Here is a 57671-nt window from a genome sequence, read left to right on the forward strand (position 1 = left end):
GGGTATCGCTCCTACGGAGCTGTGTGGGATTGCAATGATTTTTCTATTAACATGTCGCTCCTACGGAGCTAATTTTTTAACCTATTGATCTGATAGAAGCAAGTTAAACGGCTGCATCGCAGCCAAAGGTCAATAGCCTGAAACGTGAAAACAATCGCAATAGCTCCGTCAGGAGCGAAACATTGAAACACATGGGTATCGCTCCTACGGAGCTGTGTGGGATTGCAATGATTTTTCTATTAACATGTCGCTCCTACGGAGCTAATTTTTTGACCTATTGATCTGATAGAAGCAAGTTAAACGGCTGCAGCGCAGCCCAAGGTTAATAGCATAAACATCAATACAAACCGCAATAGCTCCGTTAGGAGCGAAACATTGAAACACAAGGGGTATCGCTCCTATGGAGCTGCGTGGGATTGCGATGAATTTTCTATTAACCTTTTGCTCCTACGTAGCAAATTGAAAAGGCTGCATCGCAGCCAAAGGTTAATAGCATAAACATCAATACAAACCGCAATAGCTCCGTCAGGAGCGAAACATTGAAACACATGGGTATCGCTCCTATGGAGCTGCGTGGGATTGCGATGAATTTTCTATTAACCTTTTGCTCCTACGGAGCTGATTTATTGACCTATTGTATCTACAGGGCAAATGAATAAGGCTGCATCGCAGCTGAATATTTATTATATAAAAAAAGCTTAAATTGGCAAGCCAACACTATTAAGAAAGATATACGATTCAATTTATGGCCAATACATACACGCAGCTATATGTTCATGTGGTTTTTGCCGTTAAAGGCAGAGCTAATCTTATTTCCGAAAAATGGAAAGAAAGGCTCTATCAGTACATCACCGGCATAATTACCAATAAAAATCAAAAACTAATGATTATTAATGGCATGCCCGATCATGTGCATCTTTTAATTGGAATAATGCCTGATTGTAAACTGTCAGATTTAGTACGAGATATCAAATCAAACTCTTCCAAATGGATAAATGAAAATAAATTAGTTAGAGGGAAATTTGAATGGCAGAACGGTTTTGGAGCTTTCACAATCGGACAATCACAAGTTCAAAGAGTTGTCACATACATACTTAATCAAGAGGAACATCACAAGAAGAAAACGTTTAAGGAAGAATACATTGCTTTTTTAAATGCTTACAAAATTGATTTTGATCCTAATTATATTTTTGATGACGTGGGTGTCGCTCCTACGGAGCTGGAGAATAATAATGATATTGCGTAGGTCTATTAACCTATTGCTCCTACGGAGCAAATTGACAAGGCTGCAGCGCAGCCGAAGGTTAATAGCCTGAAACGATAAAATTAATGGGTGACGCTCCTACGGAGCTGTGTGGCATTGCGATGATTTTTCTATTAACCTTTTGCTCCTACGGAGCTGGAATTATAAACCTATTGTATTTACGGGGCAAATGAATAAGGCTGCATTGCAGCCTAAGGTTAATAGCAAATAACGTTAAATCAAAAGCACAATAGCTCCTTCAGGAGCGAAACATTGAAACACGAGGGGTATCGCTCCTACGGAGCTGATTTATTTTCCTATTGCTCTAATAGAAGCAATTCAAAAGGCTGCAGCGCAGCCCAAGGTTAATAGCATAAACATCAATACAAACCGCAATAGCTCCGTTAGGAGCGAAACATTGAAACACAAGGGGTATCGCTCCTACGGAGCTGTGTGGGATTGCAATGATTTTTCTATTAACATGTCGCTCCTACGGAGCTAATTTTTTGACCTATTGATCTGATAGAAGCAAGTTAAACGGCTGCATCGCAGCCAAAGGTCAATAGCCTGAAACGTGAAAACAATCGCAATAGCTCCGTTAGGAGCGAAACATTGAAACACAAGGGGTATCGCTCCTACGGAGCTGTGTGGGATTGCAATGATTTTTCTATTAACCTATTGCTCCTACGGAGCAAATTTTTTAACCTATTGATCTGATAGAAGCAATTTAAACGGCTGCAGAGCAGCCGAAGGTTAATAGCCGAAAATCGTCAAAAACAATAGCAATAGCTCTGTTAGGAGCGAAACTTGCCAACATTTCAGGTGACAAAATTGTGGCATACCTACGGATGGGGCCTCAATTAGCGTACAATGTTAATTGACCCATATTCCTGCTTCCGGTAGCGATTACCGCCAATTTCGTATTCATAAATAATACGGTAAGGATAGTTTCCCTGAGGTAATTTCTGTCCCTGATATGTTCCATCCCATTCAAAGTCGGCTGTGAAGGTCTGAAATACCAGTTCACCCCAGCGGTTAAAGATCATCAATTCGAAGTAGGTGATAAACTGACTAACAGCCACCTTGAATCGATCGTTTCGGCGGTCATCGTTGGGCGAGAAAGCATTGGGAACAAAGACTACCGGTGAGCAATTGTTTGTCACCAATATACTATCTGTGTAAATACAACCAAGTGCATCACGAACCGTCACTTTATACAGCCCTCTCTCTGACACAGTGATAGTGGGTGTGGTATCTCCTGTATTCCATTGATAGGACTGAAAAAATCCCGGATTAAGCGTAATGGTCTGTCCTTCACACAGATTGGTATCTGGAGGCAGTAGATCGCCTGTTGGTGGTAGAGCAGAAATGATGTAAATCAGTGTACTGTCGCAATTGTTAATCGTTTTCAAATTGACCGTATATGTACCAGCCTGACTCACTACCTGTCCATCAGGCAAGGTGATGGTCTCTCCCTGACAAATAGATCCTGTAAGAGTCTGGCTATAAGTTGGGAAAACCTCTAATGTGTCATAAGATACTGTAGGACAGTTTCCAAGTGTAGAATTGATGGTATATTTAATCGGGTGTTTTCCGACACCAGCAACAGCCGGATTAAACTCGTTATTCGATACTCCAGGACCACTGTATGTGCCACCTGAAGGGCTTGCCTGCGTCAGGGCAAAAGGCGGTGAATTCACACAAACTACAGGAAACGATGTCCAGGTAATGTTCACATTACCACCTTGATATAAAGTTACGGTATCCGTGTTAATAATACAGCCATTGACATTTACTGTGGCACGATAAACTCCGGGTTGTGAAACAAATAATTTTGGTTGGTTAGCACCCGAGATCTGTGCACCATTTTGGAACCAAGTGATGGCACCGGAAGTATAATTTGATATGCGCAGGGTGTCGCTATCTCCATCACAAAGGGTGTCTTTTGTTTTTTGAAGCTGCATGATTCCATTTGCTAGAAGTGTAAGGGTATCGCAAAAATGAACTGAATTAAAAGCCGGCGATTGAGAACGTATCCGAACTAAATATTTTCCTGCATTTAGTGTTTTTGGCAGAGAACAAGTAATGGTACTTGCACCAGTACTATAGCTTCCGATCTGACCCACTGTGATGGGCGATATAAAAGAGTAATTTGTATCCGAAATTTCTGCAAAAACAGTCGTCGGAGTTCCAAAACCACCCCCAATGAATGCCACTGTAAAACTTTCTTCCGGACAAAGGTTAATCTTGCTCACTGCTCGTACTTCGAGATGCAGTGGAGTAGCAAAAAATCTCGCTATCACACCACTCTGTGAGCCTTGAGAGTTATTGTAAAAGCCAAAAATTCCAAGAACATTATGGATTCCGTTTGTAGTGCCGGCGATTAAAATGGTGTTATTAAAACCAAAAACTATGGATGATATTGAACCTTCCTGTTGAGGGCCGCCATAATAACTTGCCCAGGTGCGGGTACCATTGGTGGCAAACCTTCCTACAATCAAATCGCTTATTCCGCTGAGCGTGGTTGAAAAAGCACCTGGCGTGGCAAGGTTGGTACCTGAGGTAGTACCCACGAAAAACACATTACCCGATAAATCAGTGGTAACGCCATTTAAAATTGTTTGAGCTCCATAATACGTTCCCCAATTGCGGGTAGTACCATTTGTATCAAATTGTACTAGAAAACCGTTTTGAACTCCTGCGGCACTAATGTTTGGTTGAAAACTTCCTGGAGTAGATATGCTTGTAGGGCTTTCAGTCACCCCACAGAAATACATTAAATTATTTCTTACCGCTACATCCTGAATTCTGTCAAGCAAGTTACCCCCATAGTAAGAAGAGTAAATTCGAGCGCCGGTAGATGTAAATTTTGCAAAGAATCCATCGGGCTGCATCCCTGCATATGAACCATCGTATGCGTTAGGTGAAGCTATCTCTGAAGCTGAACTGGTAAAACCTACAATGTAAAAATTACCCAAAGCGTCAAAAGAAGCAGAGGTGATCTCATCAGCAGCCGTGCCACCGAAGTATGAACCGAACAATCGTGTTCCACTGCTATCAAACATAACAAAGTATCCGTCATCTGAGCCTGTGCCCGAATAAACTGGTTTAAAGCTGCCTGGAGTCGAAATATTTGTTGCAGACTGAGTAGCTCCTACAAGCAACACCCGTGTACCAGTGTGATTCACCGCTATCACAGCACTGCCTTCGATGTTTGTTCCGCCATAATAGGTCCCCCAGAGACGAACGCCGTTTTTATTGAATTTAACCAAAAAACCATCTCTCATACCTCCAAAATTCTGCTGGTGAGACCCAGGAGTGGAGATGTTTGAAGTAGAATTGGTAGTTCCACTGATGTATATATTGTCGAGAAGATCGGAGGAGACTTTTCCGGCATTTTCTCCGCCATTGCCTCCGTAATACGTGGCCCAAAGCCTTCTGCCACATCGATCAAATTTTACCAGAAATGCATCGGAGATACCACCTCCAAAGGTTGACTGATGTGAACCAGGTGATGCTATATCTGAGGTAGAAAAAGTCTGACCTAATGCTAATACATTTCGAGATGAATCGATGCTTACTGACATAATTTGATCAGCTGCAATCCCTCTGTAATACGTACTCCAAACAATCTGTGGATCAATACGAAGAGGTTGGTTAGCCTGAGCAAGTAATTTTTCTGTTCTCCTATCAAAAGATAAACCAATGAAGCTACCCCTTTTTTCAAATCTGCAGGCCAACTTGCTGCCGTCAGGCATTACGATATAAGGAGTTTCATCAGTAATGGAAATCAAAGTCGATTTTGCTAGGTAAATTCCGTCACTGTTAATACTTAGGCTGAGATCGCTGCTGAATTCCATTTGAATCTTAGAAACATCGGCTCCCGGCTGTACCAAAAATTCGTAACGCAAGCCAGCCTCACCGGCAAACATTTCGAGATCAATACCCGGATACAGACCACATACCCGCAGTTTTCTCACACTGTATATAGGTCTTCCGTCATCATGCACAGTATAGTGGCGCTCGAAGTATTCACCAATGCCCTCATCTTCGATTTTGGCATTAGGATTGGCACCTAGAAAGGTCATTGAAGAAGTAAAACGCCTGTTTTCAAGAGAATCGCCAGTATAATACCAGATCCATCGCCGAGCCGTTAGTGCCATTATGGCTCCATTTCCCTTGATAAAAAAAGTCGGTTCGGTTTGTTTTATGCCTTTAGCATATTGCCCTTCATCTTTCAAAATAAAAAATTCGTGTTGAAAAAGATTTTCTTGCCCAACCGAATACAAAGAGCTAATAAGAAAAAAGAAAAAAGGGAGGATCAGAAATCGAATTGAATTCGAAAACGATCTGATATTCATGCTAATAGCTTATAGAATTATATTACACAAAGGTATTGCAATTAAGTTTTGATACTTATTTTTAAGAAAGCTAAACAATTAAAAAATAAAAAAATCAAACTTAATCCATCTAACGCAATTTTTGTGTATATACATTTAATCAAAATTCATTTTCGACGGCTGAGAGCACCTGAATCCATTCTGTGTCGTGAGCAAGGGCTATTGCGTTTTGTTCTCCGGTCTTAAGGTTTTTAAGTGTAAAAGATCGCTGGTTTCGTTCGTCTTCACCAACTATGGCAACAAAGGGAATAGCGGTCTTATTTGCATATTCAAGCGATTTTTTAAGCTTTGTGGCTACCGGATAGAGTTCTGTTGCAATTTCAGCCTTTCGAAAAGCATAAGCAACTTCGGCTGCAAAAGGCATGTCGTCGTCCGACAGTCCGGTGACCATCACACGAGCTTTGGAAACCTGAGCAAATGCTGACATTCCTCTTTCCTCCAATGCCAGAAGAATGCGATCCAATCCAAAAGAGATTCCCACTCCAGGAATACCCTCAACGCCAAAGATGCCCGTCAGATTGTCGTACCGGCCTCCTCCACCAATGGAGCCAACGGCTACCCCTTCGGCTACTACTTCGAAAATGCAGCCGGTGTAGTAATCAAGTCCTCTCGCCAACGTAGGGTCAAATTGTATAGGAGCATCCGGATTAAGACTTTTAACTTTCTCAAAAACAAATTGCACTTCCTTAAGCCCCTCATTACTAGTGCCTAATTGATTTTCAACCTTATATAAATTTATATTTTCATCAAAAATCCAGCTACTTAGGTTACTAACACCGTTATGGTCGAATCCAGCATTAAGCCATTCATTCACAACAGCCTGACAGCCAATTTTATCTAATTTGTCAAGTATTGTAATGAAAATTCCAAACCTCTCCCCTGCTCCGGCATTATGCGCTACGGAGTTCAGCAATTTTCGGCTATTAAGCCGAATGCGCACAGGTAACTTCAATTTTTCGAAGACTTCGGCATAAATAAGTGCCAATTCCACTTCCTGCCACAGGCTTGTACTACCTACTACATCAGCATCGCACTGATAAAATTCGCGAAATCTTCCCTTCTGTGGGCGATCGGCCCTCCACACCGGTTGTATCTGATAGCGCTTAAATGGCAATGCAATCGCATGCCTGTTCATAGCAACAAATCGGGCAAAAGGTACCGTAAGATCATAGCGCAAAGCCTTTTCGCAAATCAAACCAGCCAAAGTGTTGCTTTCAGCCATTTGCCAGACGTCGGGAGAAACTTCTTTTTTAAAATCTCCAGAATTTAAGATTCTGAAAATCAATCGATCTCCTTCTTCACCATATTTTCCGGTCAAAGTATCCAGACGCTCCATAGCCGGAGTTTCCAATGGCTGGAAGGCATATTTCTCAAAAACTTCTTTAATAATGGAAACTACATAATTTCGTTTATACATCAATTCAGGGCCCAGATCTCTGGTACCCTGAACCAACGCTGGCTTTATTTTACTCATTCAGCTACTTTTTCTGCTTTATATCCTCTGTTTTCAAGTATTTCGATCGCTTTATCTGCACTATCGGAATTAACAACCAATATTTTTGGATTAGTTGTCAGATCAACGCTCCAATTCTCTGAACCAAATTCCCTGGTCAAATCGTCGGCTACCTTGTCGACACATCCCTGGCATTTCAAAGTTGTTTTAAATTTTACTTCCATAGTTGCAAAAATCAGACATGCGAAAGTATGAATCACATAATCTCTTTTGCTCAAAATGCTTTTAAAATCGTTTTACAATGTTATTAATATAATCAATATCAAACGTTTAAAATATAATTGATCAAGTGCTCATGGCATAAAAGGAAAAAAATGACTGTGTATTCCTAAGTTTGCAGAAAAAACTTCATGCCCCTGGTTGCCCCTTCACTTTTGTCAGCAGATTTTACCAGACTGGCAGATGCAGCCGATATGCTTAACAGGTCTGAAGCCGATTGGTTTCATCTAGATGTAATGGACGGAGTATTTGTACCGAATCTTACGTTTGGAATGCCTGTCATTGAGCAACTTAAAAAGTTATCTAATAAACCCTTCGACGTGCATCTTATGATAGTGCAACCGGAGCGTTATATCGAAGCATTTAAACAAGCAGGTGCAGATATCCTTACGGTTCATTACGAAGCCTCTACACACCTGCACCGTACGCTACATGCAATAAAACAGTCTGGTATGAAAGCAGGCGTTGCTTTAAACCCGCACACACCGGTACACCATCTTGAGGAAGTATTAGCCGATATTGACCTAGTTTGCCTAATGAGCGTTAACCCCGGCTTTGGCGGACAAAAATTTATAGAAAACACCTATAAAAAAATTGAAAAATTAGCAGAATTAAGGCAATCATCTCAAACGAATTTTCTGATCGAAATAGATGGTGGAGTGAATCTCACAAATGCATCTAAACTTATCGATACAGGTGCAGATGTGTTGGTGGCTGGTAATTTCGTATTTTCATCAAGCAATCCGATAGAAACAATAAAAAGTCTGAAATATTGCAAATGAGTTTTGAAAAGCCCTATTTTTTATGGACTTTTTTACTTCTTCTGATACCCATAATTATTCATTTTTTTCGCTTCAGAAAATATAAGAAAATTGTTTTTACTCAAACGTTTTTTCTAGAGCAAACGCAAGTTGAACAAAAAAAGATTAAAAATTTAAAACACCTATTTATACTCATTTCGAGAATTTTGGGTATTTCAGCACTGGTGTTAGGTTTTTCGCTTCCTTATTTCAGTGAAAATTCACTTAACGGTTCTTCATATAAAAACGCTGAAAATATATTGATTTATGTAGATAATCATCCAGGATTTTATTTGAAGAATGATGATAAAAGTCGTTTGCTTTATTTGCGTAATTCTTTGAAAAGTGCAATCAACAATTTAGGATCTTTTAAAAAGTTGACAATCCAAACGAATAACAATGCAACCGAAACTTTTTATCGAAAAGACGATGCATTGAAGTATGTTGATCAAATAGAACCTTTTCCTCACATACCTACATGGAAAGAAATAGCCAATAGCATAGAAAAAACGATAAAGAATGAACAAATACCACCTGCAATTTTTCTACTGAGCGATTATTTGAAAAGAGCTGATAATCTAAATGAATTGTCTGGCCTATGTATTCCGATTAAACTAGAAGCTCTCAACACTGGAAATTTAGAAATCATCGATTCCATTTGGTCAATTCCTGGTACAGATATGATCGAAGCTTCGATCTACCAACAATCTTCGTACGTATTAGGAAACAGCAAGAAAGTATTATTTAACCTCATACCAGAGAAAGAGAACTCAAAAAAGTTATCGTTTTCCTTTCCAAAATCAATAGAAAATACTTTCGGATTCATAGAACCTGAAAGTCATCAGAATTCCATCTTTAGATTCTACTTCACACATCCTCTTCACAAGCCGAAAAAAGTACTTGTAATTGCAGAAAATCAAGGTTTGTCAGAAGCCTTAAAAACAAAATTTACTACGGCATATACTGCAGAGATTACTTACAAAACTGTTAGAGAAATAAGACCAGAAATTCTCAAGGATTTTAAATTAGTTATTTTATTAAATATTAAAGAAATTCCAGAACAGTTAGCCACTGCCTTACAAACATTTTTGAGAGAAAACGGACGATTGCTTCTATGTCCAAATGAAGAAGTTGATATGCCTTCATACAATAGATTTTTACAGCGATTTGATGTTTTAATACATCCATCTGAAAAGAAATTTGTACAAACTGATAAGTTAAATTACAACGATTTACTTTTCTTTAATGTTTTTGTACAAGAAATTGACTTACCTGACCTACCCTATTTTAATAAATATTTTTTACTGAAAAGCACAGGAATTACCCCTATTCTCTACACACTTGATGGCACTACACTTTTTGGAAAAATCACTTACAATGGCGATTTATACATCTTTGCAGGTTCCATCGCTCCAGAAAATTCAAATTTGATCTATCACACAATTTTTAATCCAATGATGTACAACTTCATCCATCGAAATACACAACGATATTCAATGTATTATTATGCAGGTACTGATTATATTTTTCAATACTCAGTACCTGAGTCCAACAAGGATGAGCCGATAAAAATTTTCTCTCCTTCAGGCAAAGAAATTATACCTTTCCAAAGACGTAAAGGCAACGAAATTCAACTGTTTTTTGGAAGAGATGTAATTGAAAATGGCATATACAGCATACAATTTTTTAATCAGGAATTAGATAAGTTAGCCTTTAATTTCGATCTCAGAAACTTAAGGAGCGATTGTTACATCGATACAGAAATAGACAGTTTATTCTTAAAAAAATCATGGATAAAAATACCGTTATCAGAGGATTTAACATCTTTATCAAAAATAAGCTTCTTTCGTTCTGATCTTTGGTATCTCTTCACTCTGGCAGCATTACTGTTTTTTATTACGGAGTTATTATTAATTAGATTTTTAAAATGAAAAAAGTTTTTGAAAAAGTTATTACTTCGGTATTTAACCGTGTACCTGATCATTCTCTCTATAAAAAGCAATGTGATATCTTAATTAGGATAAATGAAATAAAAATATTGCCTTCAGGAAGTGAAATTGACGAAAATATTCAGAGAATTGAAGGAAATCATCTATCCTTATTACCGGGTTTAATAGATCTTCATTCAGAAATTAATCAACCTGGACGGGAAGATCGAGAAAACATCCTTCAAACGCTTCATTTAGCTGCGCTCGGAGGATTTACACACCTGGCAGGGATGCCCTCATCTCAACCTGTAGCTGACAGCCGACAGCTCATCGAATTTCAGCAAAAATTAGCTTCAAATGCTGTAAACAATCTACTCTCAATAGGAGCCATATCTAAAAATTTAGAAGGCAAGGAACTGGCTGAAATGTATGATATGAAGTCAGCAGGTTCAGTAGCATTCACTGACTACAAAAATCGCATTAGAAACTCAAAACTTTTGCTCCTGTCCATGCAATATGCCCAACAATTGAATGTGACACTTTTATTAACACCCGGTGATAGCGATTTGCTACGATATGGCATGGTACACGAAGGCGTAGTTTCTACAAGACTAGGATTAAAAGGATTGCCCACCATCGCCGAATCGATCGGACTCAAAAGAGACATCGACTTGGTTCGATACACCGGTTGCCGTGTACACTTTCAATCTATTTCTACCATAGAAAGTATTAACCTCATTCGAATGGCTAAATCTGAAGGATTACCCATTACTGCAGATGTCAATTTTTATCATTTGCTATTGACAGATGAAATGCTCGAAAATTTTGATTCCAATTATAAAACCGATCCGCCACTGAGAGACGAAAAAATCAGACAAGCGCTCATTGAAGCAGTAAAAGATGGAACCATTGATGCAATAGCTGCCGACCATCAACCCCGAACATACGAAGAAAAAGTATGTGAATTTGACAAGGCTTCTTATGGCATGTTTACATTGCCTTTTGTATTTCCAACTTTGATTGAATCGAACATTTTTTCCGTAGATATATTAATCGATAAACTTCATAAAAATCCAGCAAAAATTTTAGGTTTAAATTCTGATATAAAAGAAAATTTTATTTTAGTTAATCTAGAAGAAGATTTTGTATGGAATAAAGAAGATTTTAAAGAGTTTTGTAGTGTAAATTCACCGTTTTTCAATAAAAAACTCAAAGGAAAAATCGAATATCTAATTACAAAAAATCAATGCATAGAAGTCTTTTAAACTGCCTTTGCATTTTTTTGACTAGCAGTATATTATATGCACAAAACAGCACTCTATGTGTGCCAATCGATCCACGCTGGGCACCAAGGGAGCGCACCATCGACATGCATCATTTGCAACTCGAGGTCGAATTTGAACCAGCAATAGGTCGAGTAATCGGAAAATCAACTATTACCTTTTCTCCACTTTACAGATCAAATGACAGCATTTGGATAGATGCTATTCGCTTCTCTATTAATTCGTTGACTTTAAATGGACAAAAGGTTCGTTACACGTCAAGCGATTCTGGAATAGCCATTATGCCTCAAAAGCTCTACAGGGATAAAGCGAATATTTTAGAAATCAACTATTCAGCCTTCCCTGAAAAAGGAATTTATTTTACCGGCTGGGACGACCCGACCGGTAAAGGCAGAAAGCAAATCTGGACGCAAGGCCAGGGAATCGACCACAGGCACTGGATACCCTACTATGACGAACAACATGACAAACTCACCACTGAAGTAATCGTTCTCTTTGAAAAGCAGTTTCGAGTAATCTCTAACGGAAAACTTATTCGCGTTGACACCCTCGGAGCCAAAATACGTTGGCACTACCTGCAAGATAGGCCACATTCTGGCTATCTGGTAATGCTCGCCATAGGTGATTACCTGCCATATAAAACTATGCTGAAACAAGAAAATGGCGAAATCGAGTTTGAAGAGTTCACCTATCCAGATGTTCCAAACTCAGCTGCATCTACCTTCCGGTACAGCCATTTATTTATGAACAACTTTCAAAAGTTGCTCAAAGTTCACTATCCATGGCCTGGACCATACCGCCAGGTTCCAGTAGTGGACTTCATCTACGGGGCAATGGAAAATACCGGAGCCGTAATTTTTGGTGAAAATCTGATTAGTGAACCCGCTACCGAGGATTATCGAAATTACCATTTTGTGAATGCTCACGAAATGGCCCATCAATGGTTTGGTAATCTTATAACTGCCTGGAGCGCACGTCATCATTGGCTTCATGAAAGCTTTGCGACGTATTTTGACTTACTTTCTACCCAATGGACAGAGGGCGATTTTGCGTTTTCGTCAAAAGTGCGACAAGCTATAATGCGTGTAAAGTTTCAAGAAGAGCAAAACAACTTGCCATTGGCTCATTCTGAAGCAGGTACAGCCCGCCACTATCAGAAAGGGGGAGTAGTGCTGCACATGTTGCGTCAACTGGTAGGCGATGAAGCTTTTTATGAATCACTGCGCGTGTTTTTGGAAAGACATCGCTTTCGGAATGTACACTCCGAAGATCTTCTGTATGCCTTTCACGAGGTTACCGGACGCGACTTACAATGGTTTTGGAATCAATGGATTTATGGATCAGGAATGCCTAAAATTTCGCTTAATTGGAAAGAAGAAAGCGATAAAAAATCAAAAAGACTTGTACTTCATTTTTCTCAGGAAAATATATATAAACCCGATAGTGCTAAAACATTTCGATTGTTTTTTGATATCGAAATTAAAACAACCAAAAGACAGTATAAAATTCCGGTTGAAATTCGGTCAAAAAGAGATACTTTATTTATTCCATTGAAGGTCGATGAAAGTGTCTTAATGGTTAATCCAGACCCTGGAAAAATTCAATTAATTGAATGGACTGAAATTTTTGATCCTAATCAAAACATTGTAAGACATGCTGAGCAACCTTACGATCGATTTTTTACATATACGTTGAATGTCAAAAATTTTTCAAATTCGGATCTCGATTATATAAAAAACGAAGAAAATCCGATTGTTTTAGAACACTGGATTAACGCATTTAGCAGGAATGTAATGCGACCTGAGGTGTGGAACTTCTTCCGAAAATTTCAAAACGATCGAGTAAAAGTGGCAGCATTGCGATACACAGATGTAGCATTCTGGAAGGGTAGAACGGAAGATGAATTGCTCGATTTTGCCAAAACTGAAAATCAACTTTTAAAGGTTTTGGTCTATGCACGACTAATAAATATTAAACCCGAAAAGATAAATATTTATAAAGAGACAATAGATGTTCCAAAAACATTTACCACACAAAACGAACGGCTGCAAATAGCCATTGCAGAAGCAAATATGCTCAAAAATCAAACGTCGTATGAAGCGGTAGCTGAATTTGCTGAAACTACTTATATGGGCTTTGTTCGCGCACAAGCCATCAACTATTTAGGCAGAGTAAATTACAGAAGCGAAAAATTGGTAAAGCTATGTGTACATGCTTTAGGACACTACGATAGAAATTTAGCACAGTCAGCGTCGCAATATTTGAAGAACATAACTGAAAAAAGCGAAAGAAAGTGGATAGAAGAAGAATTGAAAAACTTTAAAAAATTTTGGCCAGAATGGAAAGTAAAAAAAGCAGAAAAGCTATTGGAATAAAATAAAAATGATTTTGTTTTTCGGGTCAAAATAGAATTATAATTGTATCATGTTCCATATTCATTTTAAAATACATTTGTAAAAAAACATAGCATTGAAAAAAAATTACGCTTTTGCAATATATATACTGTTGGTACTGCACGTACGCATTTCAGCTCAAAGCAAGCAAGAATCGCAGAAAGGAGAATTGCACGGCAATTTTCAAACAGATGTTCAGTACTACTTTAGAGATAAGGCAATCGACCCAACCGGTGAATTTTTTCCAAGAGAACGACTGTTAGCCGCCGGTTTTGCAAACTTCATCTTTACACAAGGCAGCTTTTCCGCTGGATTGAGATATGAAAATTATCAAAACAATCTGCTGGGTCTTCCCGAGGGTTATAGAGGTGAAGGTATTCCATTTCGATTTATCCGATTTGAGAAAGATGGATTGGATATCACTGTTGGAAATTACTATGAGCAGTTTGGCAGCGGAATGATTTTCAGGTCATTTGAGGAGCGTGGCTTAGGGCTCGACAATGCCATTGACGGTTTGCGCTTGCGCTATAAACCCGCAAAAGGCTTTCACTTAAAAGGCGTAATAGGCCGCCAAAGGCTATATTTCACCAAAGCTGAAGGAATTGTAAGGGGCGTAGATGCCGAAATTAATTTGAACGAAGCTCTGCCCGGTATGGAAAACTCCGCGTGGCTGCTATCTGTCGGAGCTTCTTTTGTAAGCAAATTTCAAAGAGCCGCTGATCCTGTGCTCAACCTGCCAGAAAATGTTGGAGCTTCTGGCGGTAGATTTACGTTGCAGCGCGGTGAATTTGGATGGAATACCGAATTTGTTTGGAAAATCAACGATCCTTCGTTTGACAATGGATTTATTTACCGCCAAGGAAATGGCTTTTTGTCAACTCTTACGTACGCAAAAAAAGGTCTTAGCCTCATGGTTACTGCTAAACGCATTGAAAACATGAGCTTTCGATCAGACCGAAACGCTTCGCTCATCGATGCTCAAATCAACTTTTTACCACCTACTACCAAACTTCACACTTATACCCTCCCGGCCTTATATCCTAACGCCGTTCAGCCTAATGGTGAAATGGGCTTCCAAATCGACCTTTCCTATAATTTCAAGAAAGGCACTACTCTTGGCGGTAAGTATGGAACCACGATAGCCATCAATTATTCCGACATTTCTTCTATTGACCGCCAGTTTGTGGCTAAACGACCCATCTTCAGCACAGTAAATCCGGGAGAGGTAATCGACTGCACTTGGGCAGGCACTAAAGGTTTTGTTTCAAATCCCTTTCAGAGAGGTCCAATTACTTATTTTAAAGACTTAAACATTGAAATACGAAAGACAATAAGCCGCAGCCTTAAGACTACATTTACTTACTACAACTTTGTATACAACCAAGAGGTCTTAGAAAAAGGTGTAACAGACGCCGAAATCATCCAGCGCGGTTATCAAAAGTTGGTATATATCAATGCTTTCGTGCTTGAAACACTTTACAAAATTCGGCCAGGACACAGCTTACGTACTGAACTGCAAGGAATGTTTACCCGCCAGGATAGAGGTGACTGGTTGATGGCACTGGCCGAATATAGCGTGTCGCCCCATTGGTTTGTAGCCATACAGAATTCCTGGAACTACGGAAATCCCAATCCGGCTGATCGCCTGCATTATACCCTCGGTTCTGTTGGATACACACTTAATACAACCCGCTTTCAACTCAACTACGGTAGGCAGATGCGAGGTATTTTCTGCGTAGGAGGTATCTGTCGGGTAGTTCCACCAAGCAATGGAGTCACCCTTACCGTAACTTCCAATTTTTAAAGGATTTGTGTTCGATAACTAACCTTGACTTTTCAGTTTCGATAAATTAGCAAGTTTTTAGGATTGAAAGCATTTAAATTCACAAACATTCACTGTTTATAAGCCGTCATATTGAGGACAATTAATTTGATGTTTAGTTTTTAAAATGAATTCAACGAGCAGAAAAATTACAGCACTTCAACTGGCTATCGAACCACTTCGCAATGAGATTATTCATCACCCTGCATATTCGTCCATTCATTCTTTAGATGATTTGCGCACTTTTATGGAGTACCATGTGTATGCCGTCTGGGACTTTATGTCGCTGCTCAAAGCGCTCCAAAACCAGTTGACCTGTACCTCTGTACCCTGGCTGCCCGTGGGTGATGCCAACACGCGCTACCTAATCAATGAGATTGTAGTGGGCGAAGAGAGCGATATTGACCTTGAAGGTGTGCGAAAAAGCCACTTCGAAATGTATTTGGATGCCATGAAGCAAGCAGGCGCCGATATGACCACCGTTAATCGATTTATCGATTTTTTGAAAAAAGGCAAAAAAGTAGAAGAAGCGCTTGCATCTGCCGATGCACCTTCAGAGGCAGCAGATTTTGTGCGCTATACATTTGAAATTATTCGAAGTGGTAAGATTCATGTGCTATCAGCAGTGTTCACTTTTGGCAGAGAAGATTTGATACCTGACATGTTCTTGTCAATTATTCAAGAATTGCAAAATAAATTCCCTCAGGAAGTTTCTCGCTTTAAGTACTATATCGATCGGCATATCGAAGTAGACGGTGGTCATCACAGCCATTTGGCTCTAGAAATGACTTCTCAGTTGTGTGAAGATGATCAGTTAAAATGGACTGAGGCACAAGAGGCTGTAGTGAAAGCGCTGAAAATGCGAAAAAAGCTCTGGGATGGAGTTTATCAATGTATAGGTTCCGAAAGTGTAAAATTTGAATGAATTACTGCAACATCAAATAATTATTCAAGCACTTCTTAATAGTATTTTTCAAGGAGTTTTGAACGAATCAAATTCAAAAAACCTATCACTGATTCATTTTTCTTAAAAATTAAATCGAAAATAAGTTCAGGTGGATAATGGGCTTATCAGGCAATTTTGTCCATCACTTGTGAAGTTGTGATAAAACTTGTAAGCTGGTGATGGAATTGTAAAAAAGAAAAATTTGGAACAAGCAATAGCGGGTAGGTCATGAGCTTAGGCCTATAATGATAGCAGAAATATTTTAAAATCTTTAAGAATCAAATTTTTAGTTTTGCAATCCTTTTTTCGAAAACCGTTTAAAATTCAACTAATCATTGTTTAACGCAGAAAAATTCGATTATCTTTACAGATACATACGCTGAGGAAAATGAGTAACACATCGTTAGTAGAGAACCTGAAGAAGTTCTTTGGATTCAATACCTTTAAGGGAAATCAGGAGGCAGTAATCAAAAGTTTGTTAGAGGGCAACGACACCTTTGTTATCATGCCTACTGGCGGAGGAAAGTCGCTGTGCTATCAATTACCTGCTTTAATGAGCGAAGGTACAGCCATCATCGTATCGCCACTGATCGCCCTGATGAAGAACCAAGTGGACTCAATGCGGGGATTTTCTACCGAAAATGGGGTAGCACATGTGCTCAACTCATCGCTCACAAAAAAAGAGATTCAGCAAGTAAAAGACGACATTACGGCGGGTATCACCAAGATGCTTTATGTAGCACCCGAAAGTCTTACTAAAGATGAGAATATTGAATTCTTAAAAACAGTAAAAATCAGCTTCTATGCCATTGATGAAGCGCACTGTATTTCGGAATGGGGACACGACTTCAGACCCGAGTACCGCAATCTGCGCTCGATCATGAACAAAATCGGAAAGCGCCCCATCATCGCCCTTACCGCTACTGCTACTCCTAAAGTACAAAGCGATATTCAAAAAAACCTTGGGATGGAAAATGCGGCAGTGTTTAAATCATCTTTTAACCGCGAAAACCTTTACTACGAGATTCGTCCCAAGGTAAATACAGAAAAAGAGATCATAAAATATATAAAAAACAATCCGGGCAAAAGCGGCATCATATATTGTATGAGCCGTAAAAAAGTAGAAGAACTCGCCCAAACCTTGCAAGTAAATGGCATTAAAGCACTGCCCTACCATGCCGGCCTCGACAGCAATACACGTGCTAAGCACCAAGATGCCTTCCTGATGGAAGAAGTAGATGTGATCGTGGCCACCATTGCTTTTGGTATGGGAATCGACAAGCCGGATGTGCGCTTTGTGATCCATTACGATATGCCAAAGTCATTGGAAAGCTACTACCAGGAGACAGGGCGTGCAGGTCGCGATGGTGGCGAAGGAAACTGTATAGCTTTCTACGCTTACCAGGACCTCGAAAAGATGGAAAAGCTGATGGCCGGAAAACCCGTTGCCGAATTGGAAATCGGTAAACAACTCATAGCAGAGACCATCGCTTATGCTGAAACCTCAGGCTGCCGTCGCAGGTACCTACTCAAATACTTTGGCGAAGAATTTCCTGAGGATAAGTGCAACAATATGTGCGACAACTGCCGTAATCCGAAGGAAAAATTCGACGCTCAGGAAGATGTAAAACTCGTGCTCGAGACAGTTGTATCTGGTCAAAATCGCTTTAAAGCACCCCAGATCGTTGCCATTCTCAAAGGTCAGCTCAATCAACAGTTGCGTTCGTATAAAGTAGAAGAATACGAACAATTTAACGAAGGTGCTGACAAGAGCGAACACTATTGGAACAGCGTGATTCGCCAATGCATTGTCAACGGACTGCTTGAAAAAGAAATTGAAACTTACGGTATCTTAAAAATTACGCCCGAAGGCAGAAAATTCATTGAATATCCGCAGCCATTCTTAATGGCGGAAGACACCAACTTCGAAGGCATCACTGATGACGACGACGATGTAATTCTCGCTGGAAAAAGTGCCACAGCCTTTGACGAAGTACTTTTTAAAATGCTGAAAGACCTCACCAAAAGTGAGGCAAAAAAGAAAGGCGTACCACCATACGCGGTCTTTCAGGAAAGTACACTGAATGAAATGGCACTCCACTACCCCACTACCCTCGAAGAACTTAAGAACATACCTGGCGTAGGCGAAGGAAAAGCAAAGAAATTTGGACAACCCTTTGTTGACCTGATCGCCAAGTATGTAAAAGAAAATGATATCGAAAAACCCGACGATTTCGTTGTAAAGTCAGTGGTCAATAAGTCGAGCCTGAAAGTGTTCATTATTCAATCGACTGACCGTAAAGTGGCACTTGACGATATCGCCAAAGCAAAAGGGCTAACTATGGAAGAGTTGCTTGATGAAATTGAAGGCATCGTCAACTCTGGAACCCGAATTAATATTAATTATTATCTCGACCAAAAGCTCGACGAAGACCAGATCGAAGAAATTTTTGACTACTTTATGGAAGCTGAATCCGATTCCATTGAAGAAGCTTACAAAGAATTCGATGGAGAATACTCAGAAGAGGAGCTTCGCATGGTACGCATCAAGTTTATGAGCGAGGTTGCAAATTAAAAACCTGGCTTTAGACAATTTAAAGCCCTTAGACTTTTAAGCAGTAATATGTTAGGCACATGTGTTGGGGCTATTTTCTATTTACATTTACCCGTGAATGTAAAAGTTTTAATGTGGTGTGAAAAAATACAGTTCAAGTATTAACCAACACAGAAAGCTTTTACCACAAAAGATGGCACAACTCTTTAATATTTCAAACAAAAAACCCGACTCTCGTGAGCCGGGTTTTGTTTTTTAGATACAGTTATAATTTATAGAATCATCTTCATCGGGTCTTCGATCAGAGACTTAAATGTCTGCAAAAACGCAGCACCTGTAGCTCCATCCACTACGCGATGATCGCAGCTCAAGGTTACTTTCATTACGTGACCAACTTTGATTTCACCATTTTTCACTACAGGAACTTGTTTAATGCCACCCACGGCCATGATACAGGCGTCTGGTGGATTGATGATGGCTGTGAATTCATCTATGCCAAACATGCCCAGATTTGAGATGGTGAATGTATTGCCCTCCCAATCAGCGGGTTGTAGTTTTTTATCTTTAGCTTTTTGAGCAAATTCTCTTACCTGAGCAGCTATAGTGCTGAGTCCTTTTTGGTCGGCATGGCGAATTACGGGTACAAGCAAACCTTCTTCTACGGCAACGGCAACACCAATGTTAATGTCGTGATTATAACGAATGCGATCACCGAGCCAGGAGGAGTTGATTTTTGGATGCTTCTTGAGTGCAAGAGCTGCCGCCTTAATCACAAGGTCGTTAAAGGATATCTTGACGTCCGAGATCTCGTTGAGCATCTTGCGCACTTCTACTGCTTTGTCCATATCGATCTCAACAGTTAAGTAGAAATGCGGAGCGCTGAACTTGCTCTCGGCCAGTCGACGAGCAATGGTTTTTCGCATTTGTGAAACTGGCTCTTCGGTATATGTAACACTTGCCGCAGCTGGTACTGATGGAGCTTCCTGCACGGCAGGCCGCACTACTTCTTCTTTCGCAGGTTTTTCGATCACTACACTGGGCTTGAAGTTTTCGATGTCTCTTTTTACGATGCGACCACCCTCTCCTGTGCCTTTTACTTGTGTGATATCAATACCTTTTTCTTTTGCCAATCGGCGTGCAAGGGGCGATATTTTTATTCTTCGGCCATTTGTTTCTACTTCTTCAGTGATATCGTCGGTATCTAACTTTTGCGGATCGGGTTTTTCTTCTTTTGGCATTTCGGCTTTAGCTACTGTTTCTTTTGAAGCCCCTCCGCTGATGAGTGAAGAAATATCTTCTCCTTCGTGGCCGAGAATGGCCAAGATACTATCGACTGGTGCAGATCCGCCTTCCTCTACGCCGATATAGAGGAGTACGCCCTCTTGAAAGGATTCAAATTCCATGGTGGCCTTATCTGTTTCGATTTCGGCCAGTATATCACCTTCTTTTACTTTATCTCCTACTTTTTTATGCCATTTGGCTACTGTACCCTCTGTCATGGTATCGCTTAGCCTTGGCATGGTTACTATTTCAGCCATCAGTAGTTTTTATTGAATGTTTATGAATGGATAGTCTTTTTGAACATACACATCTTCATAAAGTTGTTCGGGCTCCGGATAAGGGCTTTTCTCAGCAAATTCCACACACTCGTTTACGAGGTCCTTTACCCGCTCATCTATGGCATGTATTTCTGAATCAGTTGCCCAGTTATTTTCTTTTATAACGTTAAGAACTTGCGTAATTGGGTCTATTTTCATGTACTCAGCAACTTCTTCTTTAGTGCGATAGTGCTGGGCGTCGCTCATTGAGTGACCCTTGTAGCGATAGGTTTTTATTTCGATAAACGATGGTCCTTTGCCGGCGCGTGCATTGTCCACAGCCTCCCATACGCCTTCATACACATCTACGGGGTTCATGCCATTTACCTGCCAGCAGGGCATTTCATAGCCGAGACCGAGTTTCCAAATTTCGGTGTGATTAGCTGAGCGCTCTACTGAGGTACCCATTGCATAGCCATTGTTTTCGACTATGAAAACAACCGGCAAGCTCCACATCATGGCCATGTTTAGCGTTTCGTGCAAAGAACCCTGACGCACAGCTCCATCGCCCATAAAGGTGAGTGTCACATGTGGACGTCCTAAATATTTATCGGCAAAGGCTATTCCGGCACCCAGAGGAATCTGTCCACCAACAATACCGTGGCCGCCAAAAAAGTTGTGCTCTTTAGAAAACATGTGCATCGAACCGCCGTTTCCCTTGCTGCAGCCTGTCTTTTTGCCAAGCAATTCAGCCATTACGGTGCGGGGGTCGACCCCCATACCTATAGGCTGCACGTGATTTCGGTAGCCCGTAATCATGCGATCGCCGGGCTCCATGGCATAGAGACAGCCTGCCAACACAGCTTCTTGGCCGTTATATAAATGTAAAAATCCTCTGATTTTCTGCTGAATGTAGAGTGCCGCTGCCTTGTCTTCAAATTTTCTCCAAAACAGCATGTCTTCGTACCACTTAAGGTAGGTTTCCTTAGTTATGGGCTTTTTGGGCATATCTGATACTTTAACCGGGCAAAAATATGCAGCTAAGGTATAAATCTATGTCAAATTTTAAAGGAAAAGACTTTTAAAAGTGTACTTTTTACACTTTTAATGTACTTTGTTACTCTTTGATATTTTGAGCAATGTGGTTCAGGATTTTTTCAGCGAGAGCCACATTTTCAAATGTATGGGAACTAAACTCTTCAGGCCATATTATTGATTGGAAGGCTGGCTGAAGATCGCAATTGAGATTAATTGTAGCTTTTTCGTTATTTACACGCACTTCAAAAGGCCCAATCCACCTCGCCAAACCGGTCTTACCAAGATGATAGTCCACAAATCCATTGAGCTGGCCCGATGGAACTCGTGAAGTATCGGCAAGAGCCTCGATTCGGGTGAAAAGATAACCGCTTTCCCAAGTCCAGTACATTGATGGAAACTGTGGTGCCAATGGGTCACCTGCATTTTCCACCATTGACGGTTGGATGGTCTTGTTGGTCAAAGAATCAACACCGTAGAGCAAGTACATCTTCCACTGGCCAGTTGGCAAGAGCACTTTTCCCAGAGCATATTCTGTCTCATTTTCTCGAATCAAGACTCGACGAAGTGAAGGATAAACAGTGTCGCCTTGTTCGTTTATTAAGTAAATATTCGTAAAAATGTGGCGGATGTATTGAAACCTTAACCTTCGTCCATCTGAGAGTTGAACGTCTTGATTTTTGCGAATAGAAAATTGATCGATTTTGTGTTGAAATTGAATGAACAGATTTTTTTCTGCAGGGTTGGTCAATGGTTGTGAATCATTTAATTTTTGACAAGCAAAAGCCTGTAAAATGACCAGCAAAATCGGAAGTGTTGACTTGCAAGAGATAATTCTTTTTTTTAAAGGCTTCACTGTTGCAGTATTTAGTTCACATTTTCTTGAAATTAATCAAAAAAATTATGTTTTTGCTTGCATTCAAGATTTTTAAACATCAGCTAAAATACAAATTCTGTCTGAGATAGTCTTTAGAAACCAACTATTTGATAAAAGTAAAATATATAATCAAAGATTTTTTACATCTTTGTTAACCATTTTATAACAAACATGCGGATTGCAATCTATTTGATCGCGAGTTTCTTCTTCTTCGCTTTTCAAGTTCACTCCCAATCGCTCGATATCATTTTTAATATAAAAGATCGACAGGGACCTTTGCCAGGAGCTACCGTCAGAATTTTTGATGTGTCAAAAACACAAGTCCTCAACGGAGCACAAACAGATGATTTGGGTATTTTAAAAATACGCGTAGATGTGTCAAAGGCTCGATATGCAGAAATACGTATGTTGGGCTACCGCACAGAGTGGATTACACTCAATAAATCAACCTCCTACACAATAGAATTGCGGGAAGAGAGCTATTCTTTGCCCAACGTGGTCGTAACCGCCTCTAAAACTGAACAACGCATCGAAGAGACCACTGTTTCGCTTACGGTAATTCGCCCAAATCTGGTCGAAAACAAAAACCCCACCGATGTACAGCAAACGATGAATCAGGTGCCAGGTGTAAATGTAAACGATGGACAGGCAAACATCCGCTCAGGTAGTGGCTGGAGCTATGGAGCAGGTACGCGCGTGCTGCTCCTGCTCGACAATCTGCCTCTCATTTCGCCCGATGCCAATCAAGTACAGTGGACCATTGTACCCTTCGAATCGCTCGAACAACTGGAAGTAATCAAAGGTGCCTCCTCAGCATTGTATGGGTCAAGTGCCTTAAATGGCGTAATCAATGTACGCACTCGCAGCGACTATCGCAAGCGCAGCTGGCTAAACGTGTTTACCGGAGGCTATCCCTTGGCACATCGTTCAGAGCTCAAATGGTGGAATGGTGCTCAAACCCTCGGCGGTGTACAGATGAGTCTACAAAATCGCAGAGAAAATCCGAATGACGAAAACCGCTGGTTTGGCTACTTAGTCAGCGGATTAGGCCAGTGGGACGAAGGCTACCAATGGCGTTCGCCTGACAATCGAAGCAGGCTTTTTTTTAAAACCCACTGGAACAGAAGTAAGAACTTGCAATATGGTGTAAACGGCAACATTTCCTATCGAAAAAGTGCTTCACCCCTCATCTGGAATGGTGAGAATCAGGCACTCATCGCGCAAGACAGCAGTATTACTACCGCCCAGGGCTTTACGTATCACATAGATCCTTGGCTTACCATTAATAATTTCCGAAAAACTGGTGTATTTCGCCATGAAATTAACGGGCGCTTTTTGGCAATCGACAACAATTCGCGAGACGATTCAACCGTATATGACAACGCAAGTAAATCGTATCTCGCTCAGTATCAATTGCAATGGCTTTCTTACACAGGTTTGAAAATTACCGGAGGCTTCTTTGGTCTATGGTCCGAAAGCAACAGCGAACTTTTTGTTGGGCGCCATACAAGCCGAAATCTTGCCACCTATCTGCAAACAGATTACAAATGGAACAGACTAAGCCTTAGTGCTGGGGCACGTTTTGAATCTTTTATGCTTGATGACAGGCAACAGAGTAAACCGGTGTTGCGCTTCGGAGCCAACTATAAAGTAGCGCCATATACCAATCTATACGCTTCGTGGGGACAAGGTTTCAGATTTCCTTCAATGGCAGAAGCTTTTACACAAACCAACGTGGGAGCAGTTAACATTTTTCCGAATCCTAAGCTCAATCCGGAATTTGGCAATACCTATGAAATCGGAGCGAAACAGCTGCTTGCTGTGGGTCAGAAGCTTAAAATGCAGGCTGAACTAGCCTTGTTCAGAATGGATTTCGACGACATGATTGAATTTACCTTCAGCCGTTGGGATACAGTCGGAGGGCTTGCCGAGCTGCAAAGGCAGTTGGGATTTAAGTCAGTAAACGTAGGTGCCGTGCGCATTCAGGGGGTTGAATTAACCTTTACCGGGCTTTACGAATCTAACAATCACAAGTTTGAATTTCTTGCCGGATATGCCTTCAGCGATCCGCGCGTGCGCTATCCTGATAGGCCCTTTATCTTTAACGAAGTAACCAGCCAATACCTTACTTATCAAAGTTTGAGTACTGACGACAGCACAGGCACACTTAAGTACAGATACAGGCATTTGCTTAAAACCGACGTGCAGTGGACACACATCAGAGGCTATCGAGCTGGAATTTCATTGCGTTACAACGATTACATGCGAAATCTGGACCGCGTATTTTACCAAGTTATTCCGGGTGTGCAATCTGTTCATCAACGACTAAACAGAGGAGATTTGGTGATCGACCTTCGCATTGGATACAAATGGCCATCGGGAGCAATGGTAAACCTGATTATAGATAATGCACTTAATCGGGAAATCATGATTAGACCTGCCTTCCTGGCACCGCCCATGAGAGTAATGTTGCAATATCAGGTGATGATAGATCGATGAAAAAACCGGGATATAAAGTATCCTTTGACGGTTAGCAATTAAAAAATCTAAAAACCAACCTATAGTTTAATCCGGAAATTTTTCGTGTTCCGAGCGATCTCAGGTATTAATTCGATATAAATGTGGGTTTATGCTGTTAATTTCTAGCTATTTTATCCGGCAATGGAGGTTGAAACAATAGGCTAAAAATATCCCTCTCGCTTGCGCACTTCCATGCTGTAGGCAGTCTGGCGATCGTCGTGTCGATGTCCACGTTCGCTGGTTTGGGTAGATTCCAGTTCGCGGATGATGTCTTCCAAGGTTGATGCATTCGATTCGATGCCGCCAGTGATCGTAATATCGCCTAAAGTGCGAAAGCGGATAGTTCGAGTAGTTGGTATTTCATCGGGTCGGATGGTGATGTAGGGAGATATTTGCAACCAGGCTCCATTGCGATAAACGACTTCGCGGGGCCTGGCAAAATAGAGCGAAGGCACTGGCAGGTTGTGCTCGCGAATGTAGTACCAGATGTCAAGTTCCGTCCAATTACTAAGTGGGAAGATGCGAAAATGTTCTCCCTTAACGATTGAAAGATGTGCCAAAGTGCCGAGCTCAGTGCGTTGATGCTCTGGATGCCATGCCCCGGAAACATCGCGGTGTGAAAAAATGCGTTCCTTCGCCCGAGCACGGTCTTCATCGCGTCGACCTCCGCCCAGTAGAGCATCGACCTGATGTGTGCGGATGTAATCTAAAAGCACGACCGATTGAATTCGGTTTCTGTTTTTGTCTGGTCCTTCAGGCTCGGTTACAAGACCTTGATCAATAGCTTTTTGAACATCAGCTACTTCAAGAGTATATCCAAAATGCTGTACAAACCAGTCGCGGTATTCAAGTGCTTCAGGGAAATTGTGGCCTGTATCTACTTGTAGGAGTTTAAAAGGAGGTGGTGCAGGATAGAAAGCTTTGTGCGCAATGTGGCTTAGAGTAATTGAATCTTTACCCCCCGAAAAAAGAATCATGGCATTTTTAAAATGCCTTGCGGAAATGTAAAGAATCTCAACGGATTCTTCGACGAGATGAGGCAGGTAGTCAGGTGCTCGCGGGGTCATTTCAGCGCTTTTTTACTTTTAAGCTGAGCCCAAGAACAAAGGTAGAAACCAGCTCTTGTTTGGGAGTTTCGTAATGGGTAAAGGCATCGACGGTAACATCACGCGTCACTCGACTTCCTGTGCTTAAACTTTCCGCTACTTGTAGCCTAATAGCTTCACCCTGAGTACAAACGAAATACACGTCGCTTTCTGGACGTTTCAAAAAATTGGCTTTAAAGTCTTTAAACACTAATCCGGAGTCGAGATTTAATTCGTGGCAAAGAGCATATCCGAGATATCCTGCAGCCAAATCAGCACCAACTGCTTGTGCCCCAAAATACATGGAACCATAGTGATTTTTAGTGAAAAAATAAAGCGGCAGTTTTACAACGATTTTCTCATTTGTCATTTCGAGCAGGTGTGGACGACATAGTCCGATCAGTGGTATTTTAAAACGGCCAAGCAGCCAGAGCTTAAATCGATAGTTTCGCAGATTCATGTGTTGTTGATATGTGATTCATGCGGTTCGATGTGAATGAGTACATCGGAAATGTTAGGCAAGTGATGCATCAGTGTATCTTTAAGGCGGTGCGCAAGATCATGCCCTTCTTTTACGGTGATATTCCCATCGACAATGGCGTGCAAATCTACATAATATGTAAGGCCAGTCTTACGGATATAGCACTTTTCGGTATCGATTATCCCTTCTACAGTTTTTGAAATACGGCGAATGTCTTCTTCCAGTTCATGATGAATGTGTTCATCCAACGCTTCGCTGAGGGCAGGCCGCAGAATTTTGTAGGCATTGTACAAGATAAAGAGGGCAGCAATCATGGCAGCGATTTCGTCGGCCACCACAAATGCACCGCCCAGCAACACAGCTACACTTACACCTGTAAGAGTGGCCAGAGAAGTAATAGCATCGGCGCGGTGATGCCATGCTTCAGCCCTACCTGCGGTACTGTGCAAACGGTCTGAAGCGCGATAAATAATTCTGAATGCCAGTTCTTTAGCAACAATAATGGCAGCAATGACAGGTATGGTCCACCATTCTGGCGACTCTTGAGGCTTGCGGATGTTGAGCACACTTTGGTAAAAAATGATTAAAGAAGAAATAATGAGAAATAAGACTACGACAAAAGCAATGAGGGGCTCTGCACGTCCATGTCCGTAGGGATGATTTTCATCAGCCGGTCGGCTTGCATAGCGAGCTCCTAACCATACAATACCCGAAGCCACCACATCAGATGCTGACTCGATGGCATCAGCCATTAACGCAAAGGAATTTCCTAAAATACCGAAAAAAAGTTTAGCAATTATTATAAAGCCATTGAAAACAAATGACTTGCGCAATAAAGATTCGATGGGATGCGTAGCCTTCAATCAGTGCAGAAAATTTTAGCGCGCAAGTATAACTTCGAAATAACCATTCTCGGCTACGATAGGCACATCATTCCACCAAACACGAGCTATAGACCGTACGATCAGTTCTCTATTGGTGTTGCGATCCATCATTCGATATTCGGCAAATTCAAAACGCACTCTCTGAAGGGCAACACCAGGAAATTGAATTGTGTAATCTATATTCTCGCGCAATTTTGAGGTATTTTCCAGTAAAAAGGCTCCATACTTTTTTGAAATGCGAAATTCTACAAATGTGCCCTCCGGATCTTGCCAACGAATTTCAGCCCAAGGAAAGTGCCCAACATAATTGGTGTCGAGCAAATCGTTTCTAAAGTTGTCTTTGACTGAAAGTGTAAAAAGCATTGATTCGCGCAAAACAGGCTCTTTAGAGCAAGAAATCACCCAGAAAAGCAACGGCAAAATCTTCCAAATTCGATACTTCATTTTTTCAGCCGGTTTAATGACAAATATAGCAAATCAAAAAAGCTTCTTAGTAAATAGATTAAAGTGGCTAAAGATTAATTTGCTTTGGGCGAATGTAAACTTTTCAGAGGATAATTTTTTTTAATCATAAAGCTGTAAATGACTTTGATGCCCGATTAGTTTAGCTTTAATGATAGCAAAATTATTTTTTTAATTTCATCCTTTTGATTAGCAATTACATAGAAATTTTATCATACTTTTGTTAGTGACTTTTAGAATTTAAAAAAATCAATATGCTAAAATTCAGTGCTTTTAATATAAAATCTATAAACACAGCAGAAATCAATCTTCGCTCTGAACTTCCCGAGCAATGGCAAAACGAACTGAAACAAGGTGGTTGGTTTCGTATATTCCTTCCCAAAGCACTTAAGGGCGAGCAACTTTCACTTCCGGCCGGCCTTGAAGTGCTTTACAAAACAGCTAAAATAAATGGGAGTCTTGGCTGGAGAGTGAACCTTGGCGCGGGTGCCGGATTTTTCGCTGGCAGTATGCCCCTTGAAACTGCTGAACAAATTTACAAAGCCCCCGATGCCGTCGTAGCTGGCAGTGGTTCAGCTTCTGGCAAAGCATCAAGGCAGCCTTTTGGATGGAAAATATCAGGAGCTTGGACCTTTTGCACTGGGGCACTATCCGCCACGGCTTTTACAGTAAATGCGAAATTGCCAAAAGGAGAAGTGCGTACCTTTATTCTTCGACCTGATCAAATCTCGGTAGTGAAAGACTGGCCTTATTGGGCGCTAAAAGCAACTGAAACCTATGCCATCGAAGTAAAAGACGCTTTAGTGCCATATGAGTACAGTTTTACAATAGGTCAACACAACAATTTTCCGGAATACAGCTTGTACGAATTGGATTTCATGCTCTTTGCGCGCTTTTGCATGGCCGCCTCGCTTTTGGGAATGGCGGCTGGTTTTTTTGAAGAATTCAACAAAACTGAGATAAAAGATAGCGATTTGGAAACAAGATTTTCGGCTGTGAAAGACTTTGAACTGTACCATACGATATTTAAAAGCGAATTATGGAACCTTGCAAGTGAAGCGAAAAAAGTTGAAAAATCTTCGGACCAGAAGTCTTTGAATTCTTCCCTACAGAAATTAATAAAAAGATTAAAGCCATTAATGGAAGTCAAATCCCTGGAAATGATGCAGTACATTGGACTCGAAGCGATGAACGAAACACGAGAACTCCATCAGAAATGGAAAGACTTTTTATTGGCCGGTCAGCATTTTCTATATAAATAAGCTCAAAATTTTACAGCAACTCGTTTGCAAGGTTGGCCAATTCAGAGCGCTCGCCTTTTTCGAGGGCAATGTGCGAAAAAAGTCTCTGGCCGCGCAGCTTGTGAATCATATATGAAAGTCCATTTGACTGTTCGTCGAGATAGGGAGTATCAATCTGGTAGATATCACCGGTGAAAACGATTTTAGTGTTTTCGCCTGCACGAGTTATTATGGTCTTCACCTCATGGGGTGTAAGGTTTTGGGCCTCATCTACGATAAAGAATATGTTGGATAAGCTGCGGCCACGGATGTACGCCAAGGGTGTAATGACAATTTTTTCATTTTCTACCATTTCATCAATGGCTTTAGCTTCTTTATCCTTTTCGTCCCACTGGTTTTTGATGAATTTTAAATTGTCCCAAAGGGGCTGCATGTAGGGGTTGATTTTAGCTTTCATATCACCGGGCAGGTAGCCGATGTCTTTATTGCTCAGCGGTACGATAGGTCGGGCGAGATAAATCTGCTTGAATTCGCGTCGCTGCTCGAGGGCGGCTGCGAGAGCCAGGAGGGTTTTACCGGTGCCGGCTACCCCTGATATAGCCACGAGTTTTATGTCTTTGTTCAATAAAGCATGGACGGCGAAAGCCTGCTCGGCATTGCGGGGTTTTATGCCGTAGGCCGTGTGCTTGGGCACATGCTCTAAATGCGATGTGAAGCCATTGAAATAGGCCAGAGCGGTATTCCGGCTCGATCGCAAAATGAAAAATTGATTGACTTCGGGTTTAAAGAGCTTTCTGCGTTTTTGAATTTTTTCTAATTCTACACTGCCCGTTTGATAAAGCGCATCGATAATTTCTGGTACAAAGCCATCTACTTCGGCCTTACCTGTATAGAGATTTTCGAGGTCTTTAATTTTTCCGGTTTCATAGTCTTCGGCTTCTACCCCCAGGGCTTTGGCCTTGAGGCGCAGGTTGATGTCTTTGGTGACGAGGATGACACGGCGGTGTGGCTCTTCCTTTTTTAGGTTGATGCAGGCGTTGAGGATCTGGTGGTCCATTTTATTGCCCATATAGACGCGGGTGGCATCGACCTCACCACCAGCGGCATTCATGATAACTTTAAAATTTCCCTTTTTGCCTCCATTTAGCGAAATCCATTCGGTCAGGCTCTTGTCTTTGGCCTTGCGGTCGAGAAATCGGATGAATTCACGGGCTTCGTAGTTTTTGGTGTCGTTGCCTTTTTTGAATTCGTCCAATTCCTCCAGTACCGTGATCGGAATAGCCACATCGTGCTCCTGAAAGTTTTGAATGGAATTGTGGTCGTAGAGAATTACTGATGTGTCGAGGACAAAGATTTTCTTTTTTGAGACAGAAGATTTTTTTGCTGAAGTTTTGGCAGAATCAGCCATCGATTTTTTCCATTAGTATAAAGCTAAAGTATTCTTAATCTCGATTGACTTCTAGTTCTTAAAAAGCTTGTTTTAAACAAATTATTCACAAAATCGAAAAGCTGATAATTATTATGAAAAAGGGTGATTTTGATTCAAAGTTTATCACCAGGTATTATTTAACCTTTGCAAATTGTAATTGTGTAATAAAAATGATTAAAAAATTTTTAAAAGTTTTATTTTTCTTTTTGTTTGTGATAAACAGTCTGATTGGACAAAACGATTTTAATTATGAAATTTCTCTCAAACCGATAACAATTCCAAATCTACCCGGGCTTCATTCGTTTGCCCACGGTCAGCACGAGGGTACATGGCTCATCATAGGCGGCAGAAAAGATGGATTACATCCACGTCAACCGTTCAATGCCTTTCCGGCCTCGATGAACAACACTGATATATATGTTATTGATCCCGTTTCAAAACAATTTTGGACTGCCCCGGTGAGTAGTCTTCCTACGAGCATCCGCGAGCAGTTTCAATCAACAAACATGAATTTTTATCAGCATGGAGATACACTCTACATCATTGGTGGTTATGCCTTCTCGGCATCAGCAAATGGGCATATTACATTTCCGTACTTATCAACTGTTCGCGTGTCATCCGTCATAAATGCGATAAAAAACAACCAGCCGTTTAGCTCGTTTATTAAGCAAATTCAAGACACGCTGTTTGCCGTTACGGGCGGGCATCTGAAAATGATTGACAACATGTTTTACTTAGTGGGCGGCCACAAATTCGACGGCCGTTACAATCCGATGAACAATCCGACATTCACTCAGAAGTATACCAATCAGATCAGGAAATTCACTGTCAATAACTCTGGTAGCCAGCTAAGTTTTGGGAATGTAACGGCTATTACCGATCCCATTCATCTACATCGCCGAGATTACAATCTGGTGCCACAGATTTATCCCAATGGAAAACGGGGCTTGATGATCAGCTCTGGGGTATTTCAGGTTAATGCTGACTTGCCCTACTTATACCCAGTGGATATATTCGATTCAGGTTACTTCCCACAACCAAACTTTAATCAGTATCTCAGCAATTATCACAGTGCCGTATTGCCACTTTATGACAGTATAAACAACCGAATGCACAGCATTTTCTTTGGCGGAATGAGCCAGTATTATTATCAAAACGGTCAATTGATTCAAGATAATCTGGTGCCTTTTGTGCGCACCATCAGCAGAGTGACCCGCGATGCCAACGGACAATTGACAGAGTACAAACTGCCTGTAGAAATGCCCGCTTTAAAAGGCTCATCTGCCGAGTTTATTTTAAATAAGGCTGTTCCACACTATTCGAATGAAGTGATAAAACTGCATCAGATTACACAGGACAGTGTGTTGGTGGGCTACATCTATGGCGGCATTCAGAGCACGGCACTGAATCCGTTTTCAAACAACCAAACTAACCTGACCTCAGCCGACCCAAGCGTTTACGAAGTCTGGCTGAAAAAAGTTCAAACCATTGGAAAAGGGGAGGAAAAATTGTCTGGAGAAACCCCTTATCAAATCGATGTTTTTCCAAATCCGTTCAGAAAAGATTTCACCTTTACCTTTATTGCAGATCGCCCTGTGGACTTCCGTTATTACATCACAAATTCCAAGGGGCAAATCTTGTTTAGCTCAGACAAGCTGCGCTGTCTTGAAGGTAAAAACGAAGTAGAAGTTAAGGGCCTTGGAAATATCAGCAAGGAAGAACTTCTGCTGACAGTGGTTTTTGAAAATAAATATTACGCCATTAAAAAGCTGATTAAAAAGTAGCCTGACAAAAAAATTAAAAATGAGCCGGCCAAACTTGCCGGCTTTTTTGTTTGTTATCACAGGGTCTTTAATGAAAAAATGATTCTTCGGCTTATTCTAGGCGATCAACTCAATCCAAAGCACAACTGGTTTTCAGAGGTCAATCCAGGTGTGCTCTACACGCTGATGGAGGTGCGCAGTGAGACCGATTATGTGGCACACCACATACAGAAGATAGCAGCTATTTTTCTTGCGATGCGTCATTTTTCGAAAGAATTACGGCAGATGGGCCATGCCGTGGAATATTTTACGCTTGATGATCCACGCAACCGGCAGTCATTCGCCGGAAATTTAAAAGTACTGTGCGAGAAATATCCCATTGAGCGAATAGAGTACCAGGAGCCTGACGAATACAGGGTGGACAAAATGTTGGCTGCATTAAAAGAGGAGTTGGGACTTCCCGTCCAGATGGTGAGCTCTGAGCACTTTCTCGCCAATCGAAACAGTCTTTCGGAAGTTTTTTCCGGTAAGAGAACCTATCTTCTTGAGAGCTTTTATCGCCATTATAGAAAGAAATACAACATCTTGATCGACCAAAATGGACAACCCGAGGGTGGCCGATGGAATTACGATGCCGAAAACCGAAAGGCTTTTCCAAGAAATCATGTGCCACCCCCTCCATTTCTCTTTCACCACAGAGCAGATGAAATAGTCAAACTCATAGCGAAAGAAGGCATAAAAACGATAGGCCAAATTCCTGAAAATACCATCACCTATCCGATCAATCGAAGTGAAGCGCTTGAGCTCCTCGAATATTTTGCCAAAAATCTATTGCCGTGGTTCGGCACCTTTCAGGATGCCATGCATACGCAGTACAGTACGGGGTACCATTCGCGACTGTCGTTTGCACTGAATGTCAAAATCTTGCACCCATACGAAGTAATCAATCGCTGTATAGAAGAGTGGCACAGCCGCCCCACAGAAATCAGCCTATCACAAATCGAAGGATTTGTGCGCCAAATACTTGGCTGGCGTGAGTACATGCGCGCCATATACTGGGCAAAAATGCCGGACTATGCGCTGCTCAATCACTTTCAACACACAAGTCCGCTGCCTGAATGGTATTGGACAGGAAATACACGGATGAACTGCCTGCGCCATGCCATCGGCCAAAGCCTGACAATGGCGTATGCCCACCACATTCAGCGCCTGATGGTCACCGGTAATTTTGCGCTCCTGGCAGGCTGCCACCCGGATGAGGTGGACCGGTGGTATTTGGGCATCTACATCGACGCTTTTGAGTGGGTAGAAATCACCAATACGCGGGGCATGAGCCAGTTTGCCGATGGTGGCATCGTGGGCACAAAGCCATATGTATCATCGGCCAACTACATCAGCAAGATGAGTAACTACTGCGACAGCTGTCACTACAACCCCAGGAAGCGCTACGGGGAAGGTGCCTGTCCATTCAACAGTCTGTACTGGCACTTCTATGACCGCCACCGAAAGCTGCTGGAAAAAAATCCTCGCATCGGAATGATGTATCAGTCCTTGGATCGTATGGCCGAAAATGAGCGACAAAACATTTTGAAACAGGCTGAAGAGTATTTGTCACATATTAATGATATTTGATATACTGACCCTCGTAACTTAATATCTACCAGCGAGAATTCCATTACATTTGGAACAGATTTAATTCCCATAATTTGATATGAAATTGACTTGTTCGATGGCATGCATGACGGTCTGTTGTAGTGTATCCATTTTTGCTCAAAAAACTGACCTAACGCTGGTACCATCGTCTTCCTTTGACCCTACGGCCATACGCGAATATTTCTCGGGTAATTTTTCCGCAGGTTTGGTTACTTACCGCGATTTTGCCACGTCGCCTCTTTTTTACTCCGGGCCGGGATTAGTGCTTTCAACCTACAATTCAGACCGATCCGCCCAGCGCGATCAGATGCTTGACCTACGATTTGGATTTTACTCTGCATTTGCCATGGTTCCAGAAAGCTCTGTGCTCAGCTCTATGACGACGGCTACGCTCAGTCAGGTACAGGTGTACTATCACTATCTGATGGGAATAGGTCGTATATCCAACGACCAATGGAATTTCAAAGCCGGTCCGTCGCTGGTGATCACGCAAAACATCCGCATCAATCCAGCTCTGTTAAATAATGCTCTGGGGCTTGAAAATTTGACCAATCTGATGGTCACAGGATTGGTCACCAGAGATATAAGCCGAATGCGTGAGCGCAGGCTGAATTTGTACTTATTTAAAGTGACTCTTCCAGAGCGCCGGAGAGAGCTCAGGGCTCAGCTCAATATCGGTGTTCTGAATTTTAACTTCCGGCCAGGCTATGCCTACACATACGATGCCGAAATCATCGGTACTGAAACCAGTCCGCTGGAGTGGGCGCTGGCCAACTACCGCTGGACGATGAATGGCTGGCGATTGCAGACACGCCTCGAATGGCTATGGTATTTGCACAATGGCAATGCATTCTGCCTGCTGTATGAATGGGATGCGCTTCATGCTCCAGGAAGACATGAGGCCTTTCAGATGGCTATTCATAATGTGGGATTTGCGTACTACTTCGAACGAAAAATTCGCCTTAAGAAATGAAAAAAATACTTCTTGCTATAGTGGGTGTCGGTATGCTGCTCTCGTGTGAGCGGGCGCTTTTTGAAAGGGATAAAGCCTCAAACGACCCGCTGGTCAACTTTGACTACCTGTGGAACGAAGTGGATAAAAAATATTCGTACTTTCAACTCAAAGGCATCGACTGGAATATAGTACGAGACACGCTTAGGCAAAAACTTTCGAATCAATCTACTGAATTTGAACTGTTTGACGTGCTGGCTGAGATGCTCAATACCCTGCGAGACGACCATACTAATTTGATTTCGCCGTTCAACGTGTCGCGGTTTAACGTGGAGCTTCAGAAGCCCGCTAATTTTAATGCGCGGACAGTTGAAAAATATTATATACCAAACGGATGGATTACGGGGCCATTTTTTCATGACTTTCTGGCAGGCGGTCAGGTTGGTTATATCCGATATTCAAGTTTTATGAGCAGCTTTAGCGGTCAACAGCTCGATTTTGTGCTGAGCCGCTACAAAGACACCAAAGGTCTGATACTCGATCTGAGGAGCAACGGAGGTGGTTCAATTTTCAACGTACCGCTGCTGCTCAGCCGGTTTACCACCGAGAGATTGCTGGCCGGCTACACCATCACGCGCAACGGACCGAATCATACCGACTTCGGCCCACGGGAAAATTTCTTTATTACACCGGATGGTGATGTAAAATATCTGAAACCAGTCATTGTGCTGATCGACAGAGGGTCGTATAGCGCTACCACCTTTTTTGCCGTTCTCAGCCTTGCCTTGCCAAATCTGACGCTGATGGGCGATACCACGGGCGGTGGAGGTGGTCTGCCGAATGGCGGCCAGTTGCCCAATGGCTGGCGATACCGCTTTTCGGTGAGTCAACTGCTGGATCTGCAGGGAAACAACTATGCAGAAGACGGCGTTCCTCCACAAATACCCGCATCCTTTGACTGGAACGACCTGACTCGTGATGAAATCATCGAGCGCGCCTTACAGGAGCTCTTGTAATACGAGCCGAGTGTGAGATGCTTTCTATAAAAAAGGTGTTTTGACTACCACAGCTTTCAGCTGTTTGCCGCGAATGTCAATGAAAATCTCGCTGCCCGGCGCTGAAAATTCAGTGGCTACATAGCCTAGGCCTATGGCCTTGCCAAGTGAGGGCGATTGGGTGCCTGAGGTGACTTTACCAATTACAGTGCCTTCGGCATTCATTATAGGATAATCGTGGCGGGGTATACCCCGGTCGATCATCTCAATGCCCACGAGTTTGCGGGTGGGGCCTTCGTCCTTAACGCGCTTTATGATGTCGTGTGCGGTAAATTCCTTGGTAAACTTTGTGATCCAGCCCAGTCCGGCTTCAATGGGATTGGTGGTATCGTCGATGTCGTTGCCGTAGAGACAGAATGCTTTCTCAAGGCGCAGGGTGTCGCGTGCACCGAGACCACAAGGCTTTATTCCATAGGGTTTACCGGCTTCGAGTACAGCATTCCAGAGGGTTTTGGCAGCCTCATTGGGCACGTAAAGTTCAAATCCTCCTGCCCCGGTGTATCCTGTCGCTGAGATCAGCACATTCTCAATACCTGCGAAGCGCCCGTATTGAAAGGTATAATAACCCATTTCGGCCAATTTCACATCGGTCAGTGACTGCATAGCCTCAGCAGCCTTCGGACCTTGGACGGCAAGCAGAGAAATTTGATCAGAAATATCAGTGAGCCGGGCGTCAAAACGATTTTTAGACTGTATCCAATGGAAGTCTTTTTCGATATTGGAAGCATTGACTACGAGCATGTAGCGGCCTTCGGCGATCATGTACACCAGCAGGTCGTCCACGATGCCACCGTGTTCGTTGGTCATGCAGCTGTACTGGACTTTGCCGGGGAAGAGTTTTGAAGCATCATTGGTAGTGACTGACTGTATAAGATCGAGCGCACCAGCCCCTTCGACCAGAAACTCGCCCATGTGCGATACGTCGAAAACTCCAAGCGCCTGGCGTACCGCATGATGCTCCACTATAAGTCCTTCGTATTGAACTGGCATTTCAAAACCGGCAAAAGGCACCATTTTGGCACCCATAGCTCGATGTATATGGGTTAGGGTTGTTTGTTTCATTAAAGTTGATTTTTCGGTACAAAGCTAAACGCATGCTGCAGGTGTATTAGAACAGCATTTAAAATTTTTCGCTTATTATAAGCGGCTAGTAAGCTGCTGCCGCTTAAGGTACATAGACGGGAGTTTTTAAAATTTTTGTCTGCGTCCAAAGACATGAAGGTTACTGTTTAAGCTGGTAATGAGAAAGCAGAGCAGAGCACCGGATAAAGAGGAAGCCCAAAAGGAACCGACCCGAACACTGAACGCAGTGAAGAATAAGGAGAGGTTTGCCTAAAAAAGAAAAAATAAAAAAAGGGCTGCCTAAAGCCCTAGAATTTAATGAGGTAATTAAAAATTTTTAATTCGAAGTTTTATTTGTCGCCATATATACAACCCATGCACCCCTAAGCTCGTTGAGGTTGAAATCGTAAGCACGATCAGAAGGATAACGCTTGCGGATTTCTTCGAGGGTAGCTGGAGCAATATCGCCACGCTCAATTACTCCGTGACAGTTTAAACACAAAGGTTTCATGATAATGGGCTCGAAGTGGCGGATATAGCCGTCGAAAAGGTCGATGGTCTGCGCCGGTGGAATCTGTCCTTTGGCCGAGAGCTCAGCCATGTGCTGAAGTACAGCTGTTTCAATGGAGTCAGGTTTATTGGCGGGATTGCGGTATCTGAGGGCTACCCGGCGCACGAGTACGCCATAGTACCGGGATAAGCTGTCGGTGACCGGATGGGCGCGTTCGTTGCAATAGGCTACTGCTTTGACGGCATCGCCTCCTTCCAGTCCTTTCTGAAGCTCGGCGAGCATCGCCTCCTGCATGATGCTGACAATCTTCTGAGCGTCGGTGCGGGGCTGTCCGGTGAAGATGGTATCCTCATCGTCCTGAGCCTTCTGACCGCACTGAATCAGTGATACGGATGCAATCAATGCGGAGAGCAGCAAATATTTCTTCATTGTCTTATGTAATTAGAATATCCTCCTTCGAGATTTGCGATGTAAGAAAAACCAGCTTTTTTAAGGGCATCAACACTATTAGAGCTACGGCGACCGCTAGCGCAATACACCAGTACTGTATCTTTTTTAGGCAGGTTTTTTAATTGCTGTTCAAAATCGGGCGAGTAATAGTCAACATTCAGGGCACCATCTACGTGACCAGCGGCATATTCATCAGGTGTACGAACATCGAGCACTAACACATTTGGACTCTGACGCCAGGCATCGAACGTAGTGGCATCAATATCAGCGTGTGATGTTTGGGATACATTATTAGAACATGCTGCAAGTACAACTAACATGCTTACTTCAGCCAGCCCTTTGATTTTCATTGCTTTATTTTTTGAATACCAAATATACAGCTATTACAATTAAAACGAATGCGACCAGATGATTAAGTCGAAGTTGTTCGGTTTTAAAAAAGACAAGGGCAAAAATCAAAAAAACAGTAATGGAGATTACTTCTTGTATGATTTTAAGCTGTATGAGAGAAAACGGGCCACCGTTTCCCTTAAAGCCAATGCGATTTGCCGGAACTTGAAAAAAATATTCAAATAGGGCTATACCCCAGCTGATAAGAACTATGGCCACAATTCCAGCATTTTCAAACCACTTCCACTCCTTAAACTTTAAATGGCCATACCAGGCTAGAGTCATAAATGTATTGCTCATCACTAAGAGTAAGATGCTTAAAACTCCTTTCATATTTTTTTTATAAATAAATTTTTAGGACGAATGTAAAGCAGTATCAGATAGAATGTCAGATGATGTATTCGGCAGATAAACCGATGCATATTTGTGCATGATTACAGAGTCTTTCACTTCGTAGAAATAAAAGAATTTTAACTTATTTATGTTCAAGTATGGGTAAAAACATTCAAATGCACTCAACGACAAAAAATTCCATAGAGAGAAAAGCAAACCCAGGGTCATTTTCTTTTTTGATTTGGACTGCCTTTTCCACTGGCTTATTCATTTTGTACTTTGACAAAGTCTTGCCCGATCCGGCGCAGCTTCCGCGTCAGATAGCTATTGGAATAATGACAACGATTCTTGGAATTTATTTTTATCAAAAATTTAAAAACCAGACCTTTAACATTCATTACGCAGGCATTGCTCTTATCGGTTGGTGGATCACCATGGCCTTTCTCATCCCAAAAGCCCTGGTAGAGGTCGATGCGCGAGTAGAATTCTTGCGACATGGTCTTTCTGTAGCATATTTTATCGTAATGGTTAATCTCTTTAAAACGACAAGCCTCGACGAACGCCATTTATCTACGCTTTACATCTCATCGGCTCTGATCATCTCAATGGTAGCTCTTTTTCAGATTTTGCTTCTTCTAAAGAAAGAAGATTTTTTTATGCAGATGTACAGCGTGCAATCAGTGATCGGACACAAGAACCTGGTCTCAGGCGCTTTGTTAATCACCCTGCCATGGATGTATTACATCTTCAGATATTCTGAGCTGAATAACAGAGTTTTTGGATTAGCCGGCTTCTGGTCTTCTCTTATTGTGATCGGCCTGCTGAGAACGCGAGCTGCTTGGGTCGGACTTTTTTTAGCCCTGTTGATACTTGCGCCCAATGCACTTCGGTGGATGAGAAGCAGCCGGCAAATAGAGCTTAACTATAAGCGCATCCTACCTTTTACTTTGGCCGCCATTACGCTGATTGGCAGCATCTACATCTCTCGCCATCAAATCATTGATCCTACCAACCTGAACCATCGAATTAAGTTTTGGAAGAATTCGATCGAGATGTTTAAAGAAAATCCTTTCGGAGTGGGCGCGGGTAATTGGCAATTTTGGTTTCCTAAATATGGAGTTGAAGGCATGAATACATCCGTAATGGACGGCGAAACGGTATTACCTCAGCCGCATAATGACTTCCTATGGGTGCTCACCGAAAGCGGCATTGTAGGTTTTCTTTTCTTTATTGCCTTTTGGGTGCTTGTACTATTCACTGCATACTCTATTTATAAAAGTTCTGCTGATGATCTACTCAAGCGTCAAATGCTTATAGCTCTGTTGAGCATGGTTGCTTATCTTGGTTTCAGCTTTTTCGACTTTCCTTTAGAAAGGCCTGAAATTCAATTACTCGTACTTACTACGGCAGCCTTTGTGGTTTCAAAGTCAACTAAGGGATTTATTAAATTGCCTGCATGGTCAGCATTTGTATTTGTGGGAGTTGCTTTGTCAAGTTCCTATTCGGGTTATCAGAAATTAAAAAGTGAAAAAATTAGTGTTAAGGTACTCGAGGCTAATGCTCGTCAGGATGCCCGACGCATCATTCCTCTGGCCGAAAGCGCTCTGAGCAACTACTTTGTAGTAGATCGGGTGGGTAATACTATGTACTATTACATGGGACTAGGCTATATGGCTCAGCAAAATTGGCCTAAAATGAAAGAAATGTTCGACAAAGCCTTAGAGCTTACTCCCTATCACTTTATCAGCATGAACCAGATGGGTAATTTCTACAAAGCCCAAAACGACTTACTCATGGCTCGTGAGTGGTATATCAAAGCGCTGAAAATCGCCCCACGCTATACAGCAGCTCTACTCAACAAATCTGAGGTAGAACACAAACTTGGTTACCACAACGATGCTCTCAACACGCTCAATCTCGTATACGAACCCAAATGGGAAATGCCTCAGTATCAAGCTAAAATCCACAAAATCATCAAATACAGCCTGAGAGCAATAGCTGCCAGTGGCGACTATCCGCGCGGATTGATCCCCTTCTTTCAGAATACTCCACCTTCTATTCTCGAAAACGACCAGCTGCTGGTACAACATTACATCGATTTCCTAAAACAGCGAAAAGCACAACTTCAGAAACAAAACTTACATCCAACCCACTAAAACAATGTCGGTAAAGGATTTTATTCAGTTTGAATTATTCACCATTGGCACCATTCATTTCAGGGTGATCAACCTTGTGGTGTTTGTACTGATCTACCTAATTATCAGACTATCACTTTATTTCCTTAAACTGTATTTCAGAAAGCTCATAGTTCAAAATCGACTTGAGTCGGGTAAAGCACACGCTCTCTACCAGATCCTGGTTTATCTCATTTATGTTATCGGTATTGTACTGGCAATCGAAACCACAGGCGCTAAAATCACGGTACTCATAGCAGGCTCCACAGCTATATTAGTGGGCATTGGCTTAGGCCTTCAAGACTTTTTCAAAGACATCGTAGCTGGCTTAATCTTACTCTTTGAACGCGCCATAGCCGTGGGCGATGTAATCGAAGTAAATGGAATGGTATGCAAAGTACAAGAAATCGGCCTGCGCGCCACCATCGTAAACACTCTTGACGATATCGCAGTAGTGATTCCAAATACAAAGCTAACCAACTTCCCGATCATCAACTGGAGTCAAAATCAAATTCCTACCCGATTTAACATAACGGTGACCGCCGAGTATGGCTCTGACACAGCATTGGTTAAAAAGTTGCTCCTTCAGGCTGCTAAAAGCCATCCGGACGTGTTAGATGAACCACATCCACGCGTTATGCTCATTGATTTTGGAGCCCGTGGTTTGGTTTTTGACCTGTTTTTTTACAGCAATAACCTCTTCGGAATACCAATGGTAAAAAGCCAAATACGCTTTGAAATCGACAAACTATTCCGCAAGTACAATCTCCGCTTCGCCATACCACAAAACGACGTGTATCTCCACTCCCCTACTTCAAAGCCATGAACATAGCAGTAATAGACTTAGGAACGAACACCTTCAACCTGTTGATCTTTGAACAATCCACAGGCAAAATCCTCTATAACGGAAAAATTGCTGTAAAGCTCGGCAAAGGCGGACTCGCCGAACGCAAAATTCAGCCCGACGCCTACCAGCGCGGCCTCGATGCCATGCAGCAGCATAGGGCTACGTGCCTTGCCTATAACGCTACAAAAGCGTATGCCTTTGCCACCTCAGCCGTGCGAAGTAGTACTAACGGACAGCAGTTTGCCGCCGATATAGAGCGCCTTACTGGTATACACATTAACATCATCGACGGCACTACAGAAGCCAGCATTATTTACAACGGAGTCAAAAATTCCATACCAAGTCTAAAAAAAGAAAAATTTCTTGTGATGGACATCGGCGGTGGCAGTACCGAGTTTATCATAGGAAACAGCCAAAAAATGCTCTGGAAACAGAGTTATACCATTGGCGGCAGTCGCCTCATCGAAGTTTTTAAACCTCACGATCCCTTAGAGGCTGACGAAATAGGCGCCATACGCCAGTATGTGCGCGACGAGCTCGAAGACCTCTTCTCTGCCTGCAATGTGTATCACCCGGAGATTCTGATAGGCTCCTCAGGCTCTTTCGATACTTTCGCCGATATTGTTGTCAGGATTCAAAATCAAAACATTATACCCGGTAATGGCTTTGAATTCCCGAAAAATATCCTTTTAGAATTACTTAACACATTGCTCATCAGCAATCAAGAACAGCGACTTCAAATGCCCGGAATGGAGCCATTCCGGGCTGATACCATTCACATGTCAGCCCTCCAGCTCGAAATAATCCTTCATTCCATCCCTTCCCTCAAAAAAATTCTGCTCTCCACCTTTGCCCTCAAAGAAGGAATTATGTTCCAAATCTTAAACAACCAGTGTACATGGCAAGAATCCTCATTGTAGAAGACGAGCGCGCGATCCGTAAAGTACTGCGCGATATATTGCTCAACGAAAACAAATCATACCAAATAGACGAAGCCGAGAATGGCCAACAAGCCATCGACATGGCCGGAGACAACTTCTACGACCTCCTTCTCTGTGACATTAAAATGCCCGGCAAAGACGGCGTAGAAGTCCTCCGCTACTACAGAGAGCATTCACCCGATACGCAAGTAGTTATGATCTCAGGCCACGGCGATATGGATACGGCCATCGAGTGTATTAAATCAGGCGCTTACGACTACCTCTCTAAACCTCCCGACCTTAATCGCCTGCTAAACACCGTGCGCAACGCCCTCGACCGAAAAAACCTCATCGTCGAAAACAAAATCCTCAAGAAAAAAATCAATCGTCAATACCAAATGGTGGGCGAAAGCCCTGCCCTTCAGGTCGTGAGAGAAATGATTGATAAAATTGCCCCTACCGATGCACGCGTGCTTATTACCGGCTCAAATGGTACAGGTAAAGAACTCGTCGCCCGGCAAATCCACGAAAAGTCAAACCGCAACTCAGGCCCCTTCGTGGAGGTTAACTGCGCTGCTATCCCCTCAGAGCTCATCGAAAGCGAACTCTTCGGCCATAAAAAAGGTGCCTTCACATCCGCCGTCAAAGACCGAAAAGGAAAATTCGAACTCGCCGACGGCGGTACTCTCTTCCTTGACGAAATCGGTGACATGAGCCTCTCCGCCCAGGCCAAAGTGCTTCGCGCCCTTCAAGAAAACAAAATCACCCCCGTTGGTGGCGATAAAGACATCAACGTTGACGTACGCGTAATAGCTGCCACCAATAAAAACCTGCAGGAGGAAATTGCTAAAGGCAATTTCCGTGAAGATCTCTACCACCGACTTTCGGTCATTATCATCCGAATGCCCACACTCGCCGAGCGTCGTGATGACATCCCACTCCTGATCGACTATTTCACCAAAAAAATCAGCGAAGAACAGGGCCTTCCTCCTAAAAAATTCGCCCCCGACGCTGTTAAGCACCTACAAGGCCTGCCATGGACAGGAAATATACGCGAACTGCGCAACGTCGTGGAGCGCCTAATGATTCTCGGCAGCAATCCCGTCACCCTCGACGAAGCCCGTCAGTACGTGTAATTTTTTTTCTTTTTTGGGCGTGCCCCCTGACAAGGCGCCTGTAGCGCCTTCGTCAGGGGTCGGGCTATACGCTCATATTCGCCTTGCATGTGGGGGCGGCACATCGCGCTACGTTGTCTGCTCTCAGGAGGCAGCCAGCCTCGCGCAGTGTGCCGCTATGCCCCACCTGCTACGGCTCATATCCGCTCCTATCCCTCACGCGGCAGCGGCCTTCGGCCGCTTTTTTTATTATTTCCTAAAAGTTTACTTCTCTTCGTCAAACTTTATATTTCAATCCAATCCGAAAGCCGACGCGCTTAAATAATAAAAAAACGTAGATTCATTATTTTCTATTAAAACACTATGACCTTAAAAAAGACTAAACCCCACTCATCAGCACAATGGCTACCACAGCCAGCAGTATCGATAGCATCTTTGCAGTAGTAAATTTTTCTTTGAAAATCACCACCGACACTACTGCCGATAGAATTACAATTCCCATATTATTTAAAGGAAAAGCCCTTGAGCCGTCCATCCCCGGCAATTGTAACGCCCTCACTAAAAAGTAAATTGACCCATAATTAGGTATTCCCAACGCAATACCACCGATCAACGACCTCAAATCCATTAAATTCTCACCGTTGAGTATTCGCCTTCCTGCAAGAGTTGCTGCACCAAACAAAAAAGCACTCCCAAAGCAAAGAGCCGAAAAAATCGCTGACGTTTCATCTGTTAAATACATCTGCTGTACATATTTAAGCAATGCATCGAGTATCCCACTTCCTATAAACAAGATTATTGGCATTAAGCCTATTTGAACCCTTCCAGTAGCTCCTGATGAATTAATTACACTAAGCAAAAGCGCTGGAAATGCCAACAGAATCCCAATTCCATTTAATATACTCAATCGCTCCTGAAAATAAATCAGAGAAAACACTACAGGTATAGCCAATGACATCTTTACAGCTACCGATACCACAGCCACACCATACTCTTGAGTAACCCTCGCCATAAGACCAAAGAGCGTAATGAATAAAAAGCCTATAAAAATCACATAGGGCCAAAAGTCTAAACGATTGCTATTGAAGGCACTTCCTGAGTCAACCATCAGCCCCAGAGTGAGTGCCACCAAATAATTCACCACTATCGCCTTAAATGTATCGACCTTAAATCTTGGAAATATATTGAAAATCAAAAATATAAGTACGGAACATAGAATACTTAGTGCAAACCAGACCACTTCTGCCTTTTTTGAGCCGCAAAGAAAGCTCAACCCTTGAGTTGAGCCATTTTTTTTTCAATTTCATTGAGAAGGATATTGGGATTCAGACTGCTCACATAGCATTTTTCTCCGTTTTTAAAGCGTATGTGCACTCCCTTATGGCCTTGAAGGCTGTATACAATTCCTAAATCCTCTGACCATCTGACTCCTTTATTTGCATATGGGTACTCCGCAATTTCAACGTTTTCAATTTCATCCCAACTGTGTGACTCCCGATTAAAAGGAAAGTAGTGTATGTTTATCCCCTTATCCTCTATCGTGATAGTCAATCGAATAGACCATAAAAGGAGGAAAGCTCCGAATATCAATATCGAAAAAACTAAAGCTTCAAACTCGATTTTTCCATCTTTCATAAAAGGGACAAAAAATCCTTCATAAAACATCCAAAAACTCATCAACAAAAGCATTGCTAACAAAAAGTAAGCATACCACTGACGGAATCTCTGAACCTCAATGTACCTATTTTCTGTGCGCTTTTCCGCCAAAGTTTTTAAAATTTGATACCAAAGTATTTAAACACATCATTCTCTCCCTAACCCGTTGAACCATACTCTATTTGTATTTGACCAAATTAGATAATCAACTAATTACTAACTTATTTAAATATCCATTTTCATTTGCTCATACCTCAAAGAATTGAAGGAATTTTTTAAGGCTTAATAAGAACATTTAAAAAGTAAAATCACTTCCCACGATTGTACTTAACATTGCACCTAATAATCCGCGTAATTGAATGATTGATTTTAGACCTTTTAAAGCCATTCGCCCAACTCGCGACAAGGCATATTTGGTGGCCACACGCTCATATGTTTCTTACAACGAACAGGCTTTGGTCGATAAACTCAATAACAATCCGTATACATTTTTACACGTCATCAATCCAACTGAAGCTCGAGTTAACAACATTCAAGGCAGTGATAAATATAAACTCGTACGAAAAACTTTTCAAAAATTTTATCGCGATGGTGTTTTTATTTCTGATGAACGACCGGCGTATTATCTCTATCGCCAATCTACCTCTCAACACGTTTTTACCGGACTCATCGGCGCGGTGAGTGTATTAGATTACAATGAAGGCCGCATCAAAATTCACGAGCACACCCTCACCCGTCGCGAAGAGATGTTTGCCGACTATTTATACCACACAGGCTTCAATGCCGAGCCTGTGTTGCTTATGTACCCGTGGCAAATGAAACTTCGCCAGGTATTTGAACGCTACCTACTCATGCGGCCGGAATACGAGTTCACCTCTACCGACCGTGTTTTGCACGAATTGTGGGTGATCGACGATGCCAATAGTATTGAGACCATCCAAGCTGTCTTTTCAAATATCGAGAATGTTTATATTGCCGATGGCCACCACAGATCGGCCTCTTCAGCCCTGCTTCACAAGCGCTTACAAAACGAAGGTAGAACTTCTTCTGAGTCAGGCTACTTTATGGCCATGATGCTCCCTGAAACAGAGTTGGTCATCGATTCCTTTTTCCGTTTGCTTGAAAATTCATCAGCCGAAGAACAAAAAAACATTGAGGAATTTGTCCATTCGAGTTGTCAAGAGATTTCTCCAAACCAACCATTAAATTCAGGCGAAATTTCAGTATTTAACGGAAAAGAATGGAAATCATACAAAATACCAGACGGGTGGTTTGTGGGTAAAAATGCGGCAAAACAGTTAGATGCAAGTGTTCTGTTCGACCATATTCTTAATCCCATAGCTGGCATCACTGATGCTAAAGAAAGCGAACGCTTACACTATATGCCTACACCCGAGGGACGTAAGAAAGCCGAAATTTGGGCAGTAGAACACCCACATTCTTTAGTATTTGAATTAGCACCTATCGACGTTGAAACCATTAAAAAAATATCAGACCTACACCTTGTTATGCCTCCAAAAAGTACTTATATCCTGCCAAAACTGCGCAGTGGTCTTACCATTTACGACCTCAACATTCACTGACGTTCGAAAAGTGCTTCCAATTTCTTCCATCTTTCTTCGTCAGCATTGTTAAGCTCTAAGTTGAGTTCTTTTTGTAAGTTTTCCTTTTCGTTTTTTAAATGCATAAACCACTTCCTGGCGCTTTCAGCCTCAGGCATTCGAATATGATGGTTCAGATTTTTTAAAAATTGATCTATGCGCTCAAAGCACTTTTTAGTATCTTCTGAAAACCAAGTATTAACAAAATATTCAAACACGACATCTATTGCTTTTTGTGTCGGATGTGCCATGTCATCTTCGTAATACTCATAGTTGCGCAGCACATCTGTAATGATTTCATACGAAGGAAAGTAAAAGACGTGATTATGCCTATCAACTACCGCATGTACAGCAGCCAATAGATGTGCTTTGCTTCGAATATTTTGTACCATTCCATCGCGTAGATGTTTCACAGGGCTTACTGTCAGAATAACTGATGCGTTTTTGTTCCAATATGCAATTAGTGCCAATACTTCCTCTAAAATTCCCTCTACATCTTTTGGGGCAAGCAATCTTTTCTCAAAAATATCCGAAGGCATCTTGTGGCAATTAGCCACTGATAGCTGATTTTTTTTTAAGACATAGTGATATGCCGTACCCAGAGTAATGACTATTAAACGAGCTTCTAAAACGCTTTTTTTCAATACATTACTTGCTTCCTTAATTTTTTGTTTTAATGCCTCTTTCGAAACAGCGTACAGTGAGCTATGGTGTTGCCAGGATAAATAAATACCGTCGCGCTCAAAAATCGTATCTTCTTCCGCTTCGGAAAAAGCTTGTTTTAAATGTTTTAAAAGACTAACCGGATCAAAAGCTATTCCCAGGGGATTAACAATTACAGGATGATAAAAGCGCTGCAGGCGACTTCCAATATTTTCAGAAAAACACGAACCCAACAATATGACGCCGTCTTTTACATTGAGTAAATCTATGGGAGTCTCTACGGCAGGGAAACTAAGAATGCGATGCTGAAAGGTCATTTTAAATGTTAATCCACTTCATCAGCAAATTATAGCGCTGCATCAGATCTACTGCACTTTTTGTCTGAGCAAAAACCGCCCGAATGTCGTAATTATAGCGCTCGAAGGTCTGAAGAATTCCGTCCAGATTTTCCTTGTTGAGTTTTAACGTCAGCAATATTCTGTTGCTGCCTGGAATTTCCGTAATGTAAAGCGCCACAATTCGCGCATCGCCACTTTCAGCTATTTGGGCTATTTGGCTAAGGTAATAATCACCTGAAGCCAATTCAAGCACAACGACCCCACCTGGAATTTTAAACGAAATCGCTTGTGCAAAGGCATATAGCATTTCAGACGCCTGAATGCTTCCAATGTAAGAACCATTTCGATCTAATACAGCTAATACGTCGCATTTAAAAACGCCAAAGGCGCTAATTACTTCCAGCTCATGACTATCTATTTGCACATAAGCTGGTCGAAGCAGCTCAGGTGTTAATCCACTGATGGATTGTAAACCATCTAATTGATTTTCAAGGTCTTCAAGCCTTACCACACCCACGAATTCACCCTCCTGAAGTACAGGCAATGACTTTGTGCCATGATGCAGAATCTCTTCAATGGCTTGAGCCACCGAATCAGAGCTGTTCAGAGGATTAGTATTTAGAGATATGTAATTTTCTGCAGTCATGACATGGCAAACATAGGTGGAATACAATAAAGAGTTTTTATGCCAGATTTAAATAGCTTAAAAATTCACTTGAAGACAAACTTATCTTTGTTTAAAAAGCAAAAAACCGACCAAAAATGGCCGGTTTTTAAAGGGTGGCAGATGGGTCTCGAACCCACGACCTTCGGAACCACAATCCGACGCTCTGACCAACTGAGCTACAGCCACCATTTTTCGGGCTGCAAATGTAATGTTTTACTTTTGATTTATACAAAACCCATATCGTCAAATTTGATTTTTTTTAACCCCTATCTCCAACTCATCTTAGTCCATATTTCATTATTGACGTTCTTTGCAGACAAATAAAAAATACAGAGATTGAAATCAATTGGCGCCTGGATTTTCTCGCTCATTTTGATGTTAACATTAGTGAATATAAGTGAAGCACAAAACAAGAAGGCTCTTAAAATGTATCAACAAGCCCGCGAAAAATTGGCAAATCGCGATATCCAAGGAGCCCTTAAACAATTGGGTGAACTCAATAAAAAATATCCTGACTTTCCCGATGCCTGGATTTTGAAAGGCGATTTACATGCTCGCGAAAAAAATACCGATCTCGCACTTGAAGCATACATGGGTGCTTTAAAAGCCGGTGCCGGTGCCTTCTTACATCTATCTGTTGCTGAGTTGTATTTCAATAAATATCAATATGATTTGGCAAAAAAGCATCTCGATATATATCAAGCCTATCCAAAAGCAAGCCCTCAAGGGCTTCAGAAAGCCAATAAATTACGAAAAAATATTGAATTTGCTTCAGTTGCTATAAAAGATAGTGTGCGTTTCTCTCCTGAAAACCTAGGACCTACAGTAAACGACCGACATCACCAATATTTCCCAGCTCTTTCAGCTGATGGCAAACTATTAGTTTTTACTGAAAGAGAAGTAGGTACAGACAAGAAAGACGAAGATTTTTACTACGCAGAATTACTCAAAGGTGGTGGATTTTCACCAAAGCGAAAACTTCCAGGTTACATCAACACACCGCTTAACGAAGGAGCGCAGTCCGTATCAGCAGATGGGCGAATCATCATTTTCACTGGGTGCCACCGGCCTGAGGGATTTGGCTCTTGCGACCTGTATGCCAGCTATTTGATGCCCGATGGAAGCTGGAGCTCACCGCAGAATCTAGGTCCAGCTATCAATACAGCTGCATGGGAAAGTCAACCTTCCCTTTCACCTGATGGTCGAACGCTTTATTTTGTTCGTGGAAAAACCGGTCGCGACGAATCGACGGACATCTACTACTCTACCCTCGACGATAACCGGCGATGGACAGAAGCTAAACCATTACCCGGAGCAGTAAATACTCCCGGGCGTGAGGCTACTCCTTTTATTTATTTCGACAATCAAACGCTCTTTTTTGCCAGCGACGAACACCCAGGTTTCGGCGACATGGACTTTTTCTACTCAAAACTCAACGCAGACGGCACATGGTCACAGCCGGTCAATCTCGGTTACCCGGTGAATACATCTTCCGAAGAATTCAGCCTTATTATTAGCCCCGATGGCCGCACAGCCTACTTTGCGAGCGATAGCCGTGCAGATGGATATGGCGGATTTGATCTGTATAAATTTTCGCTTGATGAACGAATTAGGCAAACACCAGTCGCATTTGTAAATGGTGTGGCTATAGATGCTAATGACGGCAAACGCATTGCTAACGGTTCAATTCGATTGTTTGACTTAAGTAGTAGTAAAGAAATCTGGACTGGCGAAACGCGAAAAGATGGTACCTTCTTCTGGGTATTGCCCGGAAACAGAGAATACGCTATGTATGTAGAAAAAGAAGGCTATCTCTTTCATTCTCAAAATTTTGTGGTGAAGGAAGAACCTTCGGACAGCGCACTGTATGTAGAGGTACGACTTAAGCCAATCGAAACTGGCAGTGTTATCGTTCTTCAGAATCTCTTTTTTGACACTGATTCCTATAAAATTCAACCCAAATCTGAAGCTGAATTAGCTAAAATCTTACAATTTTTAAAACAAAATCCGAATGTACGTGTAGAAATTGCAGGACATACAGATAGTCGAGGTTCAGCAGCTTACAACCGTGCCCTTTCGCAAAATCGAGCAAAAAGTGTGATAGAATACCTGGTTAAAAACGGAATCAATCCTGTACGGCTTATCGCCAAAGGCTATGGAGATACACAACCAGTAGCATCAAACGATACGGATGAAGGTCGTCAGCTGAATCGGAGAACAGAGTTAAAGATTATAGCTACACAATAAGTTTTATAATTGATTTTAAACAAATTGAGTGAACACATCCCATTTTAAGTTTAAAAACATAAGAAATAAATGCTGTAGATTTTAATAAAACCGGTAAGAATAACCTAATTGAAAACTCGTAAAGGGCCAGGAGGTATTGCCCTTTTCAATTCGGAACAGTAAAATATTCTTTCCTAATACATAAAATATTTCCGTACTTCCAATCAAAGGCTTGTCATATCTTCCAAAATAACCCACATAACCTCTCATATGTAAATCTGCCCCCCATTTAACATTTTTTATTCTACCCCCTAAACCATACAATACCGCATCGTTTTGCTTGTGGTCTGTCTTATATGTTTGATATGCGTAAAAGCCTAACATGCTATAAATCTGATAGGTAAACGTTTTTGCAGAAAATATTTTTCTGAAATTTACATCAAAGTAATAGCCAGGTGTATCAGTGTAGCGTGCATCTTCCACTCTGCTTCCTGAGGCGGTTTTTAAACCTACGCGAAAAGCAATATCAGGCAACTTTTTATCAAATTGAACAATTTGCCAATGTGTTTCTACATAAATATCCCCTACTGCCCATCCCCTACCCTCATAGGTACGAGCAGCCCTAAAGTCGCGTATATCGGCATTTGTGTTGAAATATTCTGCAGAAACCATCAAGGCACGAAGAGCTACTTTTCGATCAGCTTTGTAGTAAAAGCTGTTTTTAATAGAATACGTCCTCTCACCTTTCGTGTAATAATACTGTAGAAGATTGTAAAAACCGTTTAATGAATCCCATAAACAATACAAGGGTTCAGGCACCGGTAAAGCATTAGGTCCCATTCTGCCAGATTCTAAGTAGAGATATTTTTCAAATGGCGAAATGCCATCCCAACCGTGTAAATCATTCCACCATTGATAATCAGTTTGTTGGGAATAAGTGTGGTAAGTATTTATCAGAATTATTAAACCTACAAGCTTTAGTTTCATTTTCTCAAATACTGAAAGCGATAACCACCCTGTTCTAAAATGAACCCACGGTATCGTCCCTCGCTCAACTCTTTAAATTCTAATACTATTCCGGCCTGTTTGAAGGTAAACTTATTATCCGACTCAGCATTTAGAGGAAAAGCTGATTGCCCGGTAGCCTGCGCGTATAGCTTATTTCGTTCTCTGTAAATTTTAATTTCAAGTGGTAAATCATTCGATCTGTATTCGCCAACTGCAGCGTTCAAAATACTTTCTTCAGGTATATATGAACCTGGCAAATTAAAACTGTGCGGAATTCCGTAAAAAGATGATAATACTCCAATAGCTACATCATTGAGTGAAACGTCTGTTATACAGTTGCTTAACAAAACTGCTGTAACATTATCATCAGGAAAATACACCGCTAAACTCGTAAAACCATCTATCCCACCCGAATGCCCATATCCATTTTTCTGATAAAAGGGAATTTTAAAAACACCCATTCCAACACCATCTCGAAATGAAATCATTTTTTCGATATTTTCATCCTTTAATAAATCTTTTTTACAAAAAAGCCTGTCATAAAATAGTCCCACACTCGCAGCTGTGGCTGCCAAATTACCCGCGCCAAGGGCTACATTCATGTATGTTTCAGAAGCTTTTTCCCAAAGAGAATCTGTTTTGATAAAAGATGGTACTATTTCTTGAATACAAATTCCACCACAACAAATCATTTCCTTATGAAGATTTTTCGGAAGCACATTGCTTATTAACTCACAATACGATTTGCCAGTAATACGCTCAGCTATAAGCCCTAATAGAAAAAAGTTGCTGTTGGAATATTCAAATCGCTCATCAGGCTCAAAATCAGAAGGATAAGAGTATATTTCTTTCAAAATTTCTTCTGTTCTTGTAGGTTTTGAAAAATATTGAAAGTACCTTTCTTCATTTGTATAACTATGAATTCCGCTTCTATGTCTAAGCATCATTTCTATGGTGATTCTTCTTGCATTCACTACTTCCGGAAAAAACAAATCAAGAGTGGTATTTAAGCTTAATTTTTTTCTTTCAATCAATTTTAAAATTATTGTGGCAGTGTATGTTTTTGTAATAGAGCCAATTTTAAAATAACTTGTTTTTTGAAGTGGTATTTTTTGATTTGGATTTGAAAAGCCGAAATTTCTTGAGTAAATAACTTTTCCTTCCTTCACAATAGCAATGCTCCCATTAAAAAGTTCTTTTTCCGTCAAAATTTCCAGCTTTCGGGTTATACTATCAATGTTTTGAGCATTTATGCTTGTATAAAATAAAAATGAAATGAGCATTAAAATTTTGAAATACATTTCACTATTATTAAAACGGATTAAAAATACATTTACCCCACAAACAGTGACACATCAATATGAAAGTAGCATTAGTAGGAACCACAGGATTAGTAGGGCAAGTAATGCTCAAAGAGTTAGAAGCCCGAAACTTTCCAGTTTCAAAATTAATACCCGTAGCATCTGAAAAAAACGTCGGAAAAACCATTCTATTCAAAAACAAAAAAATTGAAATAGTTTCTCTTCAAAAAGCTGTCGATTTAAAACCTGAAATTGCAATCTTTTCGGCGGGTGGAGCAGTTAGCCTTGAATGGGCTCCGCGTTTTGCTGAAGTCGGTTGCAGAGTAATTGACAACTCTTCAGCATGGCGTATGGATCCAACCAAAAAATTGATAGTACCAGAAGTAAACGGTCATCTGCTCACCAATGAAGACATGATCATAGCTAACCCCAACTGCTCTACCATTCAAATGGTTATGGTTTTAGCCCCGTTGCATAAAGAATTTAATGCAAAAAGAGTTGTAATTAGTACTTATCAATCAGTTACTGGTACAGGAGCAAAAGCCGTTGCCCAGCTAATGGCTGAGCGCAAGGGCGAAAATACAGAAAAGGTATATCCTCATCCTATTGACCTTAATTGTATCCCCCAATGCGATGTGTTCCTCGAAAATGGGTACACCAAAGAAGAAATGAAATTGACTAATGAAACTGTAAAAATCTTAGGAGATCCCAGTGTAAAAGTTACAGCTACTGCTGTAAGAGTACCGGTTATTGGAGGACATAGTGAATCTGTAAACATTGAATTTAAAAAACCTTTTAAGATTGAACAGATTTTCGAAATCCTTAGCCAAACAAAAGGTGTAAAAGTACTTGATGAACCACAGAAGTTCATTTATCCCATGCCTATACTTGCAAATGGCAATGATACAGTATATGTAGGAAGAATCCGCAGAGATCACAGTCAAGAAAATACCATAAATCTTTGGATCGTAGCTGATAATCTGCGCAAAGGAGCTGCTACAAACGCTATTCAAATTGCTGAATTATTTGTATGAATAATCTTATTTTTTTTAGTAAGTGATAAAAAAAGGGCCTAAAATGGCCCTTTATTTTTTAATGTTATGAAATGCTATTTCCTTCTCCTACTTTTAGTTTTTTTAGGAGTCAGATCTTCTCCATCCTCCTCATCAATGTAGCCATAACCATAGCCATAGCCGTATCCGTAGCCATAGCCGTATCCGTAGCCATAGCCGTATCCGTAGCCATAGCCGTATCCGTAGCCATAGCCGTATCCGTAGCCATAACCAGAATTTTCAGGAGAAATATCATTCAGAACCAGAGCTACATTAGATAGCGAACCTGTACTTGCTCTTTCACGAATTAAGAACAAAACCTCTTTTGGTGTATATCCTTGTCTTGTCACATAAATATTTAAATCTGAATATTTTGCAATTTCAAAAGCATCGCTTACTAATAGAATTGGGGGTGTATCAATTACAATGAATTCATACCTCTTTCTCAGCTCATCAAGTAATTTTTTAAATTCTTCTCTAATAATCAATTCTGAGGGATTTGGAGGAATCGGTCCGGCAGAAATAATATCTAAATTGTCGTAAAATGTTGATTGAATTATTTCATTAATTTCACTGGAGCCAGTTAAAAAATTGCTTAACCCAGGTTCATTTGTAAGACCAAAATCCATGAAAATCTTAGGCTTTCTCAAGTCAGCTCCAATTACAATGGTTTTCTTTCCTCCCACTGCAAGGACACTTGCTAAATTAATGGAAACATACGTTTTACCTTCGCCTGGTATCGATGAGGTTACTAATATGACTTGGAGTGGAGCTTCTTTTGTCGGTTTAAAAAACTCCAAATTAGCACGAATACCTCTAAAGTTTTCAGAAACGACAGATTTGGGATAGTTTAAAACGGTTAGATTCCCTTCTTTTTTATTATGTCCTATTAATCCGATTAAAGGAACTTGTGTTATTTTTTCTAATTCTTGAGGATTTCTAATTTTTGAATCAAAGTAAGTTATTAAAAAGAGATACCCAATTGGAATAATCCCACCTAATAGTGCACCAATTAATAAGTTTTGAGCATATTTCGGAGAGAGTGGAGTATTGTCAACAGATGCATCTTCTACTATCTGTACGTCTGTTTGTGTACTGGCAGCTGTTATTCCGATTTCAGCCTTCTTTTGAAGTAAAAAAGTAAATAATGTTTGATTTATTTCAAATTTTCTTTTTATTCTAAGTAAATCCTGTTCAGTTTTCGGAACCCTACTAAGTTGCGTCTCAAGTAATTTTTGTCTTCTTTGCAAACTTGCCAAATCCATGTTTAATAAATTTTTTATATTGACAACGTTTTCTTTGATAGCTTCCTGAGTCGAATGGATTTGTTGGAGGATTTCTTTGAGATATGGGTTATCAATTTTTAAATTTCCCAATCTTGCTTTTTGATTGATTAAATCATTAAGTTTTTGTACCAAATTCAATATTACCGGGTCATTTATTCCGCTCACAGCTGGTCTCGCGATCTCGTTTTCAGGATCTTTGTTTTGAAGCTGTTTTTCAAGATAAGTAAAATAATCTAACTTTAATTTTATTTGTACAATTTCTTTATCTAAATCAGACAATCTTTGGAACAGTTCAGTTGCTTCACTTGATAAATCAATGACCAGATTTGAAGATCTAAAATTCTGCAAAATATTTTCAGTAAAAACCAGACTATCTTCTATACCAGCCAGTTGATCATTTATAAAATTCAATGTGGATAGACTGGCGGCTCTTTTTAGTTCTAAACCATAATCGATATAGGCCTTCATGTAGGCATTAATGTAATCTCTGATTTTTTCCTTAACTGTGCCCTGCAGAGAAATACTGATTCCCGAAGAGCTTTTGGCTGCAGGTTCTACTTTTATCTGTTTAGAATAATAGTTTGCAAGAGATTTTATATTATTAAATTGTATCAGGAATTCCCGCCCTGAAATATCAGTGATTTTTTTAATTATTCTAAATTTATAACAATCTGAAACAATCCATTCTTCAAAATTATAGGTTTCTTCCTCGATATTTCTAGAACATGAAAAAACTGAATCATTATCATATTGAATTACTTTAACTTTTTCATCACTGTCAGCTCTTAGTATTTTAAAGGAATTTTTATCAATTACTTTTAAAATAAATGGTGTAAGTTGTTGTGTGTGATGCTTGTCAAATTCAATGTAAAACGGTAGTTTTGAACCATAAAGTTCAGCTTTCCTGATTCTGCCTTCCTCAAAAACAGTATAATAGAAATTTAAACTTTTAAGTGTTTTTTCGGCAAGTTTTGAGCTTTGTAGAATTAATACTTCATTCTCAAATTTTAATCTTGGATTATAATATCCCATAGACATTAGTAGCATGTCCATATTTGGACCTGTCTTTTCTCCTTCTTGTAGGAGTATCAAACTTTTTCCCTGATATATTGGTGTCTTAAATTTATTAATTATAAATGCGGACAAAAAACCTACTGCAATTCCAATAAGTACAATATGCCAATATGATAAAATCTTATATAAAAAAGCTCTGAAATCAAATGAATCCGAATCCTGAAACGGTACTTGATTAAAATTACCGTTATTATTCTGAAAATTATAATTCATTTCTGCAAATTTTGACTAATTAATTACTTAAAGTGCGCGAAACAATTATTAGTGTCAACAAAGTACTTATTACACTTAAAATTCCGGTAAAAGTTTGGAAACCTGTAGTTCCTATTCCCCAGCTTTTTGCTGGCAAAGGTTTAACGTTTATAATATCATTAGGTTCAAGAAATATGTCAGGACTTGATAATACTTTTCTATCGGTAAGATCCAGTTTTTTAAATACATATCCATTTGCTGTCATCCTAATAATTTCAACCTCTTTTCTATCACCTACAAAATCAATATCGCCCGCCTCTGCAAGTGCATCAATTATTGTTACATAATTTCGCATAAAAACATATCTTCCTGGTCTGCGAACATCTCCTATCACTTTAATATTTATTCCCGGAATTCTAACTTTCGCTTTTACACTACCGGGTTCAAAAAATTTATGTAATTCTTTCTCGATAATTTCCTGTACCTCCAAAAGATTTTTGCCGGCTACTTTTACATTTCCGATAATCGGCAATTTTACCTCTCCATCCATATCTATTGAAAAACCATTGAGATAAAATAGTGGATCCAAACCGGCTCCTACTCCACCCATCATACCAAATTGCAATTGATTGGCAGCAAGATTAAATAACTCATTGACTTCTTTATTTGTAGATAAAACTTCTACTTTAATCATATCTCCTACCTGCAACCTGTACTTTATCATCAATC

General features: G+C 41.1%; 45 protein-coding genes and 1 tRNA gene (1 of these 46 only partly in view). 22 read left to right on the forward strand and 24 right to left on the reverse strand.

All coding sequences use genetic code 11. From position 1 onward, the window contains the following. The first annotated feature begins 745 nt into the window (after positions 1 to 745). Positions 746 to 1246 carry an IS200/IS605 family transposase gene (gene tnpA, locus ACK4EX_RS08605; protein ID WP_409771814.1) on the forward strand — a complete coding sequence of 167 codons (501 nt, stop codon included), beginning with the start codon at positions 746 to 748 and terminating at the stop codon, positions 1244 to 1246. A gap of 857 nt (positions 1247 to 2103) precedes the next feature. Here tnpA and ACK4EX_RS08610 read toward each other — a convergent pair. The 3 genes from ACK4EX_RS08610 to ACK4EX_RS08620 all read right to left on the reverse strand — a co-directional run bounded on the left by ACK4EX_RS08610 (position 2104) and on the right by ACK4EX_RS08620 (position 7320). Continuing rightward, positions 2104 to 5484 carry a gliding motility-associated C-terminal domain-containing protein gene (locus ACK4EX_RS08610; RefSeq protein WP_409771817.1) on the reverse strand — a complete coding sequence of 1127 codons (3381 nt, stop codon included), beginning with the start codon at positions 5482 to 5484 and terminating at the stop codon, positions 2104 to 2106. 259 nt (positions 5485 to 5743) lie between these two features. Continuing rightward, a complete protein-coding gene (gene hisS, locus ACK4EX_RS08615) occupies positions 5744 to 7117 on the reverse strand; it encodes a histidine--tRNA ligase (protein ID WP_409771819.1) in 1374 nt (457 codons plus the stop codon). Further along, positions 7114 to 7320 carry a heavy-metal-associated domain-containing protein gene (locus ACK4EX_RS08620; protein ID WP_409771821.1) on the reverse strand — a complete coding sequence of 69 codons (207 nt, stop codon included), beginning with the start codon at positions 7318 to 7320 and terminating at the stop codon, positions 7114 to 7116. Before ACK4EX_RS08620 ends, hisS begins: the two co-directional genes overlap by 4 nt. A gap of 186 nt (positions 7321 to 7506) precedes the next feature. On the opposite strand from ACK4EX_RS08620, the gene rpe reads away from it, so the two are divergent. From rpe to recQ, 7 genes are all read left to right on the forward strand, one after another. Further along, complete coding sequence (rpe, locus tag ACK4EX_RS08625) at positions 7507 to 8157, forward strand: ribulose-phosphate 3-epimerase (protein WP_409771822.1); 651 nt, start codon at positions 7507 to 7509, stop codon at positions 8155 to 8157. Beyond that, positions 8154 to 10106, forward strand: a complete 1953-nt coding sequence (locus ACK4EX_RS08630; RefSeq protein ID WP_409771824.1) for a BatA domain-containing protein — start codon at positions 8154 to 8156, stop codon at positions 10104 to 10106. Before rpe ends, ACK4EX_RS08630 begins: the two co-directional genes overlap by 4 nt. Continuing rightward, positions 10103 to 11368, forward strand: a complete 1266-nt coding sequence (locus ACK4EX_RS08635; RefSeq protein WP_409771826.1) for a dihydroorotase — start codon at positions 10103 to 10105, stop codon at positions 11366 to 11368. Before ACK4EX_RS08630 ends, ACK4EX_RS08635 begins: the two co-directional genes overlap by 4 nt. A 17-nt stretch (positions 11369 to 11385) precedes the next feature. Further along, entirely contained in the window at positions 11386 to 13761 is a 2376-nt protein-coding gene (locus ACK4EX_RS08640; protein ID WP_409771828.1) for a M1 family metallopeptidase, read from the forward strand. Between the two features lie 94 nt (positions 13762 to 13855). Continuing rightward, entirely contained in the window at positions 13856 to 15583 is a 1728-nt protein-coding gene (locus ACK4EX_RS08645; RefSeq protein ID WP_409771830.1) for a DUF6029 family protein, read from the forward strand. Between the two features lie 145 nt (positions 15584 to 15728). After that, the gene (locus ACK4EX_RS08650) at positions 15729 to 16526 is read left to right on the forward strand and encodes a DUF3050 domain-containing protein (RefSeq protein WP_409771833.1); all 798 of its coding nucleotides are present in this window, start codon (positions 15729 to 15731) and stop codon (positions 16524 to 16526) included. 409 nt (positions 16527 to 16935) lie between these two features. After that, positions 16936 to 19122, forward strand: a complete 2187-nt coding sequence (gene recQ / locus ACK4EX_RS08655) for a DNA helicase RecQ (RefSeq protein ID WP_409771835.1) — start codon at positions 16936 to 16938, stop codon at positions 19120 to 19122. Between the two features lie 251 nt (positions 19123 to 19373). On the opposite strand, the gene ACK4EX_RS08660 is transcribed toward recQ, so the two are convergent. From ACK4EX_RS08660 to ACK4EX_RS08670, 3 genes are all read right to left on the reverse strand, one after another. Continuing rightward, a complete protein-coding gene (locus ACK4EX_RS08660) occupies positions 19374 to 20639 on the reverse strand; it encodes a pyruvate dehydrogenase complex dihydrolipoamide acetyltransferase (protein ID WP_409771837.1) in 1266 nt (421 codons plus the stop codon). Positions 20640 to 20648: 9 nt separating this feature from the next. Then, entirely contained in the window at positions 20649 to 21647 is a 999-nt protein-coding gene (gene pdhA, locus ACK4EX_RS08665) for a pyruvate dehydrogenase (acetyl-transferring) E1 component subunit alpha (protein WP_409771840.1), read from the reverse strand. 109 nt (positions 21648 to 21756) lie between these two features. Then, on the reverse strand, positions 21757 to 22530 hold the full coding sequence (locus tag ACK4EX_RS08670; protein ID WP_409771843.1) for an MbnP family protein: 774 nt from the start codon (positions 22528 to 22530) through the stop codon (positions 21757 to 21759). 192 nt (positions 22531 to 22722) lie between these two features. Between ACK4EX_RS08670 and ACK4EX_RS08675 the strand changes: the two genes are divergently transcribed. Next, complete coding sequence (locus ACK4EX_RS08675) at positions 22723 to 25050, forward strand: TonB-dependent receptor (protein WP_409771845.1); 2328 nt, start codon at positions 22723 to 22725, stop codon at positions 25048 to 25050. Between the two features lie 182 nt (positions 25051 to 25232). Here ACK4EX_RS08675 and cysD read toward each other — a convergent pair whose 3' ends face one another. From cysD to ACK4EX_RS08695, 4 genes are read right to left on the reverse strand one after another with little or no spacing between them, the layout of a single operon-like run. Beyond that, positions 25233 to 26138, reverse strand: coding sequence for a sulfate adenylyltransferase subunit CysD (gene cysD, locus ACK4EX_RS08680; RefSeq protein WP_409771847.1), 906 nt, complete (start codon positions 26136 to 26138; stop codon positions 25233 to 25235). A gap of 1 nt (position 26139) precedes the next feature. Continuing rightward, a complete protein-coding gene (locus ACK4EX_RS08685) occupies positions 26140 to 26616 on the reverse strand; it encodes a PaaI family thioesterase (RefSeq protein ID WP_409771849.1) in 477 nt (158 codons plus the stop codon). Next, positions 26613 to 27500 (reverse strand): cation diffusion facilitator family transporter, encoded by an 888-nt coding sequence (locus ACK4EX_RS08690; protein WP_409771851.1) that lies wholly within the window; start codon positions 27498 to 27500, stop codon positions 26613 to 26615. Before ACK4EX_RS08690 ends, ACK4EX_RS08685 begins: the two co-directional genes overlap by 4 nt. Positions 27501 to 27515: 15 nt before the next feature. Next, on the reverse strand, positions 27516 to 27965 hold the full coding sequence (locus ACK4EX_RS08695) for a hypothetical protein (RefSeq protein ID WP_409771853.1): 450 nt from the start codon (positions 27963 to 27965) through the stop codon (positions 27516 to 27518). Positions 27966 to 28237: 272 nt separating this feature from the next. Here ACK4EX_RS08695 and ACK4EX_RS08700 point away from each other — a divergent pair, with 272 nt between their 5' ends. Further along, a complete protein-coding gene (locus ACK4EX_RS08700; protein ID WP_409771855.1) occupies positions 28238 to 29245 on the forward strand; it encodes a hypothetical protein in 1008 nt (335 codons plus the stop codon). Positions 29246 to 29255: 10 nt separating this feature from the next. On the opposite strand, the gene ACK4EX_RS08705 is transcribed toward ACK4EX_RS08700, so the two are convergent. Then, positions 29256 to 30632: a PhoH family protein gene (locus ACK4EX_RS08705; RefSeq protein ID WP_409771857.1), complete on the reverse strand. Its 1377-nt coding sequence runs from the start codon at positions 30630 to 30632 to the stop codon at positions 29256 to 29258. A 191-nt stretch (positions 30633 to 30823) separates the two neighbouring features. Between ACK4EX_RS08705 and ACK4EX_RS08710 the strand changes: the two genes are divergently transcribed. The 4 genes from ACK4EX_RS08710 (at position 30824) to ACK4EX_RS08725 (ending at position 36037) form a co-directional block, all read left to right on the forward strand. Then, the gene (locus ACK4EX_RS08710; RefSeq protein WP_409771859.1) at positions 30824 to 32437 is read left to right on the forward strand and encodes a hypothetical protein; all 1614 of its coding nucleotides are present in this window, start codon (positions 30824 to 30826) and stop codon (positions 32435 to 32437) included. Between the two features lie 78 nt (positions 32438 to 32515). Next, complete coding sequence (locus ACK4EX_RS08715) at positions 32516 to 34048, forward strand: cryptochrome/photolyase family protein (protein WP_409771861.1); 1533 nt, start codon at positions 32516 to 32518, stop codon at positions 34046 to 34048. Between the two features lie 97 nt (positions 34049 to 34145). Continuing rightward, positions 34146 to 35042: a hypothetical protein gene (locus ACK4EX_RS08720; RefSeq protein ID WP_409771863.1), complete on the forward strand. Its 897-nt coding sequence runs from the start codon at positions 34146 to 34148 to the stop codon at positions 35040 to 35042. After that, on the forward strand, positions 35039 to 36037 hold the full coding sequence (locus ACK4EX_RS08725) for a S41 family peptidase (protein ID WP_409771865.1): 999 nt from the start codon (positions 35039 to 35041) through the stop codon (positions 36035 to 36037). The genes ACK4EX_RS08720 and ACK4EX_RS08725 overlap by 4 nt, the downstream gene beginning before the upstream one ends. A 24-nt stretch (positions 36038 to 36061) precedes the next feature. Here ACK4EX_RS08725 and gcvT read toward each other — a convergent pair whose 3' ends face one another. The 4 genes from gcvT to ACK4EX_RS08745 form a co-directional block, all read right to left on the reverse strand. Continuing rightward, on the reverse strand, positions 36062 to 37138 hold the full coding sequence (gcvT, locus tag ACK4EX_RS08730) for a glycine cleavage system aminomethyltransferase GcvT (protein WP_409771867.1): 1077 nt from the start codon (positions 37136 to 37138) through the stop codon (positions 36062 to 36064). A 337-nt stretch (positions 37139 to 37475) separates the two neighbouring features. Next, positions 37476 to 38078, reverse strand: a complete 603-nt coding sequence (locus ACK4EX_RS08735; protein ID WP_409771869.1) for a DUF3365 domain-containing protein — start codon at positions 38076 to 38078, stop codon at positions 37476 to 37478. Beyond that, on the reverse strand, positions 38075 to 38449 hold the full coding sequence (locus ACK4EX_RS08740) for a rhodanese-like domain-containing protein (protein WP_409771870.1): 375 nt from the start codon (positions 38447 to 38449) through the stop codon (positions 38075 to 38077). The genes ACK4EX_RS08735 and ACK4EX_RS08740 overlap by 4 nt, the downstream gene beginning before the upstream one ends. A 4-nt stretch (positions 38450 to 38453) precedes the next feature. Then, entirely contained in the window at positions 38454 to 38822 is a 369-nt protein-coding gene (locus ACK4EX_RS08745) for a DMT family protein (protein WP_409771873.1), read from the reverse strand. Positions 38823 to 38998: 176 nt separating this feature from the next. Here ACK4EX_RS08745 and ACK4EX_RS08750 point away from each other — a divergent pair, with 176 nt between their 5' ends. Genes ACK4EX_RS08750 through ACK4EX_RS08770 form a run of 5 tightly spaced genes read left to right on the forward strand, consistent with a single transcriptional unit; the run spans position 38999 to position 44203 of the window. Next, a complete protein-coding gene (locus ACK4EX_RS08750) occupies positions 38999 to 40978 on the forward strand; it encodes an O-antigen ligase family protein (protein WP_409771875.1) in 1980 nt (659 codons plus the stop codon). A gap of 4 nt (positions 40979 to 40982) precedes the next feature. Continuing rightward, positions 40983 to 41822, forward strand: a complete 840-nt coding sequence (locus tag ACK4EX_RS08755) for a mechanosensitive ion channel family protein (protein WP_409771877.1) — start codon at positions 40983 to 40985, stop codon at positions 41820 to 41822. Beyond that, on the forward strand, positions 41819 to 42763 hold the full coding sequence (locus tag ACK4EX_RS08760; protein ID WP_409771879.1) for a hypothetical protein: 945 nt from the start codon (positions 41819 to 41821) through the stop codon (positions 42761 to 42763). The genes ACK4EX_RS08755 and ACK4EX_RS08760 overlap by 4 nt, the downstream gene beginning before the upstream one ends. Beyond that, the gene (locus ACK4EX_RS08765) at positions 42742 to 43899 is read left to right on the forward strand and encodes a sigma-54-dependent transcriptional regulator (RefSeq protein ID WP_409771882.1); all 1158 of its coding nucleotides are present in this window, start codon (positions 42742 to 42744) and stop codon (positions 43897 to 43899) included. The genes ACK4EX_RS08760 and ACK4EX_RS08765 overlap by 22 nt, the downstream gene beginning before the upstream one ends. A gap of 13 nt (positions 43900 to 43912) precedes the next feature. Then, entirely contained in the window at positions 43913 to 44203 is a 291-nt protein-coding gene (locus ACK4EX_RS08770) for a hypothetical protein (protein WP_409771883.1), read from the forward strand. 54 nt (positions 44204 to 44257) lie between these two features. Here ACK4EX_RS08770 and ACK4EX_RS08775 read toward each other — a convergent pair whose 3' ends face one another. Beyond that, positions 44258 to 45019, reverse strand: a complete 762-nt coding sequence (locus ACK4EX_RS08775) for an EamA/RhaT family transporter (protein ID WP_409771885.1) — start codon at positions 45017 to 45019, stop codon at positions 44258 to 44260. Between the two features lie 128 nt (positions 45020 to 45147). Then, positions 45148 to 45555 (reverse strand): hypothetical protein, encoded by a 408-nt coding sequence (locus tag ACK4EX_RS08780; RefSeq protein WP_409771888.1) that lies wholly within the window; start codon positions 45553 to 45555, stop codon positions 45148 to 45150. Between the two features lie 338 nt (positions 45556 to 45893). Between ACK4EX_RS08780 and ACK4EX_RS08785 the strand changes: the two genes are divergently transcribed. Continuing rightward, positions 45894 to 47117: a DUF1015 domain-containing protein gene (locus ACK4EX_RS08785; protein WP_409771889.1), complete on the forward strand. Its 1224-nt coding sequence runs from the start codon at positions 45894 to 45896 to the stop codon at positions 47115 to 47117. Here the strand turns inward: ACK4EX_RS08785 and ACK4EX_RS08790 are convergent. The 3 genes from ACK4EX_RS08790 to ACK4EX_RS08800 form a co-directional block, all read right to left on the reverse strand. Continuing rightward, positions 47111 to 48115, reverse strand: coding sequence for a GSCFA domain-containing protein (locus ACK4EX_RS08790; RefSeq protein WP_409771891.1), 1005 nt, complete (start codon positions 48113 to 48115; stop codon positions 47111 to 47113). The genes ACK4EX_RS08785 and ACK4EX_RS08790 overlap by 7 nt on opposite strands. A gap of 1 nt (position 48116) precedes the next feature. Next, complete coding sequence (locus ACK4EX_RS08795) at positions 48117 to 48782, reverse strand: CBS domain-containing protein (RefSeq protein ID WP_409771894.1); 666 nt, start codon at positions 48780 to 48782, stop codon at positions 48117 to 48119. Between the two features lie 133 nt (positions 48783 to 48915). Continuing rightward, positions 48916 to 48989: transfer RNA gene (locus ACK4EX_RS08800), tRNA-His, on the reverse strand. A gap of 189 nt (positions 48990 to 49178) precedes the next feature. Here ACK4EX_RS08800 and ACK4EX_RS08805 point away from each other — a divergent pair. After that, entirely contained in the window at positions 49179 to 51050 is a 1872-nt protein-coding gene (locus ACK4EX_RS08805; protein ID WP_409771896.1) for an OmpA family protein, read from the forward strand. Positions 51051 to 51131: 81 nt separating this feature from the next. Here the strand turns inward: ACK4EX_RS08805 and ACK4EX_RS08810 are convergent, their stop codons facing one another. Next, entirely contained in the window at positions 51132 to 52016 is an 885-nt protein-coding gene (locus ACK4EX_RS08810) for a hypothetical protein (protein ID WP_409771898.1), read from the reverse strand. Beyond that, positions 52013 to 53338: a serine hydrolase domain-containing protein gene (locus ACK4EX_RS08815; protein ID WP_409771900.1), complete on the reverse strand. Its 1326-nt coding sequence runs from the start codon at positions 53336 to 53338 to the stop codon at positions 52013 to 52015. Before ACK4EX_RS08815 ends, ACK4EX_RS08810 begins: the two co-directional genes overlap by 4 nt. A 59-nt stretch (positions 53339 to 53397) precedes the next feature. On the opposite strand from ACK4EX_RS08815, the gene ACK4EX_RS08820 reads away from it, so the two are divergent. Next, a complete protein-coding gene (locus ACK4EX_RS08820; protein WP_409771901.1) occupies positions 53398 to 54372 on the forward strand; it encodes an aspartate-semialdehyde dehydrogenase in 975 nt (324 codons plus the stop codon). 74 nt (positions 54373 to 54446) lie between these two features. Here ACK4EX_RS08820 and ACK4EX_RS08825 read toward each other — a convergent pair whose 3' ends face one another. Both ACK4EX_RS08825 and ACK4EX_RS08830 read right to left on the reverse strand, forming a co-directional pair. Beyond that, positions 54447 to 56963 carry a GumC family protein gene (locus ACK4EX_RS08825; protein ID WP_409771903.1) on the reverse strand — a complete coding sequence of 839 codons (2517 nt, stop codon included), beginning with the start codon at positions 56961 to 56963 and terminating at the stop codon, positions 54447 to 54449. Between the two features lie 19 nt (positions 56964 to 56982). Continuing rightward, positions 56983 to 57671: the 3' portion of a polysaccharide biosynthesis/export family protein gene (locus tag ACK4EX_RS08830; protein WP_409771906.1), read on the reverse strand. 127 nt of this gene lie beyond the right edge of the window; the window shows 689 of its 816 coding nt (coding positions 128-816); its start codon lies beyond the right edge, outside the window; it ends in the stop codon at positions 56983 to 56985.

The organism is Thermaurantimonas sp., assembly GCF_046299575.1.
Classification (GTDB): Bacteria; Bacteroidota; Bacteroidia; order Flavobacteriales; family Schleiferiaceae; genus Thermaurantimonas.

Bases quoted from the DNA above. Each gene is read 5' to 3' on its own strand.
- ACK4EX_RS08780 (WP_409771888.1), bottom strand. From the start codon at position 45,555: ATGAGTTTTTGGATGTTTTATGAAGGATTTTTTGTCCCTTTTATGAAA.
- ACK4EX_RS08755 (WP_409771877.1), top strand. From the start codon at position 40,983: ATGTCGGTAAAGGATTTTATTCAGTTTGAATTATTCACCATTGGCACC.
- hisS (WP_409771819.1), bottom strand. From the start codon at position 7,117: ATGAGTAAAATAAAGCCAGCGTTGGTTCAGGGTACCAGAGATCTGGGC.
- ACK4EX_RS08650 (WP_409771833.1), top strand. From the start codon at position 15,729: ATGAATTCAACGAGCAGAAAAATTACAGCACTTCAACTGGCTATCGAA.
- pdhA (WP_409771840.1), bottom strand. From the start codon at position 21,647: ATGCCCAAAAAGCCCATAACTAAGGAAACCTACCTTAAGTGGTACGAA.
- ACK4EX_RS08820 (WP_409771901.1), top strand. From the start codon at position 53,398: ATGAAAGTAGCATTAGTAGGAACCACAGGATTAGTAGGGCAAGTAATG.
- ACK4EX_RS08815 (WP_409771900.1), bottom strand. From the start codon at position 53,338: ATGTATTTCAAAATTTTAATGCTCATTTCATTTTTATTTTATACAAGC.
- ACK4EX_RS08760 (WP_409771879.1), top strand. From the start codon at position 41,819: ATGAACATAGCAGTAATAGACTTAGGAACGAACACCTTCAACCTGTTG.
- ACK4EX_RS08825 (WP_409771903.1), bottom strand. From the start codon at position 56,963: ATGAATTATAATTTTCAGAATAATAACGGTAATTTTAATCAAGTACCG.
- ACK4EX_RS08725 (WP_409771865.1), top strand. From the start codon at position 35,039: ATGAAAAAAATACTTCTTGCTATAGTGGGTGTCGGTATGCTGCTCTCG.
- ACK4EX_RS08790 (WP_409771891.1), bottom strand. From the start codon at position 48,115: ATGACCTTTCAGCATCGCATTCTTAGTTTCCCTGCCGTAGAGACTCCC.
- ACK4EX_RS08735 (WP_409771869.1), bottom strand. From the start codon at position 38,078: ATGAAGAAATATTTGCTGCTCTCCGCATTGATTGCATCCGTATCACTG.
- gcvT (WP_409771867.1), bottom strand. From the start codon at position 37,138: ATGAAACAAACAACCCTAACCCATATACATCGAGCTATGGGTGCCAAA.
- ACK4EX_RS08795 (WP_409771894.1), bottom strand. From the start codon at position 48,782: ATGACTGCAGAAAATTACATATCTCTAAATACTAATCCTCTGAACAGC.
- ACK4EX_RS08695 (WP_409771853.1), bottom strand. From the start codon at position 27,965: ATGAAGTATCGAATTTGGAAGATTTTGCCGTTGCTTTTCTGGGTGATT.
- ACK4EX_RS08785 (WP_409771889.1), top strand. From the start codon at position 45,894: ATGATTGATTTTAGACCTTTTAAAGCCATTCGCCCAACTCGCGACAAG.
- ACK4EX_RS08630 (WP_409771824.1), top strand. From the start codon at position 8,154: ATGAGTTTTGAAAAGCCCTATTTTTTATGGACTTTTTTACTTCTTCTG.
- ACK4EX_RS08620 (WP_409771821.1), bottom strand. From the start codon at position 7,320: ATGGAAGTAAAATTTAAAACAACTTTGAAATGCCAGGGATGTGTCGAC.
- ACK4EX_RS08660 (WP_409771837.1), bottom strand. From the start codon at position 20,639: ATGGCTGAAATAGTAACCATGCCAAGGCTAAGCGATACCATGACAGAG.
- ACK4EX_RS08715 (WP_409771861.1), top strand. From the start codon at position 32,516: ATGATTCTTCGGCTTATTCTAGGCGATCAACTCAATCCAAAGCACAAC.
- ACK4EX_RS08745 (WP_409771873.1), bottom strand. From the start codon at position 38,822: ATGAAAGGAGTTTTAAGCATCTTACTCTTAGTGATGAGCAATACATTT.
- recQ (WP_409771835.1), top strand. From the start codon at position 16,936: ATGAGTAACACATCGTTAGTAGAGAACCTGAAGAAGTTCTTTGGATTC.
- ACK4EX_RS08810 (WP_409771898.1), bottom strand. From the start codon at position 52,016: ATGAAACTAAAGCTTGTAGGTTTAATAATTCTGATAAATACTTACCAC.
- ACK4EX_RS08750 (WP_409771875.1), top strand. From the start codon at position 38,999: ATGCACTCAACGACAAAAAATTCCATAGAGAGAAAAGCAAACCCAGGG.
- ACK4EX_RS08675 (WP_409771845.1), top strand. From the start codon at position 22,723: ATGCGGATTGCAATCTATTTGATCGCGAGTTTCTTCTTCTTCGCTTTT.
- ACK4EX_RS08805 (WP_409771896.1), top strand. From the start codon at position 49,179: ATGTTAACATTAGTGAATATAAGTGAAGCACAAAACAAGAAGGCTCTT.
- ACK4EX_RS08705 (WP_409771857.1), bottom strand. From the start codon at position 30,632: ATGGCTGATTCTGCCAAAACTTCAGCAAAAAAATCTTCTGTCTCAAAA.
- ACK4EX_RS08765 (WP_409771882.1), top strand. From the start codon at position 42,742: ATGGCAAGAATCCTCATTGTAGAAGACGAGCGCGCGATCCGTAAAGTA.
- ACK4EX_RS08740 (WP_409771870.1), bottom strand. From the start codon at position 38,449: ATGAAAATCAAAGGGCTGGCTGAAGTAAGCATGTTAGTTGTACTTGCA.
- cysD (WP_409771847.1), bottom strand. From the start codon at position 26,138: ATGACCCCGCGAGCACCTGACTACCTGCCTCATCTCGTCGAAGAATCC.
- rpe (WP_409771822.1), top strand. From the start codon at position 7,507: ATGCCCCTGGTTGCCCCTTCACTTTTGTCAGCAGATTTTACCAGACTG.
- ACK4EX_RS08635 (WP_409771826.1), top strand. From the start codon at position 10,103: ATGAAAAAAGTTTTTGAAAAAGTTATTACTTCGGTATTTAACCGTGTA.
- ACK4EX_RS08685 (WP_409771849.1), bottom strand. From the start codon at position 26,616: ATGAATCTGCGAAACTATCGATTTAAGCTCTGGCTGCTTGGCCGTTTT.
- ACK4EX_RS08720 (WP_409771863.1), top strand. From the start codon at position 34,146: ATGGCATGCATGACGGTCTGTTGTAGTGTATCCATTTTTGCTCAAAAA.
- ACK4EX_RS08700 (WP_409771855.1), top strand. From the start codon at position 28,238: ATGCTAAAATTCAGTGCTTTTAATATAAAATCTATAAACACAGCAGAA.
- ACK4EX_RS08710 (WP_409771859.1), top strand. From the start codon at position 30,824: ATGATTAAAAAATTTTTAAAAGTTTTATTTTTCTTTTTGTTTGTGATA.
- tnpA (WP_409771814.1), top strand. From the start codon at position 746: ATGGCCAATACATACACGCAGCTATATGTTCATGTGGTTTTTGCCGTT.